The 57,671-nt window shown below is 47.4% G+C and carries 48 protein-coding genes, 1 tRNA gene and 3 rRNA genes (2 of these 52 only partly in view); 31 read left to right on the top strand and 21 right to left on the bottom strand.

From position 1 onward, the window contains the following. Window positions 1-186, top strand: partial view of a menaquinone-dependent protoporphyrinogen IX dehydrogenase gene (hemG, locus tag AYJ58_RS02710; RefSeq protein WP_106648747.1) — the end only. It extends 339 nt beyond the left edge of the window; only the last 186 of its 525 coding nucleotides appear in the window; its start codon lies off the left edge, out of view; its stop codon occupies window positions 184-186. Window positions 187-251: 65 nt separating this feature from the next. Here the strand turns inward: hemG (AYJ58_RS02710) and AYJ58_RS02705 are convergent, their stop codons facing one another. Beyond that, a complete protein-coding gene (locus tag AYJ58_RS02705; RefSeq protein WP_006083802.1) occupies window positions 252-560 on the bottom strand; it encodes an ArsR/SmtB family transcription factor in 309 nt (102 codons plus the stop codon). Window positions 561-760: 200 nt separating this feature from the next. On the opposite strand from AYJ58_RS02705, the gene hemG (AYJ58_RS02700) reads away from it, so the two are divergent. Then, on the top strand, window positions 761-1,312 hold the full coding sequence (gene hemG / locus AYJ58_RS02700; protein ID WP_106648745.1) for a menaquinone-dependent protoporphyrinogen IX dehydrogenase: 552 nt from the start codon (window positions 761-763) through the stop codon (window positions 1,310-1,312). Between the two features lie 70 nt (window positions 1,313-1,382). Here hemG (AYJ58_RS02700) and AYJ58_RS02695 read toward each other — a convergent pair whose 3' ends face one another. Genes AYJ58_RS02695 through def form a run of 5 tightly spaced genes read right to left on the bottom strand, consistent with a single transcriptional unit; the run spans window position 1,383 to window position 7,036 of the window. Then, window positions 1,383-2,825 carry a TrkH family potassium uptake protein gene (locus AYJ58_RS02695; protein ID WP_106648743.1) on the bottom strand — a complete coding sequence of 481 codons (1,443 nt, stop codon included), beginning with the start codon at window positions 2,823-2,825 and terminating at the stop codon, window positions 1,383-1,385. A gap of 19 nt (window positions 2,826-2,844) precedes the next feature. Further along, window positions 2,845-4,254, bottom strand: coding sequence for a Trk system potassium transporter TrkA (gene trkA / locus AYJ58_RS02690; RefSeq protein WP_106648741.1), 1,410 nt, complete (start codon window positions 4,252-4,254; stop codon window positions 2,845-2,847). Window positions 4,255-4,269: 15 nt separating this feature from the next. After that, a complete protein-coding gene (gene rsmB / locus AYJ58_RS02685) occupies window positions 4,270-5,556 on the bottom strand; it encodes a 16S rRNA (cytosine(967)-C(5))-methyltransferase RsmB (RefSeq protein WP_106648739.1) in 1,287 nt (428 codons plus the stop codon). A gap of 2 nt (window positions 5,557-5,558) precedes the next feature. Continuing rightward, window positions 5,559-6,515: a methionyl-tRNA formyltransferase gene (gene fmt, locus AYJ58_RS02680; RefSeq protein ID WP_106648737.1), complete on the bottom strand. Its 957-nt coding sequence runs from the start codon at window positions 6,513-6,515 to the stop codon at window positions 5,559-5,561. A gap of 8 nt (window positions 6,516-6,523) precedes the next feature. Beyond that, window positions 6,524-7,036, bottom strand: a complete 513-nt coding sequence (gene def / locus AYJ58_RS02675; RefSeq protein WP_232790851.1) for a peptide deformylase — start codon at window positions 7,034-7,036, stop codon at window positions 6,524-6,526. Window positions 7,037-7,161: 125 nt separating this feature from the next. Here def and AYJ58_RS02670 point away from each other — a divergent pair, with 125 nt between their 5' ends. The 6 genes from AYJ58_RS02670 to hemF all read left to right on the top strand — a co-directional run bounded on the left by AYJ58_RS02670 (window position 7,162) and on the right by hemF (window position 12,199). Continuing rightward, window positions 7,162-8,292 (top strand): LysM peptidoglycan-binding domain-containing protein, encoded by a 1,131-nt coding sequence (locus AYJ58_RS02670; protein ID WP_106648733.1) that lies wholly within the window; start codon window positions 7,162-7,164, stop codon window positions 8,290-8,292. Window positions 8,293-8,375: 83 nt separating this feature from the next. Then, window positions 8,376-9,392: a DNA-processing protein DprA gene (dprA, locus tag AYJ58_RS02665; RefSeq protein WP_198555575.1), complete on the top strand. Its 1,017-nt coding sequence runs from the start codon at window positions 8,376-8,378 to the stop codon at window positions 9,390-9,392. Window positions 9,393-9,394: 2 nt separating this feature from the next. Beyond that, complete coding sequence (locus AYJ58_RS02660; protein ID WP_006083793.1) at window positions 9,395-9,868, top strand: DUF494 family protein; 474 nt, start codon at window positions 9,395-9,397, stop codon at window positions 9,866-9,868. A 119-nt stretch (window positions 9,869-9,987) separates the two neighbouring features. Then, window positions 9,988-10,551: a DNA topoisomerase family protein gene (locus tag AYJ58_RS02655; protein ID WP_106651730.1), complete on the top strand. Its 564-nt coding sequence runs from the start codon at window positions 9,988-9,990 to the stop codon at window positions 10,549-10,551. 147 nt (window positions 10,552-10,698) lie between these two features. Next, window positions 10,699-11,265, top strand: a complete 567-nt coding sequence (locus AYJ58_RS02650) for an L-threonylcarbamoyladenylate synthase (protein ID WP_106648729.1) — start codon at window positions 10,699-10,701, stop codon at window positions 11,263-11,265. A 25-nt stretch (window positions 11,266-11,290) separates the two neighbouring features. After that, complete coding sequence (gene hemF / locus AYJ58_RS02645) at window positions 11,291-12,199, top strand: oxygen-dependent coproporphyrinogen oxidase (protein WP_106648727.1); 909 nt, start codon at window positions 11,291-11,293, stop codon at window positions 12,197-12,199. A 34-nt stretch (window positions 12,200-12,233) separates the two neighbouring features. Here the strand turns inward: hemF and AYJ58_RS02640 are convergent, their stop codons facing one another. Beyond that, window positions 12,234-12,671 carry a group II truncated hemoglobin gene (locus tag AYJ58_RS02640; RefSeq protein ID WP_106648725.1) on the bottom strand — a complete coding sequence of 146 codons (438 nt, stop codon included), beginning with the start codon at window positions 12,669-12,671 and terminating at the stop codon, window positions 12,234-12,236. 152 nt (window positions 12,672-12,823) lie between these two features. Between AYJ58_RS02640 and aroE the strand changes: the two genes are divergently transcribed. Together aroE and AYJ58_RS02630 are read left to right on the top strand one after the other, a co-directional pair. Then, window positions 12,824-13,672, top strand: a complete 849-nt coding sequence (gene aroE, locus AYJ58_RS02635; RefSeq protein WP_106648723.1) for a shikimate dehydrogenase — start codon at window positions 12,824-12,826, stop codon at window positions 13,670-13,672. A gap of 5 nt (window positions 13,673-13,677) precedes the next feature. Then, entirely contained in the window at window positions 13,678-13,953 is a 276-nt protein-coding gene (locus AYJ58_RS02630; RefSeq protein WP_106648721.1) for a DUF1488 domain-containing protein, read from the top strand. A gap of 134 nt (window positions 13,954-14,087) precedes the next feature. Here the strand turns inward: AYJ58_RS02630 and AYJ58_RS02625 are convergent, their stop codons facing one another. After that, window positions 14,088-14,636 (bottom strand): gamma carbonic anhydrase family protein, encoded by a 549-nt coding sequence (locus tag AYJ58_RS02625; protein WP_006083786.1) that lies wholly within the window; start codon window positions 14,634-14,636, stop codon window positions 14,088-14,090. Between the two features lie 559 nt (window positions 14,637-15,195). Between AYJ58_RS02625 and AYJ58_RS02620 the strand changes: the two genes are divergently transcribed. The 6 genes from AYJ58_RS02620 to AYJ58_RS02595 all read left to right on the top strand — a co-directional run bounded on the left by AYJ58_RS02620 (window position 15,196) and on the right by AYJ58_RS02595 (window position 21,542). Then, a 16S ribosomal RNA gene (locus AYJ58_RS02620) occupies window positions 15,196-16,738 on the top strand. Window positions 16,739-17,104: 366 nt separating this feature from the next. Then, window positions 17,105-20,007, top strand: a 23S ribosomal RNA gene (locus AYJ58_RS02615). A gap of 229 nt (window positions 20,008-20,236) precedes the next feature. Then, a 5S ribosomal RNA gene (rrf, locus tag AYJ58_RS02610) occupies window positions 20,237-20,352 on the top strand. The 16S, 23S and 5S rRNA genes sit together here with 1 tRNA gene alongside, the layout of an rRNA operon. 36 nt (window positions 20,353-20,388) lie before the next feature. After that, window positions 20,389-20,465 (top strand) — tRNA-Asp (locus tag AYJ58_RS02605). A gap of 344 nt (window positions 20,466-20,809) precedes the next feature. Further along, window positions 20,810-21,064 (top strand): YkgJ family cysteine cluster protein, encoded by a 255-nt coding sequence (locus tag AYJ58_RS02600; RefSeq protein ID WP_006083785.1) that lies wholly within the window; start codon window positions 20,810-20,812, stop codon window positions 21,062-21,064. 22 nt (window positions 21,065-21,086) lie between these two features. Further along, the gene (locus tag AYJ58_RS02595; protein ID WP_106648719.1) at window positions 21,087-21,542 is read left to right on the top strand and encodes an Rrf2 family transcriptional regulator; all 456 of its coding nucleotides are present in this window, start codon (window positions 21,087-21,089) and stop codon (window positions 21,540-21,542) included. On the opposite strand, the gene AYJ58_RS02590 is transcribed toward AYJ58_RS02595, so the two are convergent. Genes AYJ58_RS02590 through gpmM form a run of 4 tightly spaced genes read right to left on the bottom strand, consistent with a single transcriptional unit; the run spans window position 21,517 to window position 26,211 of the window. Continuing rightward, entirely contained in the window at window positions 21,517-22,272 is a 756-nt protein-coding gene (locus AYJ58_RS02590; protein ID WP_106648717.1) for a divergent polysaccharide deacetylase family protein, read from the bottom strand. The genes AYJ58_RS02595 and AYJ58_RS02590 overlap by 26 nt on opposite strands. 9 nt (window positions 22,273-22,281) lie before the next feature. Next, window positions 22,282-23,490 (bottom strand): S41 family peptidase, encoded by a 1,209-nt coding sequence (locus AYJ58_RS02585; protein WP_106648715.1) that lies wholly within the window; start codon window positions 23,488-23,490, stop codon window positions 22,282-22,284. A gap of 32 nt (window positions 23,491-23,522) precedes the next feature. Further along, complete coding sequence (locus AYJ58_RS02580) at window positions 23,523-24,656, bottom strand: murein hydrolase activator EnvC family protein (protein WP_106648713.1); 1,134 nt, start codon at window positions 24,654-24,656, stop codon at window positions 23,523-23,525. A 10-nt stretch (window positions 24,657-24,666) separates the two neighbouring features. Then, entirely contained in the window at window positions 24,667-26,211 is a 1,545-nt protein-coding gene (gene gpmM / locus AYJ58_RS02575) for a 2,3-bisphosphoglycerate-independent phosphoglycerate mutase (RefSeq protein ID WP_106648711.1), read from the bottom strand. A 267-nt stretch (window positions 26,212-26,478) separates the two neighbouring features. Here gpmM and AYJ58_RS02570 point away from each other — a divergent pair, with 267 nt between their 5' ends. From AYJ58_RS02570 to AYJ58_RS02555, 4 genes are all read left to right on the top strand, one after another. Beyond that, window positions 26,479-26,913 carry a rhodanese-like domain-containing protein gene (locus AYJ58_RS02570; RefSeq protein ID WP_106651729.1) on the top strand — a complete coding sequence of 145 codons (435 nt, stop codon included), beginning with the start codon at window positions 26,479-26,481 and terminating at the stop codon, window positions 26,911-26,913. A 295-nt stretch (window positions 26,914-27,208) separates the two neighbouring features. Then, a complete protein-coding gene (gene secB, locus AYJ58_RS02565) occupies window positions 27,209-27,694 on the top strand; it encodes a protein-export chaperone SecB (protein ID WP_006083777.1) in 486 nt (161 codons plus the stop codon). Window positions 27,695-27,698: 4 nt separating this feature from the next. Then, window positions 27,699-28,715, top strand: a complete 1,017-nt coding sequence (gene gpsA, locus AYJ58_RS02560; protein ID WP_106648709.1) for an NAD(P)H-dependent glycerol-3-phosphate dehydrogenase — start codon at window positions 27,699-27,701, stop codon at window positions 28,713-28,715. Between the two features lie 186 nt (window positions 28,716-28,901). Next, window positions 28,902-30,086 carry an NAD(P)/FAD-dependent oxidoreductase gene (locus AYJ58_RS02555; protein WP_106648707.1) on the top strand — a complete coding sequence of 395 codons (1,185 nt, stop codon included), beginning with the start codon at window positions 28,902-28,904 and terminating at the stop codon, window positions 30,084-30,086. 544 nt (window positions 30,087-30,630) lie between these two features. Here the strand turns inward: AYJ58_RS02555 and AYJ58_RS02550 are convergent. Together AYJ58_RS02550 and AYJ58_RS02545 are read right to left on the bottom strand one after the other, a co-directional pair. Then, window positions 30,631-31,698: a nucleotidyl transferase AbiEii/AbiGii toxin family protein gene (locus AYJ58_RS02550; RefSeq protein WP_106648705.1), complete on the bottom strand. Its 1,068-nt coding sequence runs from the start codon at window positions 31,696-31,698 to the stop codon at window positions 30,631-30,633. After that, window positions 31,695-32,276, bottom strand: coding sequence for a DUF6088 family protein (locus AYJ58_RS02545; protein WP_232790850.1), 582 nt, complete (start codon window positions 32,274-32,276; stop codon window positions 31,695-31,697). The genes AYJ58_RS02550 and AYJ58_RS02545 overlap by 4 nt, the downstream gene beginning before the upstream one ends. 155 nt (window positions 32,277-32,431) lie before the next feature. On the opposite strand from AYJ58_RS02545, the gene AYJ58_RS02540 reads away from it, so the two are divergent. Beyond that, a complete protein-coding gene (locus tag AYJ58_RS02540; protein ID WP_198555573.1) occupies window positions 32,432-34,771 on the top strand; it encodes a TOTE conflict system archaeo-eukaryotic primase domain-containing protein in 2,340 nt (779 codons plus the stop codon). Between the two features lie 458 nt (window positions 34,772-35,229). On the opposite strand, the gene AYJ58_RS02535 is transcribed toward AYJ58_RS02540, so the two are convergent. The 6 genes from AYJ58_RS02535 to AYJ58_RS02510 all read right to left on the bottom strand — a co-directional run bounded on the left by AYJ58_RS02535 (window position 35,230) and on the right by AYJ58_RS02510 (window position 42,854). Continuing rightward, complete coding sequence (locus AYJ58_RS02535) at window positions 35,230-37,200, bottom strand: RNA-binding domain-containing protein (RefSeq protein ID WP_106648699.1); 1,971 nt, start codon at window positions 37,198-37,200, stop codon at window positions 35,230-35,232. Between the two features lie 618 nt (window positions 37,201-37,818). Beyond that, window positions 37,819-39,180, bottom strand: a complete 1,362-nt coding sequence (locus AYJ58_RS02530; protein WP_106648697.1) for a TrkH family potassium uptake protein — start codon at window positions 39,178-39,180, stop codon at window positions 37,819-37,821. 1 nt (window position 39,181) lies between these two features. Continuing rightward, on the bottom strand, window positions 39,182-39,880 hold the full coding sequence (locus tag AYJ58_RS02525; protein ID WP_006084814.1) for a potassium channel family protein: 699 nt from the start codon (window positions 39,878-39,880) through the stop codon (window positions 39,182-39,184). Between the two features lie 44 nt (window positions 39,881-39,924). Further along, window positions 39,925-40,614, bottom strand: a complete 690-nt coding sequence (locus AYJ58_RS02520; protein ID WP_011982013.1) for a response regulator transcription factor — start codon at window positions 40,612-40,614, stop codon at window positions 39,925-39,927. After that, complete coding sequence (locus tag AYJ58_RS02515) at window positions 40,615-41,661, bottom strand: sensor histidine kinase (RefSeq protein WP_106648695.1); 1,047 nt, start codon at window positions 41,659-41,661, stop codon at window positions 40,615-40,617. It abuts the gene before it with no gap. Window positions 41,662-41,930: 269 nt separating this feature from the next. After that, window positions 41,931-42,854, bottom strand: coding sequence for a pirin family protein (locus AYJ58_RS02510; protein ID WP_106648693.1), 924 nt, complete (start codon window positions 42,852-42,854; stop codon window positions 41,931-41,933). A gap of 347 nt (window positions 42,855-43,201) precedes the next feature. On the opposite strand from AYJ58_RS02510, the gene AYJ58_RS02505 reads away from it, so the two are divergent. From AYJ58_RS02505 to AYJ58_RS02475, 7 genes are all read left to right on the top strand, one after another. Beyond that, window positions 43,202-44,875 (top strand): sensor histidine kinase, encoded by a 1,674-nt coding sequence (locus AYJ58_RS02505; protein WP_269801902.1) that lies wholly within the window; start codon window positions 43,202-43,204, stop codon window positions 44,873-44,875. Further along, a complete protein-coding gene (locus tag AYJ58_RS02500) occupies window positions 44,869-45,600 on the top strand; it encodes a LytR/AlgR family response regulator transcription factor (RefSeq protein WP_106648691.1) in 732 nt (243 codons plus the stop codon). Before AYJ58_RS02505 ends, AYJ58_RS02500 begins: the two co-directional genes overlap by 7 nt. Before the next feature lie 107 nt (window positions 45,601-45,707). Beyond that, the gene (locus AYJ58_RS02495; protein WP_106648689.1) at window positions 45,708-46,952 is read left to right on the top strand and encodes an L-lactate MFS transporter; all 1,245 of its coding nucleotides are present in this window, start codon (window positions 45,708-45,710) and stop codon (window positions 46,950-46,952) included. Window positions 46,953-47,089: 137 nt separating this feature from the next. Further along, window positions 47,090-47,827: a sulfite exporter TauE/SafE family protein gene (locus AYJ58_RS02490; protein ID WP_106648687.1), complete on the top strand. Its 738-nt coding sequence runs from the start codon at window positions 47,090-47,092 to the stop codon at window positions 47,825-47,827. A 136-nt stretch (window positions 47,828-47,963) separates the two neighbouring features. Continuing rightward, window positions 47,964-48,434 (top strand): NlpC/P60 family protein, encoded by a 471-nt coding sequence (locus tag AYJ58_RS02485; protein WP_106648685.1) that lies wholly within the window; start codon window positions 47,964-47,966, stop codon window positions 48,432-48,434. A 73-nt stretch (window positions 48,435-48,507) separates the two neighbouring features. Further along, window positions 48,508-49,971 carry an MFS transporter gene (locus AYJ58_RS02480; protein WP_106648683.1) on the top strand — a complete coding sequence of 488 codons (1,464 nt, stop codon included), beginning with the start codon at window positions 48,508-48,510 and terminating at the stop codon, window positions 49,969-49,971. A gap of 92 nt (window positions 49,972-50,063) precedes the next feature. After that, complete coding sequence (locus AYJ58_RS02475; RefSeq protein WP_106648681.1) at window positions 50,064-51,095, top strand: LacI family DNA-binding transcriptional regulator; 1,032 nt, start codon at window positions 50,064-50,066, stop codon at window positions 51,093-51,095. A 92-nt stretch (window positions 51,096-51,187) separates the two neighbouring features. On the opposite strand, the gene gtfA is transcribed toward AYJ58_RS02475, so the two are convergent. Continuing rightward, window positions 51,188-52,666, bottom strand: a complete 1,479-nt coding sequence (gtfA, locus tag AYJ58_RS02470) for a sucrose phosphorylase (RefSeq protein ID WP_106648679.1) — start codon at window positions 52,664-52,666, stop codon at window positions 51,188-51,190. A 260-nt stretch (window positions 52,667-52,926) separates the two neighbouring features. Between gtfA and AYJ58_RS02465 the strand changes: the two genes are divergently transcribed. From AYJ58_RS02465 to AYJ58_RS02455, 3 genes are all read left to right on the top strand, one after another. After that, a complete protein-coding gene (locus tag AYJ58_RS02465; RefSeq protein WP_106648677.1) occupies window positions 52,927-54,147 on the top strand; it encodes an MFS transporter in 1,221 nt (406 codons plus the stop codon). Between the two features lie 278 nt (window positions 54,148-54,425). Further along, window positions 54,426-56,822, top strand: a complete 2,397-nt coding sequence (locus AYJ58_RS02460; RefSeq protein WP_106648675.1) for a TonB-dependent receptor domain-containing protein — start codon at window positions 54,426-54,428, stop codon at window positions 56,820-56,822. A 119-nt stretch (window positions 56,823-56,941) separates the two neighbouring features. Continuing rightward, on the top strand, window positions 56,942-57,671 hold the 5' portion of the coding sequence (locus AYJ58_RS02455; RefSeq protein ID WP_106648673.1) for a carbohydrate kinase family protein. It continues 230 nt past the right edge of the window; 730 of the gene's 960 nt are visible here — the first part of the coding sequence; its start codon is at window positions 56,942-56,944; its stop codon lies off the right edge, out of view.

The raw sequence follows: 57,671 nt of genomic DNA, 5'->3' as shown, positions 1-57,671 counted from the left end.
TGGCAGCCACAGTTGCTTGAAGTGTTTGCGGGCAAGATTGATTATCCTAAATACGGTTTGTTCGATCGCACTATGATACGTTTCATTATGTGGATGACTAAAGGACCAACCGATATCAGTGGCACCTTTGAGTTTACCGATTGGGAAAAAGTCGAGGCCTTCGCTAACCGCTTTAGCCAATCTTAAAAAATCATTAAGCCCTAATCACTTGCAAGTGATTAGGGCTTAAATTTAAGCTAGCTTTACCGCCGTTACACTGCGCAGTAGCGGCTATGCAGAATAGAAATCACTTGGGTGACTTGCTCGTTCTTGAGCTTGTAGTAAACAATCTGCGAGCTCTTACGGGTATCCACCAGATCTTCTGCGCGTAATACGGCTAAATGCTGGGATAGTGCCGATTGGCTTAATGGCACAGTGGCATTGAGTTCAGTTACGCTCAACTCTTTGTCTAGTAATAGGCATAAAATCATTAGGCGATAAGGGTTCGCTATGGCCTTAAGCCATTTAGCCGCACTTTCCGCATTAGTTACCATTGCAGCTACATCTATGTCATTTTGCATAAGGTCACTCACTTCATCGCTTTTGATTAGATAATTCTAATTGAACACCTGTGTTTACGCAATCATACTGCTCAGCCATGCAGATCTCAATTTTTGCATCTCAGAATATGAGATACGGCTGATTTGTGATCCTATCAGAGGTTTATTTAACCTAATCTTGCCACAATAGTGACATTAACTCAGTTGATCGGTAATTCCCTATGACACGCGTTCTCGTACTTTATTTTACCCGTGGTGGCCACACGGCCAAGATTGCCAATGCAATTGCCGACCAATTAACTTTTCGTGGCGCTAAGGTCGATCTCGTTGATATCAATAGCGCTGCCGCAACTTGTATTAATTGGCCCGATTATGATGTCGTCGCCTTAGGTGCCTGTGTTCTTTATGGCACTTATGATAAGAGTGTGTTCCAGTTTATCGAGCAGCATGCAGAGGCTCTGGGGGCATTGCCAAACAGTTTCTTCTGCGTCAACGTGGTGGCGAGAAATCCAGAAAAACGTATTCCTGAGAATAATAAATATCTGCAAAAGTTCATCGCCTTATCGCCGTGGACGCCAGCCGATCTTAAAATTATTGCGGGGAAAGTGGATTATCCTTCATGGCCTTGGTACGACAGGTGGATGATCCAGTTGATTATGAAGATGACCAAAGGCCCAACCGATCCTAAGTCGGTTATCGATTACACCGACTGGGCAGATGTGAAGGTCTATGCCGATCATCTGTCGGAATTGGCTGACGTTACCGCTATTTAGGACGAGCCAGGCTTAATAAAAAAGGCGCTTTACAAGTTAAGCGCCTTTCTAGTATCCAAGCTCTACTGCATTAATACTTCCAAAAACTCGGGTGGAATAACACTGCTACGGTCAGAATCTCTAAACGGCCGAGGAGCATACCGAGTGACAAGGCCCATTTCGCTACGTCGGGCAGAGTTGAAAAGTTACCCGCAGGGCCAATAATTGGGCCTAAACCTGGGCCTACGTTGGTGACCGCCGTGATAGCGCCAGTAAAACTGGTCATAGGGTCGAGCCCCGTGAGCACTAAAATTACCGACAAGCCAACAATCACCATCACAAACAACAGCACGAAAGTGATCAGCGAGCGCACGATATCTTCACTGATGATGCGATTGTTGTAGCGTTCCCTAAAGATTCCGTTTGGATGACATTGCTGTTTCAATTGCTCGCGCATAATGGCGCCAGCGATTTGAAAGCGGAAGATTTTAATCCCGCCCGAGGTTGAGCCAGAGCAGCTACCGACAAACATTAAAAACAGGAAAGCGATGTTGGCAAAGGCGCCCCAAGCACCGTAATCCGTTAAGCCATAACCTGTGGTGGTCACCACAGAAACCACGTTAAAGCTGGATAAACGCAGCGCATCGAGGAGTTCAATGTCGCGGGTTTGCCACAGCCAAAAGCCAATAAAACAGGACACAAAGGTCAGGAAAAATAAGAAGCCTTTGACCTGAGCATCGTTCCAAATCCGCAGATCCTTTTGCTGTATGGTTTGTACAAACATGAGTAGTGGCAAACCACCTGCAGCCATAAAGAACACGCCAACCCAGTGGGCCGAGTTAGAAAACGCGGCCATAGAGCTATCGGAGGTGGAATAACCGCCGGTTGATAGGGTGGTCATAGCATGATTGACTGCTTGAAACCACGTCATCCCTGCCAGATGATAGGCAACGCAACAAGCAGTTGTTAGCAAAATATAAATAAAGAATAAGTACTTAGCCATACTTTGGGTACGTGGTACGGCTTTATCGCTCCAATCCGAAGATTCAGTGCGGAACAGCCGCATACCACCAACGTTTAAGAAGGGCAGAATGGCCACCGCCATCACGATAAAGCCAATTCCGCCTAGCCACTGCAATAAAGAGCGCCAGATTAAGATACTGTGATCCATGGTATCCAACCCCGAGAGCACGGTAGAACCTGTGGTCGTGATGCCGGACATAGTTTCAAAGAAGGCGTCGGTATAACCAATCCCGTGATACAAGGTAAAGGGCATGGCTGCAAACAAGCTAACGATCAACCACGTCAAGCTGGTCAGCAGGAACATATCGCGGATATTAAGGTTAATGGCTTTGCTCTGGCCATTGTGTAAACACAAGCTGGCACTAATACCTGTCACTAACGCCGACAGCATGAAAGAGCCTACTGTTTCCTCGGCATTGAATACGGCGAGGAGCAGTGGGATCAACATGAAGGCTGTCAGCATGGACAAAAACAGCCCTAAAATAAACAATAGTGGTCTAAAGTTCAGCATAAGTTGGCTTACTTAGGTTTTAGAAGAAGAAAGCACTTGGTTGGAAAAGCTTCTCGACTTCGCCGACAAACTTTTTATTCACTAGGAATAAGATTACGTGATCCCCTTGCTCTATCACGGTTTTGTCGTGTGCCATCAATACTTCATCGTTGCGGACAATAGCACCAATGGTGGTTCCCGGTGGCAACTTAATATCACCAATGGCTTTGCCAACGACTTTAGACGTGCTGGCATCTCCATGGGCAATGGCTTCAATTGCCTCGGCGGCGCCGCGACGTAGGGAGTAAACGTTACAGATATCACCTTGGCGGATATGGGTTAACAGTGCCGAAATGGTGGCTTGTTGGGGTGAGATAGCAATATCGATGTTAGCTTCTTGGACGATATCGACATAGGCTTCGCGCTGGATCAGCACCATGACCTTTTTCGCGCCCATACGTTTTGCCAGTAATGCCGACATAATGTTGGCTTCGTCGTCATTGGTCACCGCAATAAATACGTCGGTTTGATCTATGTGTTCTTCGAGCAGTAATTCTTGATCTGAAGCGTCACCGCAGAACACGGTAGTATTTTCCAGTTGCTCCGATAGGGCTTCAGCGCGCTCATACTTATGCTCAATCAGTTTAACTGAGTGGGTACGCTCGAGGCGTTTGGCTAAACCTAAGCCTATGTTACCGCCACCGGCGATCATAATGTTGCGGTAGGAGTTATCGAGCTTCTGCATTTCGCTCATCACAGCGCGAATGTGGCGACTGTCGGCGACGAAGAAGACTTCATCATCGGCTTCGATAATCGTGGTACCGCGAGGCATGATAGGGCGGCCTTGGCGGAAAATTGCCGCAACCCGGGTATCAATATTTGGCATGTGTTCGCGCAGTGCCGCTAACGCATTACCTACCAGTGGACCACCATAATAGGCGCGAACGGCCACTAGGCTTAGCCGTCCTTCGGCAAATTCGAGTACTTGCAGTGCACCGGGATATTCAACGAGTCGTTGGATGTAAGCGGTCACTAACTGTTCAGGGGCGATTAATTCATCGATCACGAAGCCGCCACGGGGGCGGCCATCGCTATTTTTGGTTTCACTGTCGATAAAGAGTTTATCGCGCATCGCCAGATAAGGTTCTGAGCGAATACGGGCAATTTTTGTTGGTGTGCCGAAGAGGGTGTAAGCAATCTGGCAGGCGGCCATGTTGCATTCATCGCTATTGGTTACCGCGATCAGCATGTCGGCATCTTCTGCGCCTGCTTCTCTGAGTACGTCTGGATGGGCTGCATGGCCCGCCACAACGCGAAGGTCATATTTATCTTGCAGGGCGCGTAGTCGGGATTTGTCACTATCTACAATAGTGATGTCATTATTCTCACCGACCAAGTTCTCGGCCAAGGTTCCCCCGACTTGACCCGCACCTAATATGATAATTTTCATGGCCTTGCTTACTTCCTAATCGGTCGCTTTTAATAAACGGGCGTAATAGAACCCATCCATATTGTCTTGTCCTGGCGTGATTTGCCAACCTATATCCTGTGGCGAAATTTGCTGGGCAAGTGTGTCTAGCTTAGCATCTACCGTTCTATCTAAAAACGCACTGATCTGGTCGCGGTTTTCCTGCGGTAAAATCGAGCAAGTAGCATAAAGAAGTGTGCCACCGGGTTTTAGCCACTTCCAGCAATGATCGAGAATTTGCTGTTGTAGTTCAGCCAACTCTTCAATGTCATGGTTTTTTCGCAACCATTTAATATCGGGATGGCGGCGGATCACTCCTGTGGCTGAGCATGGCGCGTCCAGTAAGATACGATCAAATTGTTCGCCTTGCCACCATGAGTCTATGTTGGCCGCATCACCATGGATAAGCTCCGCTTTTAATGATAAGCGGTCAAGGTTCTGTTGCACACGCTCAAGGCGTTTGGCATCAAAATCAACAGCGACTAATTTGATACTCGGCTCAAGTTCGAGTAAGTGACAACTTTTGCCACCGGGTGCCGCGCAGGCATCGAGTATTAATTCATTCGCTTGCGGGGCTAGTAAGGTAGCCGCCCATTGTGCCGCGCCATCTTGCACTGATGCTGCACCTTCATGAAAGCGTGGCAGTGTGGCGACATCCTTTGGATGCGCTAAAAGAATGGCATCTGCACTGCTGCCTTCGCTCGCTTCAATGTCGATTTCGGCTAGGGCTGCGAGGTATTCGGCACGGCTCTGGGATAAGCGATTGTTACGCAGCCACATGGGCGGGCGTTCATGGTTTTGTTGAATGATGTCTTGCCACTGCTCGGGATAGGCTTCTTTTAAGCGCTTAATTAACCAAGCGGGTGTGTTATAGCTTAAGGTATCTGATCCAGTACTTAGCGGCGATAGCTGGCGCTGAATATTGCGCAGTACACCATTAACCACTTTGACCATGCCTTCAAATTTTAATTGGCGACAGGCTTCGGCGGTTTCTGAAATTGCGGCGTGGCTTGGAATACGAGTGAAGTACAGTTGATAGCAACCTACGATCAGGAGCTGGTGGATAATCCTTTGCTTACCTTTGAGTGGTTTCGCTAGGCATTCACTGATGCGTTTTTCTATTTGCGGCAGAGTGCGCATCACGCCATAGCAGATCTCGGCAAGTAGGGCTTTATCTTTGCCGCTGGCAAGATGTTTTTGTTGATCAGGCAATGCCACTGACAGTGACACGCCTTTTTCTAATACTTCGAAGATGGCTTTCGCAGCTAGCGCGCGCAAGTTCATGATTATTGTGCCTCGTTTGCGAGGCGAGTATTCGGGCTAAACCATTCACCTCGAGCATTGAGAATATCGGCAACATTGAGTGGCTTTTTCCCCGGAAGCTGCATACTCAGCAGGGTTAACACACCATCAGCGGTGGCGACGTCTATGCCTTTTTTGCTGGCGCTGATAATAGTACCTGGAGCGGCTGTGCTGGTGATTTCGCTGACTTGAGTTTGCCACACTTTTATAGTGTTACCTTGGTGCTCAAAGTAACTCACAGGCCAAGGATTGAAGGCGCGGACTTCTTGCCAGAGTTGTTTGGCAGATTTATTCCAATCGAGTCTGGCTTCTTCTTTACTGAGTTTTTCTGCGTAGTTCGCTAAGGCTTCATCTTGTTTTTCAGCGGCTAAGGTGCCGTTTGCTAAACCCTCGAGGGCTTGCAATAGGGCAACGGGACCTTGTTCTGCCAGTTTCTCGTAAAGGCTGGCTGACGTGTCGTTATCTTCGATCGGCAGATAGGTTTTAAGCAGCATGTCACCAGTATCTAAACCCACATCCATCTGCATAACGGTTACGCCAGTTTCTTTGTCGCCGGCCCAAAGTGCGCGTTGGATCGGTGCGGCACCGCGCCAGCGTGGCAAAATAGAACCATGAACGTTAATACAACCTAAACGCGGTGTATCTAACACAACTTTTGGCAAGATCAGACCGTAAGCGACGACCACCATGATATCGGCGTTGAGTGCGGCAAGTTCTTGTTGCGCGGGTTCTTTACGTAATGAGCCGGGTTGAAACACTGGAATACTATTGGCGATAGCGAGTTCTTTTACTGGGCTGGCGGTCAGTTTCTTGCCGCGGCCAGCGGGTCTATCGGGCTGAGTGTAAACGCCAATCACATTGTGGTGTGAGTTTAAAAGTGCTTGTAAGTGGCGAGCGGCAAAATCCGGTGTTCCGGCAAAGATGATGTTGAGTGGTTTCAAATCTGATCCTATGCTTCTTTGGCGTCCAATCGGGCCGCTTTTTCAAGTTTTTGTTTGATCCGCTGACGTTTTAGCGGCGACAAATAATCGACAAACAATTTGCCTTTGAGGTGATCCATTTCGTGTTGAATACAAATGGCAAATAGCTCATCGGCCTCAACTATAAATTCGTTACCGTGCCTGTCTAAGGCTTTTACCGTGACAAATTCGGCGCGATCGACTTTGGTGTAAATCCCCGGAACCGACAGGCAACCTTCTTCATTACAGAAGTCACCGCTGCTGGTGATAATTTCGGGATTGATAAACACTTTAGGTCGTTCGACTTCATCCTGTAAGTCCATGACAATAAGTTGTTTATGGTAATCCACTTGGGTCGCGGCCAGACCGATACCTTTTTCTTGGTACATGGTTTCGAACATATCATCAATTTGAGTCTGCAGCTCGGCATTAAACTCTGTGATGGGTGTGGCTTGTGTTCGTAATCTTTCGTCAGGGAATTGTAATACTTTTAATAGTGTCATACATAAACTCTTAACAAGTCTGTCAAATCTCTGCCAGTTAGTTATACTGACTGATGCTAATGAGTTAATTTTAATCTTTAGTGCCTACCAATAACAGTAAAAGCTCAAACTAAGAGTTAAACAACATGGAAATACCCATGAAACGGTTAATTTTACTCGCGTTAATGACATTCAATTGCACGTTTGTTGCCGCAGATACCCTGACGCTTAAGGCGGGGCATCCTGAGTCATATGTAGTGAAAAAGGGCGATACTCTTTGGGATATCTCCGCCGCGTTTCTGAATGACCCATGGAAATGGCCGAGTCTTTGGGATGTAAACCCACAAATTGCTAATCCCCACCTTATTTACCCTGGCGATCAACTCACTCTGGTATTTATTGATGGTCAGCCCCGCCTTGTGCGTAATGGTGCTACTGTTGATAGTGCTAAACCCCATGTAAGAAAGAGTCCCGAGGGACGTGTCATTGCTAAGAGTAATGCTATTCCAGCCGTTGATTTAGCCTTGATTGAACAATATTTAGTGCAGAATCGGGTCGTCGAGACTCACTGGCTTACTGAGCAACCTATGGTGCTGGCAGGTGAAAGTCCATCGCGTCACCATATTGTGGGTGATGTGATTTATATTGATGCTGAACTGCCAATAAACCAAAAATATGGTATTTACGAACGCGGTCGCGAGTTTTTCAATAAAGAGTCAGGCGAAGCGTTAGGACAAGAAGCCATTTTGTCGTCTACTGGGCAAGTGATTGAGTCTGGTAAGGTTTCAAAAATTAAGTTGCTAACGAGCTTTCGTGAAACCAAAGCAGGCTTCAGAGTATTGCCGATGGAAAGTGATTCCTTGATGTCAGCTTATTTCACCCCAAAGCCTGCAGAGTTAAAGACACCAGCTGTTGTGCTTGCTATCGAATCGAAGATGCGTGAAGCGGGTAAGTTGGATGTGGTGTACTTAGATAAAGGCACCCAAGATGGGGTTGAGCCCGGAGTTGTGTTCTCTATTTACCGTGATGGTGAAGTCATCGTCATCAACAATGATGGTATGCCAGTGCCTGCCACTGAGCGCACCGCCTACGATAACCTGATGGCATCTGTCTCATCGGATCGTGCTATTCAAATGCCGGATATCTATCATGGCAAATTGTTAGTTTTCAAAGTATTCGATAAAGCGAGCTTAGGTTTGATTGTTTCCACCGAGCGTCCTGTGCGTGTCGACGATAAGTTAATTGCCCCAGAGTCTTTAGCCTTAAGAGGTCAGTAATATCTGAACATTTGGTCGATTGGTTAGTTGTTTGTGCTGTATCTGGGCTAGGACCCGCTCGGATCCAACAATTATTAACGCACATGGAAGTGGACGACCTCAGGCAAAGGTTAGAGCACGAGCGAGAAGCGCTACCTTTATCTGACCATCTGCTCCATAGCCTCGCTATTGATTATCAAAAAGTCGATATCGCCCTCGAATGGCAGCAGCAAGCCGCTGACCATCATCTCGTTAGTTTCTCCGATCCGCTTTATCCTCCGTTATTAAAACAACTCTCAGATCCGCCCGTCATCCTGTTCGTTAAAGGTTGTTTGGAGGCGTTAGTCCTGCCTTATCTTGCAATTGTCGGCAGCCGTAATGCTTCACCAGGCGGATTGCAGGTCGCTTATCAGCTGGCTGCTGAGATGTCCTCAATGGGATTTGGTATCTGCAGCGGTATGGCGATGGGGATTGATGGCGCTGCCCATAAAGCCTGTGTTGAACATCAAGGGCGAACCGTTGCTGTGCTTGGGACTGGCATTGAGACTGTTTATCCACGAAAACATCGGCAGCTTTATCATGATATTCAGCAGCAAGGCTGTATACTTAGCGAGTTTTGGCCAGATGTCGGTCCCTTTGCGGGGAATTTCCCGAAACGAAATCGGATTATTAGCGGTCTTTCTTTAGGGACACTTGTGGTTGAAGCCTGCCGTAAAAGCGGTTCTTTAATCACAGCGAGATTGGCGATGGAGCAAGGGCGTGAGGTGTTTGCCGTTCCGGGCTCAATCTTGGGCGGTTACCATCAAGGCTGCCATGATTTATTACGTGATGGGGCAAAACTTGTGGAAACAGCCGCCGATATAGTGGAGGAGTTGGCAAGTTTAACCGCTTACCACCTTGAAGAATTGAAGTTATGCCACCATATACAGCAAGGCGAGATTTGTAATTTGCCATTTTCGTCTCTGTTAGCTAGTGTAGGTTATGAAACTACATCTATTGATGCAGTCGTTGAACATAGTGGGAAAACGATAGATCTGGTGTTAGAACAAATGCTTGAACTTGAGTTGCAAGGTTGGGTAATAGCAGTACCCGGTGGTTACGTCAGAGTAAAGAGGAGCTAGCCATGTTTGATATCCTCATGTATCTATTTGAAAACTATGTTCACAGTGAAGTTGAACTACTAGTTGATGAAGACGAGTTAACCAAGGAACTCACTCGTGCCGGATTTCATCAATCCGAGATTTTAAAAGCGTTAACTTGGTTAGAGCGCTTAGCTGAATTACAAGAAGGGGATAAACCTTATCTTTGTAATCACGATCAGCATTCGTTTCGTATCTATACAAAGGACGAAATGGACAAGCTGGATGTGGAATCCCGCGGTTTCTTGCTGTTTTTAGAGCAAGTTAAAGTGCTGAATGTCGAAACCCGTGAAATGGTGATCGATAGAGTCATGGAGTTGGATGAGCCAACCCTGATTTTAGAAGATCTGAAATGGGTTATCTTAATGGTGTTGTTTAACGCTCCTGGTCATGAGTCCGCTTATGAGCAAATGGAAGATTTAATCTTCGAACAGCCAGAAGGCCGACTACATTCTTAATCGTTGTGAAAGATGAATTATGAAAGAAAGGAGGCTAAGACCTCCTTTTTTGATGCCATAAATTCCTTGATGGCACTGCGCTTGATATCCTAATGCGCTACGACAGGTGGTGAATGATTATGTCTAAGATTGATGAACAATTATTTAGTGCCCACGAACACGCACTGGAAAAAGAATACGAACTTTGCCCTGAATGTGGCAGCGAGTTATCGGTCAAACACAGTAAGCACGGCGGTTTTATTGGCTGTAATAATTACCCTAGCTGTAATTACACTCGCCCATTAGTGCAGCACGAATCCATTGAAACTCAAGTGATTGAAGGTTCTGTCTGCCCTGAATGCGGCCACGAGTTGGCGGTCAAGTCTGGGCGATTTGGGATCTTTATCGGTTGTACTCAATATCCTAGCTGCACGCATATTGAAAAACAGGACCAAGCGAGCGACAAGCCTGATATCCCTTGCCCAGAATGCAAAACGGGTAAACTTGAGCACAGAACGAGCCGCTTCGGAAAAAGTTTTTATGCCTGCAGCGCTTACCCTAAGTGCAAATTTATTGTGAATTATCCACCGGTTGCTGAAGCTTGCCCGAGTTGTGGTTTTGGGATCTTAGTCGAGCGTAAAGGTGCGGCTGGGATGCGTTTAGAATGCCCGCAAAAAAGCTGTAAATACAAAAGACCACTTTAGTTTATTGTGTGACCTGCATCTTAATATTTGGCCGATGAAAGTGGCTTGCGTATAATCCTCGGCTGACCGCTGATGGGGCGGTCAGTATTCGAATTTATCCAATAATTTGATTGTTGAAATCGACAATACTTAAAAGGTGATCCTAAGATGTTGCAGCTGCACCCATCTGACATAAAACATATTGTGCTTAACGGTGGTGTTATCGCTTATCCAACCGAGGCGGTTTATGGCCTAGGTTGCGACCCAGATAACGACACTGCTATCCAAAAGTTATTGGCGGTAAAACAGCGCCCATGGCAGAAAGGACTGATCTTAGTCGCCAGTGATTTTCAGCAGCTTTTAGCTTATGTTGATGAATCGCAATTAACGGCTGAGCAGCTCGAATTTGCATTTTCCAAGTGGCCAGGGCCTTTTACCTTTGTCATGCCAATCAAAGCGCATGTTTCAAAATACCTCTGTGGCGAATTTGACTCTATCGCAGTGCGAGTGTCGGCCCACGCTGGGGTACAAGCCCTGTGCCGCGCGCTTAATAAACCTTTAGTGTCGACCAGCGCTAACCTTGCAGGTGAAGATCCCGCATTAACTGCCGCTGAAATCCTCGCTGATTTTTCCGGTAAAATCGATGCACTCGTATTAGGCGAACTCGGCGAACAACGTCAACCCTCGACCATCATCGATGCGCGTAGCGGCAAAATTTTACGAAATGGACAATGAGCAAACCAATAATAAGGATAATAAGATGAGTGTGCCTGATGCTGCAGTGGTAAAAGCGTTTTTACTCGATTTACAAAACCGAATTTGTGCCGGTTTAGCAAAGTTAGATGGTCAAGCGACCTTTGCTGCCGACTCATGGACCCGCGCCGAAGGCGGTGGTGGCACGAGCCGAGTATTAACCCAAGGTGCAGTATTCGAGCAAGCTGGAGTTAACTTTTCCCATGTGACTGGCGCCGCTATGCCGGCGTCGGCAACGGCGCATCGCCCAGAACTGGCGGGTCGCAGTTTTGAAGCTATGGGTGTGTCTTTAGTGATCCATCCTAACAATCCGTATATACCGACGACTCACGCCAATGTGCGCTTCTTTATCGCGCAAAAAGAGGGTGCTGATCCTGTGTGGTGGTTTGGCGGTGGTTTTGACTTAACACCTTATTATCCATTTGAAGAAGATGTGCGCGAGTGGCATCAAACGTCTAAGGATATTTGTGCGCCTTTCGGGGATGAGGTTTATCCCAAGTATAAGAAATGGTGCGATGAGTATTTCTTCCTGCCGCATCGTAATGAAACCCGCGGTGTGGGCGGACTGTTTTTCGATGACTTGAATCAAGCAGGATTCGAGCAAAGCTTTAGCTTTATGCAAGCCGTGGGCAATGGCTTCTTAACGGCCTATGTGCCGATTGTTGAGCGTCGTAAGGATACTGAGTTCGGTGAGCGTGAGCGTCAGTTCCAACTCTATCGCCGTGGTCGTTATGTTGAGTTCAACTTAGTCTATGACAGAGGCACGCTGTTTGGTCTGCAGACAGGTGGTCGTACCGAGTCTATCTTAATGTCGATGCCGCCATTAGTGCGTTGGCAATATGCTTATACGCCAGAGGCGGGAAGCCCAGAGGCAGATTTGTACGATAACTACCTCAAACCACGCGACTGGGTTTAGCCGTTAATCTTAAAAAGTGGATGCGATGTCCACTTTATTGATTACGCATATGATCGGCCAGAGTTGAAATCGCCTCAAAGATGGCGGCTCGATGCTCTGGCTTTTTAATATTCTCTTCAATCGCAAATTTCATACAAAACAGCCATTGATCGCGCATCGCCTCATCGACGGCGAAATGCATGTGTCGTGCTCGCAATGCAGGATGACCATATTTCTGCTGATAGAGCTGCGGCCCGCCGAGCCAACCACTTAAAAATTCAAACAACTTTTGTTCAGACTCCGCAATGGGTGCCCTGTGAATGGCAAGCAGAGTTGTCGTTTCTGCCGAGCTTGCCATCTTTTGATAAAAGCATTTTGCGATAGCACGGATTACCTGTTCGCCGCCGATTAAGTCATAGGCGTTAGATTGACTCGGATCGCGATCATCCTGCGGTGGAGTGTGTTTACTAAAAATCTTTTTAAGCCAGTTCATTGGAATAGTCGTTCACTAAATAGAGTGTATTGAGCCGATGGCGCATTATAGCGTGAAACCCAGCGTGAAATTTAGTTGAGCATAATTCGTCTTGCGTGGGCTCAAAAGCGCGGTAGACTGCAAAGCCATTGAACCTAAAATTTCATATCGCTATGACAGACAGATACGCAGTGTTTGGCAATCCAATTAGCCACAGTAAATCGCCGTTCATCCATGGACAATTTGCCGCGCCTACCCAAGAGTTATTAACCTATGAAGCCATTCTCGCTCCGGTCGATGGTTTTGAAGCCTCACTGACGGCGTTTTTCAATGCGGGTGGCAAGGGCGCTAATGTGACAGTGCCTTTTAAGGAGCAAGCTTTTGCGCTGTGTGACAGCCTCAGCCCAGAGGCCAAGCTTGCTGGCGCGGTAAACACCTTAAGTTTATTGGCCGATGGCACTATTCGCGGTGATAACACCGATGGCTTAGGGCTGGTGGCCGATCTCATCGCTAACTTAGGCAGCTTGCAAGATAAGCGCGTGTTACTTATTGGTGCTGGTGGCGCGGCGCGCGGTTGTGTTCTGCCGTTATTAAATGCAGGGATTGCGCAGCTGACCATCAGCAATCGCACCCACAGGAAGGCGCAGCTTTTGGTCGATATCTTTACTTCTGTAGATAACGGCGCTTTCGCAAATAGAGTCACCGCCGTAGAAATGAATGAGCTTGCGGGCGAGTTCGATATCATTATCAATTCAACCTCGGCGAGTCTTGCGGGCGAGTTGCCACCTTTGCCAGCACATATCATCACCACCCAAACAGTGTGTTATGACATGATGTATGGCGCCTCTGTCACCGCGTTTAACCAATGGGCACTCTCCCAAGGTGCGACGAAAGTCATTGATGGGCTAGGTATGTTAGTCGGACAAGCGGCTAAGAGTTTTACCTTATGGCGAGGTATCGAGCCCGACACTCAAGTGGTATTAAATCTTTTGAGGGATAAACTAATGGCAGAGCCTAAGTAGGAAGCATGAATCAAAGTATTCTTTTCCCCGATCTGCAATATTGGGACGATGCTCAAGGACAGATCTGTTTCATCGCTCAGTCGCAGGGGATGAACATCAAGTGTTATATCAGTGCGAATAAGTTGGCCGAGCTGAATGATTTCTCCAAGCAGCCGAGCACCGATGAAGCCGCCGCTATGCTGGCATTGTTTGATGCGGTGAGATTTGATGCCGAAGAAATGGCAGAAAACTTAATTGAAGCCGAAGAGTTTGATGAGTTTGGCGCAGTACACTTAGGCTAAACTTATCGGACTCAGATAGTTTTTTGAATCAGCGAATAGCAAAAGGCGGTAGAGACTGATTAAGTCTCTACCGCCTTTCTTATATAGCGATAGTGATACTAAGCTACTAACTATAAGAGATTAGCGCGAAGTGACTAGATGTTTTGTAACTCAACTAAGTATTCATTTTTCAGTCTGACATAGTTGTCGGCAGATTCTGGCAAAAAGGCCATTTCGGCAGGTGTTAATGGACGAGCCTGCTTAGCTGGGCTGCCTACATATAAATAGCCGCTTTGTAATACCTTGCCCGGTGGCACTAAAGAGCCCGCACCTAAGATCACATCATCTTCTAAAATCGCACCGTCGAGAATAATCGCGCCCATGCCCACTAATACTCGGTTACCGACTTTGCAACCGTGAAGCATCGCTTTGTGACCAATAGTCACATCATCACCAATAATCAGTGGATGACCATCGGGACGAGCAGCTGACTTACGCGTCACATGCAATATGCTACCGTCTTGCACGTTCGAGCGCTTACCAATACGAATATGGTTAACATCACCACGCGCCGCCACCATAGGCCAAATACTGGCATCAGTATCTAACGCAATATCGCCAACAAGCACCGAAGCTTCATCTACATACACATTATTGCCTAATTGAGGATGAATACCTTGGTAAGTTCTGAGTGGCCCTGACATAGAAAAGTCCCTAATTGAGTGGTTTTTTGCATTATAAAGGTTAAAAACTAGCTGGTCAGGTCAAATATCCAACGAACAGTGAGAAAATGACAATTATCTTAAAAATAGGGGTTGCGCACTTTCTCAATCTCCCTATAATGCGCATCCACTGACACGGCAGACAGCGAAAGCCAGCTGACGAGTTAGGTTGAATTGAGTAGCTTTTAAGCATTTAATTCAAGCGCGGCAAGTATTTGAAAAATACTCCTTGACGCGAAACGGGAAATGCGTAGAATACGCAGCCCTAGCCAACTGGAAGCGTTCGGCGCTCAGTGTGGTGCTCAAGTTCTCTTACGAATATTGAGTTGCTCTTTAACAAGATAAAACAAGAAATCTGTGTGGACACTCACAGGTGTTGAGTTAATCGAAACTGCTTAGCCTTCGGGTTGGCAGTCAAAAATTTAAATCAATGTAACAATGAGTGTTCATAGCAATATGTACAGTTTGTTTCTTTTAGCGAGAAACAAAAAATCAGAATTCATTGAGCCGCTGAAGTCGCAAGACGGAAGCAACAAAACTTTAATTGAAGAGTTTGATCATGGCTCAGATTGAACGCTGGCGGCAGGCCTAACACATGCAAGTCGAGCGGCAGCACAAGGGAGTTTACTTCTGAGGTGGCGAGCGGCGGACGGGTGAGTAATGCCTAGGGATCTGCCCAGTCGAGGGGGATAACAGTTGGAAACGACTGCTAATACCGCATACGCCCTACGGGGGAAAGGAGGGGACCTTCGGGCCTTCCGCGATTGGATGAACCTAGGTGGGATTAGCTAGTTGGTGAGGTAATGGCTCACCAAGGCGACGATCCCTAGCTGTTCTGAGAGGATGATCAGCCACACTGGGACTGAGACACGGCCCAGACTCCTACGGGAGGCAGCAGTGGGGAATATTGCACAATGGGGGAAACCCTGATGCAGCCATGCCGCGTGTGTGAAGAAGGCCTTCGGGTTGTAAAGCACTTTCAGTAGGGAGGAAAGGTAATGGTTTAATACACCATTGCTGTGACGTTACCTACAGAAGAAGGACCGGCTAACTCCGTGCCAGCAGCCGCGGTAATACGGAGGGTCCGAGCGTTAATCGGAATTACTGGGCGTAAAGCGTGCGCAGGCGGTTTGTTAAGCGAGATGTGAAAGCCCCGGGCTCAACCTGGGAATTGCATTTCGAACTGGCGAACTAGAGTCTTGTAGAGGGGGGTAGAATTCCAGGTGTAGCGGTGAAATGCGTAGAGATCTGGAGGAATACCGGTGGCGAAGGCGGCCCCCTGGACAAAGACTGACGCTCAGGCACGAAAGCGTGGGGAGCAAACAGGATTAGATACCCTGGTAGTCCACGCCGTAAACGATGTCTACTCGGAGTTTGGTGTCTTGAACACTGGGCTCTCAAGCTAACGCATTAAGTAGACCGCCTGGGGAGTACGGCCGCAAGGTTAAAACTCAAATGAATTGACGGGGGCCCGCACAAGCGGTGGAGCATGTGGTTTAATTCGATGCAACGCGAAGAACCTTACCTACTCTTGACATCCACGGAATTCGCTAGAGATAGCTTAGTGCCTTCGGGAACCGTGAGACAGGTGCTGCATGGCTGTCGTCAGCTCGTGTTGTGAAATGTTGGGTTAAGTCCCGCAACGAGCGCAACCCCTATCCTTATTTGCCAGCACGTAATGGTGGGAACTCTAGGGAGACTGCCGGTGATAAACCGGAGGAAGGTGGGGACGACGTCAAGTCATCATGGCCCTTACGAGTAGGGCTACACACGTGCTACAATGGCGAGTACAGAGGGTTGCAAAGCCGCGAGGTGGAGCTAATCTCACAAAGCTCGTCGTAGTCCGGATTGGAGTCTGCAACTCGACTCCATGAAGTCGGAATCGCTAGTAATCGTGGATCAGAATGCCACGGTGAATACGTTCCCGGGCCTTGTACACACCGCCCGTCACACCATGGGAGTGGGCTGCAAAAGAAGTGGGTAGCTTAACCTTCGGGGGGGCGCTCACCACTTTGTGGTTCATGACTGGGGTGAAGTCGTAACAAGGTAGCCCTAGGGGAACCTGGGGCTGGATCACCTCCTTACCTATACGACTAACTTAATGTTTGTTGAGTGTTCACACAGATTGCTTGTTTAGCTTCTCTTAGGAGAAGTCAGAGCTGAATGCGCCGCGAGCCGGTTAGCATTGTTCTTTAACAATTTGGAAAGCTGATAGTATTTAATTGCATGAGTCTGTCATGTGATTAATTACAAACCGATGTAAACGTGGAAACGTTTGCATCATGAGTTCTCAAACACTTTATTAAGTGTCTTGAATATTCAAAAGTAAATTATTCTTTATTGGATAGTTTACGTCTAAGGCGCGTCCACTTCTTTGGTCAGAAGTGAGACAAGTAAAACCAAGCTGGTCGCAGTGCGACTCAGGTGAGTGAAACTCATTTGGGTTGTATGGTTAAGCGACTAAGCGTATACGGTGGATGCCTTGGCAGTCAGAGGCGATGAAGGACGTAGTAACTTGCGAAAAGCGTTGGCGAGCTAGTAACAAGCATTTGAGCTAACGATGTCCGAATGGGGGAACCCAGCAGCATAAGCTGTTATCGCAACATGAATACATAGTGTTGCGAGGCGAACGAGGGGAACTGAAACATCTAAGTACCCTTAGGAAAAGAAATCAACCGAGATTCCCCTAGTAGCGGCGAGCGAACGGGGATTAGCCCTTAAGTCAGTGGGGTGTTAGTGGAATGTGTTGGAAAGCACAGCGGCACAGGGTGATAGCCCCGTACATGAAAACTAACCATTGATGAAAACGAGTAAGGCGGGACACGTGACATCCTGTTTGAATATGGGGGGACCATCCTCCAAGGCTAAATACTCCTGACTGACCGATAGTGAACCAGTACCGTGAGGGAAAGGCGAAAAGAACCCCTGTGAGGGGAGTGAAATAGAACCTGAAACCGTATACGTACAAGCAGTGGGAGCGGTTCTTGAGACCGTGACTGCGTACCTTTTGTATAATGGGTCAGCGACTTACATTTTGTAGCGAGGTTAAGCGAATAGCGGAGCCGTAGGGAAACCGAGTGTTAACTGCGCGTTTAGTTGCAAGGTGTAGACCCGAAACCCGGTGATCTAGCCATGGGCAGGTTGAAGGTTGAGTAACATCAACTGGAGGACCGAACCGACTAATGTTGAAAAATTAGCGGATGACTTGTGGCTGGGGGTGAAAGGCCAATCAAACCGGGAGATATCTGGTTCTCCTCGAAAGCTATTTAGGTAGCGCCTCGAGCGAATACCATTGGGGGTAGAGCACTGTTAAGGCTAGGGGGTCATCCCGACTTACCAACCCTTTGCAAACTCCGAATACCAATGAGTACTACTCGGGAGACAGACGGCGGGTGCTAACGTCCGTCGTCAAAAGGGAAACAACCCAGACCGTCAGCTAAGGTCCCAAAGTACTAGCTAAGTGGGAAACGATGTGGGAAGGCTTAGACAGCTAGGATGTTGGCTTAGAAGCAGCCATCATTTAAAGAAAGCGTAATAGCTCACTAGTCGAGTCGGCCTGCGCGGAAGATGTAACGGGGCTAAGCTAGTCACCGAAGCTACGGGTGCACAGTTTACTGTGCGCGGTAGAGGAGCGTTCTGTAAGCCGTTGAAGGTGAAGGGGTAACCCACGCTGGAGGTATCAGAAGTGCGAATGCTGACATGAGTAACGATAAAGGGGGTGAAAAACCCCCTCGCCGAAAGACCAAGGGTTCCTGTCCAACGTTAATCGGGGCAGGGTGAGTCGACCCCTAAGGTGAGGCCGAAAGGCGTAATCGATGGGAAACAGATTAATATTTCTGTACTTCCGCTAACTGCGATGGAGAGACGGAGAAGGCTAGGCTAGCGCGGCGTTGGTAGTCCGCGTTTAAGGTGGTAGGTGGTGTTCTTAGGCAAATCCGGGGACACGTACTTTGATGTACACACTGAGAGCTGATGACGAGGTCCTAAGGGACTGAAGTAGTTGATGCCATGCTTCCAGGAAAATCTTCTAAGCTTCAGGTTAGCGGGAATCGTACCCCAAACCGACACAGGTGGTCGGGTAGAGAATACCAAGGCGCTTGAGAGAACTCGGCTGAAGGAACTAGGCAAAATGGTACCGTAACTTCGGGAGAAGGTACGCTCCTGTTGGTGATGAGACTTGCTCTCTAAGCTGACGGGAGTCGCAGATACCAGGTGGCTGCAACTGTTTATCAAAAACACAGCACTGTGCAAACTCGCAAGAGGAAGTATACGGTGTGACGCCTGCCCGGTGCCGGAAGGTTAATTGATTGGGTTATCGCAAGAGAAGCTCATGATCGAAGCCCCGGTAAACGGCGGCCGTAACTATAACGGTCCTAAGGTAGCGAAATTCCTTGTCGGGTAAGTTCCGACCTGCACGAATGGCGTAATGATGGCCACGCTGTCTCCAGCCGAGACTCAGTGAAGTTGAAATTGCGGTGAAGATGCCGTATACCCGCGGCTAGACGGAAAGACCCCGTGAACCTTTACTATAGCTTGGCACTGAACATTGAACCTACATGTGTAGGATAGGTGGGAGACTTTGAAGTTGTGACGCTAGTCATGATGGAGTCGTCCTTGAAATACCACCCTTGTAGTTTTGATGTTCTAACCTAGGTCCCTTATCGGGATTAGGGACAGTGCCTGGTGGGTAGTTTGACTGGGGCGGTCTCCTCCCAAAGAGTAACGGAGGAGCACGAAGGTTGGCTAAGTACGGTCGGACATCGTACGGTTAGTGCAATGGCATAAGCCAGCTTAACTGCGAGACATACACGTCGAGCAGGTACGAAAGTAGGTCATAGTGATCCGGTGGTTCTGAATGGAAGGGCCATCGCTCAACGGATAAAAGGTACTCCGGGGATAACAGGCTGATACCGCCCAAGAGTTCATATCGACGGCGGTGTTTGGCACCTCGATGTCGGCTCATCACATCCTGGGGCTGAAGTCGGTCCCAAGGGTATGGCTGTTCGCCATTTAAAGTGGTACGCGAGCTGGGTTCAGAACGTCGTGAGACAGTTCGGTCCCTATCTGCCGTGGGCGTTGGATGATTGAAGGGAGCTGCTCCTAGTACGAGAGGACCGGAGTGGACGAACCGCTGGTGTTCGGGTTGTCATGCCAATGGCATTGCCCGGTAGCTACGTTCGGAATCGATAACCGCTGAAAGCATCTAAGCGGGAAGCGAGCCCTAAGATGAGTCATCCCTAGGAATTTAATTCCTCTAAAGAGCCGTTCGAGACTAGGACGTTGATAGGCATGGTGTGTAAGCGTTGTGAGGCGTTGAGCTAACATGTACTAATGACTCGAGAGGCTTAACCATACAACCCAGATGGGTTTTGCTAAGCGAACTTAGACAGAATATCGACACTTGATAAAGTGAAAGACTCAAAGCAAATCAGCTTTTCAAATTTTAATTAAAAGGTTAATTACGCAGGAAATTGTTAGGCTGACAAAGCCGTGACGAGCGAGGCGCGGAGTGTACGTTAGTACATGAGCACAGTAGCAAGGAGACAATGCCGTCAGACGGACAATTAACCAGTAAGAATTTGCTTGGTGACAATAGCCTTGTGGAACCACCTGATCCCATCCCGAACTCAGAAGTGAAACGCAAACGCGCCGATGGTAGTGTGGGGTCTCCCCATGTGAGAGTAGGTCATCGCCAAGCGCCTAATTTAGCTTAATGTGCAAACGTTAAGTTAAAGGAGCGGTAGTTCAGTTGGTTAGAATACCGGCCTGTCACGCCGGGGGTCGCGGGTTCGAGTCCCGTCCGCTCCGCCAACATTTCGATAAGCCCTAACAGCAATGTTAGGGCTTTTTCGTATCTGGAATTTATCTATTTCTATTGTCGCGGCTTTTTTGCAAGGATCTAGCCCACCCCCGCGTCGCGTTCATGAGTTCATCGTCTCTACCTGTATAGAATGAAAGTCTTTTTAAAGGTTGCAACTCATTCGTAGTAAACTTAAATCTCAACCTATTTTTGTCTAAGTTCGTCCCACTTTATCCATATTATGTCTTTCACGCACTGAATGACGCTTGTGCGCGACTTGGCAGTATTGACCTGTGACACTGATCTCGGACAAATTAAACGGTATAATGCCTTATGTCTTTCATGAGTAACGAAAATGAATTGTCGTCTTGGGTGTGGTGCTTGCTGTATTGCGCCTTCAATTAGCAGCGGTATTCCTGGTATGCCAAATGGTAAGGCTGCAGGTGAGCGTTGTGTGCAGCTGAGTGATGCCAATTTATGTTTGATCTTCGGCTCGCCCGATCGTCCCGCGGTTTGTAGTGATTTCGATGCATCTGAAGATGTGTGTGGTCATTCAAACGAAGAGGCGCTGTGGTTGATTACCCAACTCGAAGCTCAAACCTCTCATTAAGTTTATCGCTGACAGGTGAAATATGCAGTTAACTCGTTATACCGATTTTGGCGTTCGAACCTTGATGTATTTGGCGGTTCAGCCAGACAGAACCACTTTATTTAGAATTGCCGAAATTACTCAGGTATTTGATCTGTCTCCAAATCATGTCTCTAAGATAGTGCATCATTTAGGCAAGATGGGTTACCTCGAAACCATTCGCGGCAAGATGGGCGGTTTCCGTTTGGGTAAGCCTGCGAGTGAGATTAACTTAGGTCAGTTAGTTCGGGTGTTAGAAAACTCGTTAGCGCCGATTGATTGCAGTAAACCTTACTGCCGATTCACGCCAGCTTGTAAGTTGAAAGGCGTGTTAGCACAAGCAGTTGAAGCCTATTTGAATGTGCTCGATCAATTTACTCTGCTGGATATTGTGAGTAATAGTGATGAGTTACTTGCCTTGCTGCCTGACATGTCTATCTCAGTGTTACAGCTGGATTAGTTCCATTTTTGTGTGCAATGTCGATGGGGAGTAAGCTTGATGCTGGTACTAGATCAATCCCCTCGGTTTTTAGTCTTTGTAGATTGGCCTTTAAGAAGCGCATGGTTTCTGGATAAGGATGGGCAATTGCCACTAGGTTACCTTGAGTATGTGCCTGACTTATCATTAAGCTAAATTGTCTTTCGAGTGCTTTTGCACTGATGTCATTGTCTAAAAACAGTTGGCGTTTTAATAACGGCACGCCTAACTGATCCGCTGTCTCTCCTGCCTTAGTGAACCTTGTTGTCATGCTATCGACAAAATACAAATGCTTTTGCTTGAGGGTTTCCATCACCCACAGCATAGGATCATCGAGTTGAGTCAATAGGCTCCCCATGTGGTTATTGGCACCTTTAGCAAAAGGGACGCTGTTAATCGCATCGACAACACTGGCGCGGATTTGTGCCTCAGTCATAGTATTGGTCAATCCCCCCAGCCCTAACGCTTTACCATTAAGCGCCTGCATAGGCAGATGCAGCATGATTTCGTGGCCCTTTTTATGACCAGCATTTGCGAGTTCTTTACCAAGAGGAGTATGAGGCAACACTGAGAGTGTCACTGTGCTGGGCAGTGCCAGCACGGCTTGATCGGTATGACGATAACCTATGTCATCAATAATGAGGGCAATCTGGGCAGCATGACTTTGAGAAATGCTTAGGGCCAATAGGGCCAAGGAATAAAGTAAGCGCACAGTTTCTTCTTATTCGTCATGATGCTGTATCCATGCAATGGCTGAGGTCACTTGATGATCTTGGGCCAGAGAGGCATGGACGGATAGGGCGTCGATTATAGCCAAATTCCCCGCGCCGGAACCAGTTTCTGCGGCAATTTTTATGTCTGGGACGATTCCTATGTTGTGAATGTTTTCGCCTTTGGGGGTGTTGTACTGAGCAATGGTGAGTTTTATCGCGTTACCGTCATCTAAGATAGGGATCAGGCTTTGTACTGTACCTTTACCAAAACTGGTCTCGCCTAACAGCTTAGCGCGCCCATTTTCCTGCAGTGCGGCGGCGAGCACTTCGGATGCAGAGGCCGAACCTTTGTTGATCAACACTAGCATGGGCACGTTAGTCAGCATGGTTTGTGGCGAGGCATAGTAGTCGGAGTTGGCATCGAAGAAGCGGCCAGAGGTTGAGACTATGCGGCCCTTAGCAAGAAATAGGTCGGCAATTTTAACTGCTTGGTCGAGCAGGCCGCCGGGATTATTACGTAAATCTAAGATGAGTCCGGCGAGCGGTTTGTTTTGCCATTGGCTAAGTGAACGCACCATATCTTCGGTCGAGTTTTCTTGGAAACTACTTAATCTGACATAACCAATATTGCCATCAAGCAGTTGAGTGGTGACAGATTCGATAGTGATAGTACTCGGCTTGAGTGACACCTCAAAGGTTGCATCGTCATTGCTGTGCTTGAGCACTAGCTTAATACTTTGATTGCTTAGGCTATGTTTTTTTATCTCGGCGAGAATATTGGCGAGGTTCGTCTCGGTCGCCAGTGTGTCGTTGAGCTTAACGATAATGTCGCCCGCGCGCATTCCCGCTTGTTCTGCAGGGGAATGGGCGAAGGGAGCGATAATGTTGATGTGGTCATTTTGGGTTGCGACTTCGAAGCCGAAACCAAAATATTCGCCGCGATTGGAGTCTTTGAGATCGAGTAATTCTTGGTGATTCAAAAAGCTGGAATAGGGATCTAAGTGCTCAAAAATACCTTTGATTGCCGCTTGCACTAACTCTTCTTTTGAAACGGTTTTTACGTAATAAGTTTCAACAGTTTCAAGCACATCTTGCAGTAACGGATAGTCAAAATCGCTGCGATAGGACTTAGCATTTTCTTGACCAGAGAGGCTGATGGATAGGCCCAAAGTCAGGCCTAATCCAACGCAACTGATATAGCGGATCATGTGTTTCATAGCCGTCCCCTGTGATGAGGGGACCGTTATGATTAGCGACAGTATTTCGCTGGATCGACGGCTTGCCCCTTGTGCCTTATTTCAAAGTATAGGCCAGCCTCGCTCTGTCCACCCGAACGTCCGACTAAAGCTATCGCTTCGCCGCTTTTTACCATGTCGCCAGGGCTTTTTAATAGGGTTTGAGCATGGCCGTAAAGGCTCATATAACCTTTGCCATGATCGATGACCATCACCAGACCAAAACCACGTAACCAGTCGGCATAAATAACCTTACCACCTGAAACGGCTCGAATATTTTGCCCTTCTGGCGCGGATAACATAGTGCCTTTCCACACCACTTGGCCGGAACGTTGGCTGCCAAAGCTGGCACTGACGCGACCTTTAGTTGGCCATTTGAGTTTGCCACTTTGTTTACCAAAACCTTCCATTGAAGGATTGTCTTTCATGGCCCGCAGCGCTTGTTCGACCACGCGCTTTAAGCTCGCCTCTTCAATTTGCAACTGTTCAAGCTCTGCGCCCTTAGAGTTTAAGGTGCGTTGCAGCTCTTTGATGGTCAGTTGTCGCTGAGCTTGCTCTTGGCTCAAACGTTTGGCTTGGACCTGTTGTTCGGCCACGAGTTTGGTTAATTGCTTTTGCTTAGTCGTTTGCAACACCTTGATCTGATCTAGCTCGGTCAAGGTTTGCTTTAATTCGTTGATCGACTTCATCCGCGCTTTATTGAGGTATTGGTAATAAGCCAACATACGCTCGATAGTGGCAGGACTTTGCTGATTGAGCATCATCTTAGTGTAATCGTGATTACCGGCAAGATAGGCGCTCGACAGCTGTTTCGACAGTGTCTGTTGCTGACTCACTTTTAGCGTTTCTAACTCATCTTGACGTTGTTTCAGCTCGGTCAGTTTAGTGTCGATTTGCGCTAAACTATTTTTAGTGCTGTTGACTTTTTTGGCCGCTGACGCAATCGCTTCTTCATCGCTACGCAGCAATGACAGCAATTTTTCTCTTTGCTTACTTGTGGTTTTTAATGCGCTTTGTTGTTGATTTATTTGCGATTGGATTGATTTCAACTCGGACTGACGCTTCTCCAAATCAGAAGCGTTGGCCGAGAAAGATAACATCATAAAGCCAGCAATAATGCTGGCTTTAACAAGGAGTCGAGTTCTCACTAGGTAACGGTTACTCTTTTATGTGGATTAAGGGCTTGCCCGTCATCTCTGCAGGTATGGCTTCGCCAATCAAAGTCAAGATGGTCGGTGCGACATCGCTGAGTTTACCACCTTCATCTATGGTCGCATCGCGGCCCACAAAGACGAAAGGTACCAGTTCACTGGTGTGGGCTGTGTGCGCCTGACCTGTGGTTTCGTCAGTCATTTGCTCGGCGTTACCATGGTCGGCGGTAATGATGCATTCACCTCCAACCTTCGCCAGCGCATTCACTACACGGCCGATACAAGCGTCAACTGCTTCACAGGCTTTCACCGCAGCATCGAAATTACCCGTGTGGCCGACCATGTCGCCATTGGGATAATTACAGATGATCACGTCGTATTTGGTCGATTCAATCGCCGCCACTAACTTGTCGGTGAGTTCAGTTGAACTCATCTCAGGCTGTAGATCGTAAGTCGCCACTTTAGGTGAGTTGATTAGGATGCGATCTTCACCTTCGAATGGCTCTTCTTTGCCGCCGTTGAAGAAGAAAGTCACATGGGCGTATTTCTCCGTTTCAGAGATACGTAGTTGAGTACGCCCTTGTTTTTGCAGCACTTCACCTAAGGTGTTCACCAAGTTTTCAGATGGATATGCGATAGGCGCTGTGATGTCGCCGGCATACTCAGTCAGAGTAACAAAGTGCATTTTCGGCACGACAGCACGCTCGAAACCATCGAAATCTGGATTGATAAAGCTACGGGTGATTTGACGGGCACGGTCAGCACGGAAGTTCATAAATATCAGTGCATCGCCATCTTGCAAGGTGGCAACTTGGCCGTCGGCATCGGTAATTGCCGATGAAGAGACGAACTCGTCGTTCTCGTTACGCTCGTAAGCCGCTTCTAATGCTGTAACGGCATTGTCGTATTGGAATTTGGACTTGCCTTGGGTGATCAAATCGTAGGCTTGCGAGACGCGATCCCAACGATTATCCCTGTCCATTGCAAAGTAACGACCAATAATCGAGGCGATACGGCCATGGCCTAATGTAGTAAACAGATCATCAAAATGGCTCAAGCTGCCTTTAGCGCTGCGCGGTGGTGTATCACGGCCGTCGAGGAAAGCATGCAGATAAACCTTTGTCGCGCCACGGGCAACGGCCATGCGGCACATAGCTTCGATATGTTCTTCATGGCTGTGAACGCCACCGGGAGAAAGCAGACCCATAATGTGCACTGCGCCGCCGGCTTTAATGGCTGAATCAACCGCATCGCACAGGGCTGGATTTTGTTCAAACTCATGATCTGCAATGGCTTTACTGATGCGAGTGAGTTCTTGATAAACCACACGGCCAGAGCCTAAGTTAATGTGGCCAACTTCAGAATTTCCCATCTGGCCATCAGGTAAGCCTACATCTAAGCCAGAACCTGAAATCAAACTATGGGGATATTGAGCGTTGAGACGGTCGAGTACCGGAGTGTTGGCGTGGAAAATCGCATTGTTATGCGTGTTTTCACGGTAGCCCCAGCCATCGAGGATCAACAACGCGAGCGGACGTTTAGCTGTCGTCATAGTGATACCTTTAAGTTTTATAGAAGCGATAGAAATCTGAAATTGGTCAAATATTACTACGTTAGCTGGGTATGAAAAAGCGCTTTACCCCGATTAAGGTCATCGAATCACTAATTCGCCCGATTCTGTGAGTGGCTTGTGACAAGTGCTGGACCAATTGCGCTAAAAGTGCGATCTCGAACTGTGACTAAACTGCTGCAATCTGCCAAGGCAATCGGTATACTCTGTGCCCTTATCGAATTTTCGCCATTTATGCGGGCAATCATCATGCAAGAATATATCGAATTTTTTAAAGCTCACTCAATGCTCAGTCTGGCTTGGGTGGGATTATTTGTTGTGCTTGTTGCGAGTCTCATCAAATCGAGCATGTCAAAGATCAAAAGTATTTCTCACCAAGAACTGACGATTATGGTGAACAGACAGGACGCTAAAGTGGTTGATGTGCGCTCAAGTGATGAGTTCCGCAAGGGGCATATTGTTGATGCAATTAACGTTACGCTAGCAGATATTAAAAATAATCAGATATCTGCCCTTGAAAAGTATAAAGCGAGTCCCATTATATTGGTATGCAATGCTGGCATGACCTCGTCTCAAGCCGCTCAGCTTTTGAGTAAGCAAGGTTTTGAAAACCTGTACAACTTAAAAGGTGGTATGGGTGAATGGCAGGCAGCAAATATGCCTGTTTCAAAAAGCAAAAGATAAGTTGTCGGCGGCAGTTATGATTTAAGCTGCACTCAATCCACCGGATAGTGCAGTAATAAAGTCATCATTGTTTGGCATACTGATCCTGCGGTCGCTAAGGGCTTAATGTAAGTTTTTAGACTGGTTCGATCGATACCCGAATATGGGTGAAAGTTGGGATGATACCGAGATCTGATACAGGCCTTGAGTAACATAAGCCCCGGGCCAATTTACATTCAAAGATGAATTGGCTTTCAAATAATAATTGGCTTTCAACGAAAAGCCGATACAACATTGATAGGATAGGTAGGAAATTATGGCTGAAGTAGCAAACAACGAACAACAAGCCCCACAATTCAACATCCAACGTGTTTACACTAAAGATGTGTCTTTCGAAACGCCTAACAGCCCAGCTGTATTCCAAAAAGAATGGAACCCAGAAGTTAAGTTAGATTTAGACACGCGCAGCGCTAAATTAGCTGACGATGTATATGAAGTTGTCCTGTCTTTAACGGTAACGGCACAAAACGGTGGCGATACCGCTTTCCTATGTGAAGTACAACAAGCTGGTATCTTCTCTATCACTGGTCTGACTGAGCCACAACTGGCACATTCATTAGGTGCATACTGCCCTAACATCCTATTCCCATATGCTCGCGAAACCGTGGGCAGCTTAGTCGGTCGTGGTACTTTCCCACAACTGAACTTAGCACCAGTTAACTTCGACGCGCTGTTTGCCCAATACGTGCAACAACGTCAAGCTGCTGCGACTGCACCAGCTGCCGAAGAAGCTAACGCTTAATTACATGAAAAACTCTGCCGATATCACGGTATTAGGGGCGGGCTCTTATGGCTCCGCCCTTGCCATTTCTTTAGCCAGCAATGGTCATAAGACCTTGTTATGGGGACACGATGCTGCCCACATGCAAACGCTCGCTCAAGACAAGTGCAACCAAGCGTTTTTGCCTGGTATTGCGTTTCCTGATTGTTTACAGATCGAAGCCGATTTAGCTAAAGCCTTAGCTGCCAGTAACAATGTGTTAGTGGTAGTACCAAGCCATGTGTTTGGTACTGTGCTTGAGCAAGCTAAACCGTTACTCCGTAGCGATGCGCGCATCGTATGGGCAACGAAAGGGCTCGAACCTGAAACCGGACGTTTGCTGCAAGATGTGGCCCGTGATGTGTTAGGTGAGCAATATCCGCTGGCGGTGTTATCTGGGCCGACCTTTGCGAAAGAACTCGCCATGGGTTTACCTACGGCCATTTCGGTTGCGGGCACTTGTCCTAAATTCACTAACGATCTTGTTGAGCTGTTACACAGCCCTAAACGTTTGCGGGTTTACGCCAACGACGACTTTACCGGACTGCAACTTGGCGGCGCGGTAAAGAACGTGATCGCGATTGGCGCGGGCATGTCCGACGGTATCGGCTTTGGTGCCAATGCCAGAACGGCCTTGATCACCCGTGGTTTAGTCGAATTGACGCGTTTAGGCGAAGCCTTAGGGGCCAATGCGGCCACCTTTATGGGCATGGCGGGGTTAGGCGACCTAGTGTTGACCTGTACCGACAACCAATCCCGTAACCGTCGTTTCGGATTAGCCTTAGGTAAAGGTTGCGATGTGATGACAGCACAGGCTGAAATCGGCCAAGTGGTTGAAGGTTATCGCAATACCAAGGAAGTGTTTACGCTTGCGAAACGCCTTGGGGTTGAAATGCCAATCACTGAGCAGATTTACCAAGTCTTGTACCAAGGTAAATCGCCCGTCGACGCCGCGAAAGAATTGCTCAGCAGAGAAAAGAAATCAGAAACGCCTACGCAATAAACCGCGAGCCGTGATGATGCTGAATAAAAGAAAGGGTGCTAAAATAGCGCCCTTTTTTGTGTCTAGCGTTTGAGCTTATCTTTGCTCCGTTTAGCTGTTGCATGACTTGCTTGCTAAAGGTTCGCAAGTCATCAAATTGCCCGTTGGCAGCCAATACCAATCAATTTATCTGTGTGGAGTAAGAGCGTGAAACATCATGATGTCATTATTATCGGAGCCGGCGCCGCGGGATTAATGTGTGCAGCGACCGCAGGTTACCGAGGCCGTGATGTACTGGTACTCGATAATGCCAAGCAGGCGGGGCGTAAAATCCTCATCAGCGGCGGCGGGCGTTGTAACTTCACCAACCTTAAAGTCGAGCCCGCTAACTTCCTCTGTGGTAATCCCCACTTTGTTAAGTCGGCACTCGCGCGTTATCCGTCGCAGCAGTTTATTGAAATGGTCGAGCGTCACGGCATTGAATACCATGAACGCGATCACGGCCAACTGTTTTGCAATGACTCGGCTAAAGAGATAGTCACTATGCTATTGACCGAGTGTGAATGGGCGGGCGTGACCATTAAGCTGCGCACCGATATTCTGGCCGTTAAAAAGACCGAAGCAGGGCGCTTTGAGCTCAACACCTCTAACGGCGAACTGAGCTGCGACTCACTGGTTATCGCCACGGGCGGCTTATCCATGCCTAAACTCGGCGCCACGCCTTACGGTTATCAACTGGCCGAGCAGTTTGGCCTCAAAGTATTGCCAACTCACGCGGGTCTGGTGCCTTTTACATGGCACAGTGAAGATAAAATTCGTTTCGAGCCTTTGTCTGGCATCGCAGTGCCGAGCCGCATTACCGCCAAAGATGGCACTGCATTTAGCGAAGCGCTGCTATTCACTCACCGTGGCTTATCTGGCCCCGCAATTTTGCAGATTTCCAACTATTGGAAAGCGGGCGAAACCATAGAAATCGATCTTTTGCCGAATATGGATTTGGCGCAATTGCTAGAGCAACAGCTCGCCGCACATCCAAAACAAAGCCTGCGCAACACCCTCAGCCAATGGTTGCCTAAACGGCTGGTGGAAGTGTTATTCGATGAAGCCCTGTTGAATAAAGCGTTAAATCAGCTAGTGCACGCCGAGCGCGCAACACTGGTGGATGATATACACCACTGGACAGTATTGATGAACGGCACCGAAGGCTACCGCACCGCCGAAGTGACCTTAGGTGGTATTGATAGTAATGAGCTGTCATCCAAAACCATGGAAGCCAGCAAAGTCGCAGGACTCTACTTTATCGGTGAAGTGATGGACGTAAGTGGTTGGTTAGGAGGGTTTAATTTTCAATGGGCCTGGGCATCCGGCGTCGCCGCAGGACAAGCGGTGTAGCGCATATCTTGCATAAGAGTGATGAAATTAAAACGAAGACTATTTGAACTCAACGAAGACAATTTTTTTGTATAAATTGATAGAATCTACCTTATAACATTGATTTAAAAGGTAAAAGGAACATCTTCGTTTTTATGGGTTTAAATAAAGCTGATTATCAATGTTTCGTCTTTTTCCACTTTGCCGCTAATAGCTTATTCGTTCGGAAATCGACCACATTTGGAGCGTTTTCAATTTGAGCTGTTGCTAGCGAATAGTCCGGTTTCAAGACCAGAAAATTTGCACTTAATTGTGCATACAGCTCTCTACTTCCGGTTGTGACAGTGTCAAATTACAATTTTGGATGGGATGCGTCCAGCGCTCTGATGTCTTCAATATACCCGCGTAAAGCAGCTTGAATAAACCGTTCTCGTTAGCAAAACCACCTTTGGTCCGTTCAACCCGTCGCTACAATCCATAAAAAGATAATGAATAGACTCTGCTCGACAGCTATATCTGAGTGAGTGTGATGGATCCCCAGCGGTACGGATCACATAGGCTCATGCTACTTGAGCAATGCAGCAAAATGCTGATTGAGTTCGTTTTGTATGACGTTAAGGCGCGTCACTATGCTGTCAAACGATGCCGGGGTGGTAAAAAACATCCCTCCCGCGATAGCCTGGGCGTGATCCTTGGCGATCTCGTCTAATCTTTTAGGTGTTGGGATAAGTGTTAGCTGTCCTTGAAGGATTTTTTCGTAATCGACGCCTGGGTTTGCGAAGCGGTATTTTTTCATCTCGATGACGGCCAGCATCGCCTCTGGCGTATTATAAGGATCTGCAAATCCCATCCTTAACAGGCAATCGACATCATACCAATGTCGAGCGAGTCTGTTTGGATTGGGCTCCTTTTCTTGGGTGGCAAATTGATGGAGTGCCGTTAATTTTTCCCAAAGAATAAAGTCTCTCTGGTATGCCATCACTTTTGCTTTGGGCAATGCCAAGGATTGGAAAGCCGTAATGCTATCCATGTAGCATGCGACATCGATGACTTCCGTTGGTTTGCCGCGATTTCTACCACCAAATTCTAATAGTATATGATCAAGTTGATAGTCATTAGCGCTATGGGTGACTCGCGGGAAATGGATATCAATTTTTTCACCATGAGAGTCAGGCTCAACGTTGGCGCAGAGCCCTGCTATGTTGTACTGGGCGAATCGAGCATTCAGTGTTTCAACTAAGTTATTGCTCCACTGCACTAAGCGTTTTTGTTGAGCATCTCTAAACTTTCTATTTTGGCTAGTGCTTTGAGTGCTTGTTTTCCACGCGGTCAACTCATCCTCTTCAGATAACCCAGATAAATCAGCCCAGTGGATAGATAAATCAATGTCTTCTGAGAATCGCTCAATAGCCCCCCAGCATTTACTGAGTGCGGTTCCACCTTTAAAGGCTACAGAGCAGTCTCCGAGCAGCCTTTCGTCATAAAGTAGGCGGAGTATTTCAGCCACCCAAACATCCTTTTCTAAAAAGTTAGCCACTAAGCCATGCTCATGTTGCTGAGCGGCATATTCAAACATGGTGGCGAGTTCCGGATGTTTGGATTTATCTGCGTACCAGTCAAAAATGCTCATCATCTGAGGTTGCTCTCTAGTTGATGTAACTTGGAATGCCACATTTTCAATATTGGGCTGTTACTGAGTTTTCGAATAACCTCAATTGCTTCATTTTCGCGAAGATTTAAACGCTTTATTGCCATAAGCAGGGTCGCGACAGAAGTGTGTTCCGGCGATAAAGAGAGCAAGCCTCTCAATAAGGTTCCCTCTGGCTTATTTATCCACTGTAATTTGGTTTCTGTCGTATGTTTGACTTGTACCGTTTGATGACCAACATGGAACTCACGACTGGGTCCTGTCGTCCAATATACGGCTTTAACGGGCGCTTGCGTTTGCATGCCAAGTCGATAAGCCGATTCGAGTCCTTGAGGCGCTATTTTATAGTGATGAGTCCGTGCCCATGTCTGCGCGACGTCTTCTGCCTTTGCCGTAATCTTGATAGACGGAATGCTAGGTAAGGGTTTGGGGCGGGAATAGAACCCCTTTGCCACACGAACCACTTCCCCTGTTTGTGCTAGTCGGCTCATTGCCTTTTGAACAGATGTCGTCGTGCCTAGAGAATAAAAGTTCTCTATAGAAAATGGGACGCCTCGTTTCATTCGAGATAGTCTATTGGCAACTAACGCTGACACTGACAAAGCTTTAATCCTGACAGATATTATTGATGTGACTTTATTGTAGCTCATTAATTATGTGGTTTACAGCTAACTTTGCGTCAGGATAAATTGGTTTAGATATGATTGGTGGAGAGAGTATGTTTGCTGAAGAGTTAAGGGCAATTGATGCAAGGCTGGACGAGTTAGCAAGAGAGCGTGAAATATTGTTGGCAAGACGCTCTATATTACTCGACGCTGATCTTGGCACATTGCACTTAAGCGCTTCTCAGAAAATCGATATCTATATGGCGCTTTTTCGGGGACGACAAGATATCTATGCTAACCGCTGGCAGAACCAGCAAGGACGTAGCGGGTACTCAGTGAGTTGCCATAATGAGTGGCAACAAGATAAGTGTCATAAACCAAAAATTAAGTGTACTGAATGCGTCAACCAAGCATTTAAGTTGTTAGACCGACAAGCTATATATGATCATCTTTCAGGTCGTCAAACGTTAGGTTTATACCCCCTACTGGAAGATAATCGTTGTTGGTTACTCGCGGCAGACTTTGATAAGTCAGATTGGCAAGAGGCAGTTTCTGCTTTTCGACAAGCTTGTCGGGAGCTAGGTGTTCCTTTTAGTGTGGAACGCTCTCGATCTGGAAATGGTGCTCATATTTGGGTATTTTTTGAAACCCCAGTATCCGCTTCAGCTGCGAGGCAATTGGGTTTTATCTTGCTTGATAAAGCAATGGAATATCATGCTGGGTTGTCATTTGAATCTTATGATCGGCTGTTCCCTAATCAGGATGTTTTACCCATTGGTGGCTTTGGTAATTTGATCGCTCTTCCTTTGCAAAATGTCCCTCGACAACAAGGAAATAGCGTATTTATTGATGATTTTTTTGCGCCTTATGTCGATCAATGGGCCTATTTAGCATCCACTAAGAAACTAACCGATATTCAATTAAATATCATTCTTGATGGTAAGCAAGGTGTAAAGCCTGACGCAAACAGAGTACCTTGGTTACGCAATTTTGTTAAAAGCACAGAAGTGGTAGCGGGGTGTCCGCAGAGGCTGACTCTCGTTGTGGCTAATCGTTTATATATTCGTATTGATGCCTTACCGCTGGCATTGTTGGCAAAACTCAAGCGTATTGCGAGTTTTTCAAATCCGGTGTTTTTTAGAACTCAGGCATTACGATTTTCAACCAATGGGATCCCGCGCTTTATTTGTTTGGCTGAAGTTGAAAACGATTATTTAGCATTGCCTCGTGGCTGCTTTGATGAAGTGTCTAGCTTGCTTAAAGATCATTCGATTGAGATTGAGTTGGAAGATAAGCGCCAGCAAGGGACCATCTTAAAGGGGTTAGTGTTCAACGGTGAGCTGAGAAAAAATCAAAAGACAGCCGTTGAAGTATTGGCAAAGCATGATATCGGTATATTGCATGCCCCAACAGCTTTTGGCAAAACCGTTGCTGCAATAGGCTTGATCCACAGACGTAAAGTGAACACCTTAGTGTTAGTACACAGTCGGCAGTTATTGGATCAATGGAAAGAACGATTAGCTGTTTTTCTGACGGGTTGTGAAGTCGGTTTAATGGGAGGTGGGAAACGCAAATTTACCGGCCAAATCGATATCGCGACTTATCAAAGTTTGATTAGTCGAAAGGATAATAGTGTTGATCCTATTATTTATGACTATGGTCACGTCATTATTGATGAGTGCCATCATATTTCTGCTCCCAACTATGAAAGACTGCTGCATGAAGTTCATGCTAAATATGTTTTGGGGATCACTGCCACGCCTCACCGTCAGGACGGTCATCAGCCGATAATTTTTATGCAAGCGGGCCCAATCAGGCATGTTGTTGCGAATCAGGGGAATAATTTTGTACAACAGGTCAGGCTGTCAAAATTGCAATTTGAAGTACCATCAGAGCTCACCTGTGCCGGAAGTCGGCCGCATATTGCAGATGTATATCGTTGGCTCGCAAATAACGAGCAACGAAATGACATTATAGTTGATGATATTTTTGCCGCTATTACGCAGCAACGACACCCCATTGTCCTGACTGAGCGAAGAGAGCACGCTGAGTTATTGGGTCATTTATTATCAAAAAGAGGGATCCATGTCTTGCTTTTGCGTGGGGCTATGGGCACTAAAGAACGAAAGCTTGCTATGGGAATGTTGAATAGTGCTCAAGTTATTGTTGCAACAGGGAAATATATTGGGGAAGGTTTTGATTTACCTAAGCTCGATACCTTATTTCTTGTTATGCCCATATCTTGGAAAGGCTCATTAGTTCAATATGTAGGGAGAATACAAAGGCAGTTTGAGGGAAAAGATCGCGTGATTGTATTTGATTATCTCGATACTTCGCTGCCAATGCTCTGCCGAATGTACCAAAAGAGGGCGAAAGGTTATGCCGCGATGGGGTATCAGATTTTAGATAAGCATGCTGAGCTACCGCAGAACAATTTGTGTTTAGACTTGTAAAGGCGGAGGGGGTTAGGCATTTATTTTCAATAAGTGTCTGTAATAGCTGTTAATTTCTATCGGTATCTTTGTTCAACGCCACAGGTGAGGATTTTGCGTCTACCTGCCAACCCGGAAGAACTGAAGTAAGCTAAGCGCTGAGTAAGAGTTGAAACATGTATAGTGGCTTAAGCTAGTCGTTTAGGTGGGTTATTTTTTAATTAAAATCAATACCTTGAAATTGTCTTCTTTTCTATTTCATGAAAATGCTAAAAAGAGCAGCGTGGCATTAAGGGTTGTCGGTCAGCTTTGTCTTCGTTCTAATTCCGTATTTACATAATCTTTGTGTAAAGTGTCACTACACAAGTTTAAGTCGGGAATTAGAACGAAGACAAAGTAGATTTACTTAGTAGTAATTCAGCCTATTGATGTTAGGGATATAAACCTACTTATACTAGAAGTCGATTCCTAACGTAAAATTAGTCCGCCGTGGTATACCCCTGCTTTGGTGAATTAGGCTTATGAGGAAACGCCATTTTTAGCAACCCTTCTGAAATCATAGGCTTCAAGTAATTTTGTCGTAAGCTCTGAGGTTTACGATCTAATATCATTTCCAAAACAGAAACAGAGATGTAATGTTCTTGGCAGAGGCCAGCAATCAGCGACTTCATAATAACTGTATCTAATCGACGCTGTTCTCTGGCAGGAGCGGCTAAAGCGTTAAGCTCTTGTCGAAATGATTCGCTTAACACATCAAGGCTATCGACAAATGGTTTGTCAATTAAACAACTGATAAACCTGCCTTTATCATCTCTTGTTTCGTTCGGAACAATAGCATTATTGTTGTTATGCGTTAAGTTACCAGTGCTATGCGTTAAGCTTTTGGCGTTATGCGTTAAGTTATTTATTGGGGTTAACGCATTAGAAAAAACTTCCTCCGGGGATGGCAGCTCCATTCCTGGTAAGCTGTATGACTTATCTCTTTTCTTTCCACTTGCGACAAGAAAGCCCTTATCTACTAGTCGAGGTAAAGCCAGCGTAACATCACGAGAATGCTTGCTGGTTAGCTGACAAGCTCGTTCGTGGTTTACCCAGCCTTCAATTGCTGCGGTTACAACAATCATCTGCTCAAGTTCATTAAGTGAATAAAAGGTGGTGTTACCAAACTTAACAGCTAACAACTGAGTTACTTCTTCTGGGATAAGGCTAGCTGTTGATAGTTCTAATAGTGTTTGCTCTGACGGTTCATATTTTTCGTACAACTTAGGGGTTCGCCACTTAGCCCATTCCCATCCACTATATATTTTGGGAATTCCTGAACCAGCACGCTCTCCCGCACCAATCATCAAAAACATTTGATGCATCCTGCGGTTTCGACAATCGCTTTCACCACCTTTTACAGCAATTTCAGGGGGAACACGCATCAACCCTGGATTGCGAAAACCAAACAAATCAGGCCGCTTTACTATGAGGATGGAACTTCGTCCTGTGTAATCTGCATGAACAAGCGTATTCACTAATGCTTCACGAATAGCTTCGTGGGCTTTTGAATCATCCAAGCGAATACCATTTTGAAGTTCAAATGGTACTTTTAAGTCCGTGACCAATTTCCGGTATGTTCGACGATAGAAATCAAACACATTTCCAGACCAAGAGCCATCGGGGTAAAGGCGGTCAACCCAACGCTCAACACTGGCTTCATCTCGTTCGCGATAGTCAACAAAGTAATTCGGGATAGCGTCCTGAATCGCATCCCATGTACCGAACATCAATACTCCAGCTAACGTTATACCTTCAACACTAGTCTGACGATCTTTGCGCCATCCACCCAGCTTTTTAAACAGTTCAAAAAGGTCTAATTCCAGCCAAGGATGTTGCGGTTTAGCAACTGAAAATAAGTTCTTGTATGCCTTGAGGCTGTCCATGTCGATATCAGAGAAGTCAAAACCAGTGAGAATTTTATCATCTCGGCTATCCTCTACTTGCTCTGCCATCATCCGCTTAACTTGTTCTTCACTACAGCGGTGATCACCTTCGTGTAGACGAGTGTAAGTCTCCTTCATAGGCTGATTTTTCAGATAGATGGGCTTTTGGTCACGACGAGCGGTTGGAATTTCTATAACCAGTAGTGATTTACCTTCAATATTTACCGTTTGAACACTATCGTTTGTCAGTAAGTTGATGTTTACTTTTGCATTGTTTCCTGCAATATCAAATAATTGCTTGTGAACAATTTCTATATCTTCAATCCCAGCTAATGTCAGTTGTCCTTTTTTCTCACGCACACCGAGAACAACATAGCCACCACGAGAATTGGCCATTGCGCTGTAAGTTGGCCAAAAATCATCAGGTAATTTACCTTTACCATCTTGCCCTTGAGCCAATTTAAATTCCAACTCCGCTGACTCTGATAAGGCTTGAAGGTCGACTAAATCCTGTATTTGAAACATATCTATCGCTTACCACCCGACTTTTTAGTTAATGAACATACTTATTAGCTTCAGTTATTGATCAACTCAAAGTTCTTTCTTAATTAGCAGCAGTCTTCATTCAAACCTTAGCTTTTTTGTTCTACTAATGGGTTTAACTGCTACAAATAAAAACAAAGCCACTGATAGTATGGAATATAACCTACAGTATCTTTCGTGCTATCACCAAGCGTATTTCTGCTAAGGTCTAAAAGTCGAACTTTGATAGATCGAAGGTGAGTTTTTTTATTCATTGGCAATGAGTTAGCTGGAGTTTGGTCAATGGAGTATTATGCGACATCCACTATAGCGGATAAAGGTTGAAGTGGATAATCAATGGATAGCTTATGCCATCAGATGTTTAGATATATGGCGGGAGTGCTTTCGTCGTTTTTCAAGGTGATCACAATGGGTGGCTTAGAAAGAATGACGCAGTTGGGGGAATTCTGAGATATAGAGTGCCACTGATATAGTTTTCGATGGCATGAAGCCATCGAATAGCCTATCGGAATAGTTCTTTTAAAAGAAACGGACAGGTGTTATAGCGGTGAACAGACTCGAAGGGCGGCATTGTCTTGCAGTGCCTTCCAACCAATCTCTTTACCCAATTGCCAGTTTGGTTTCTGCGTAGCGCAGTTTTTTCACCCTTGGATTGGCAAGAAAGTAGGCGAGCATGAGTGGGCCGAGGCGTCCCATGAACATCATAAAGATGATGATGGCTTGGCCTAGATTCGTGAGGTTGCCTGTTAAACCTCGGGACAAACCGACAGTGCCCAGTGCGGATATGGCCTCGAAGATGATATCGACTAACGGCGCTTTCTCGCTTAATACCAGTATGAAAATGGCCAGCCAAGATACGACCAAAGAGATGATGGTCAGCGCTAAGGCTTTGCTGACGGTATCTTTTGGGATTTCCCGTTTAAACACATAGATGGCTTCGTCGCGACGTAAATAACCATAAGTGGCCAAAATCAGCACCATAAAGGTGACGACTTTAATGCCGCTGGCGGTACTGAGGGACCCACCGCCGATAAACATCAGCACGAGTATGAGTAAGGTACTGGCGTCTTCGAGTTGGTCAATCGCTAGGGTATTAAAGCCTGCGGTGCGCGGGGTTACGGCTTGAAACCAAGAGGCCAACCATTTGCCGAGTTCGCTTAAGGGCGCCAAGGTGTTGGGGTTGTTGTACTCAATAAAGTAAATCGCAATCACGGCGACCGTGTTGATGACAATAGTTCCAGTAATCATCATGCGGCTGTAAACGGTGAGTTTTGACCAACGTTTGTTCCTGCGCAGATCTATCCACACCGAAAATCCTAAACCACCAATAATAAACAAAGCTGTGATGGTCAGGTTGATCACGGGATCGGCCACATAGGGCATTAAGCTATCTGGGCTTAGGGCAAAACCTGCGTTATTAAAGGCGCTAATGGTATAGAAAAAGCCGTGGAATAAGCTGGTTTGCCAGCCCAGCTCGCCGCTCCAGTAGACAGATAAAATCAGCATGCCGACGGCTTCAACCAATAGCGAAAACACTAGCACGGCTTTTGCGGTCGAGACTAATGTCGAGGTATCTGTTTGATTAAACGCCTCTTTTGCAACGGTTTGCTGCAAGAAACCTATCTTACCGCCTAGTGCTATTAGCGTGACAATGGCAAAGGTCATTAGACCTAGGCCACCGCATTGAATTAACAGCGCGATTATCACTTGGCCAAAGGGCGTGAACACACTGCCGGTATCGACGACCACAAGCCCTGTTACTGTCACCGCCGAGGTGACGGTAAACAGACTTTGTAGCCAAGTAATGGGCGACTCGGTGGCGATGGGCAGTTTAAGTAAACATGTGCCGACGAGGATCAACAGAGCAAAGCTTGCACTTAAAATAAAGGGCGGCGCGCCAAAGAGTTTTTTGCCGCTTTTAGGCGTGTGCTCTAGGGTGAGCGAAGGATGCCATTGAACCACCTTACACCAACCTTGGCGCGAGCTGTTTTAACTCGGCACGGCTACCGCAGAGGAATAGGGCATCTTCTGTGTGCAAGGTAAAATCGCTATCAATCTTGCTAAATACACTTTGCTCTCGTTTGACCATTAATGGCGCGACTTTGCCCTTAGGGCTGCGTTGCACGTTAGTTTGCTCATCAGTGTTTTTCTCTTGCAAGTTCCCCAGCAGTTGGCCAACAGTGGCTTGATGCAAGTGGGCTTTAATGTGGATTTCAACAATATAGAGCCCGTCGCCGATGGCGAGAAAGTTATTCACCATGGGATAGTTTAGCGACTGGGCGACGCGGACCCCCATATCTTCTTCAGGGTGGATAATCCGAGTAACATCGAGTTTAGACAATATGGTGTGGTGCGCCTTATTACTGGCTTTAACCCAAATGTTTTGCACGCCGAGATTTTTCAGTGCCAGTGTGCACAGCAGGCTCGATTGCATATCAAAACCGATAGCGACAATCACAACTTCGCTACTGGCAAGATCGAGTTCCCTTAGTGACGCCTCATCTGCGCAATCGCAAATTACGGCTTCGGTAAGAACTTCTACATATTTTTCAACAGCTTTATGGTCATTATCGACACCAGTGACCGTATGACCTAAGTGGATCAGTTCTCGGCTCACTGCGACGCCGAAGCGGCCTAATCCGATGACAGTAAAATGTGCCATTTCATATCCTTGTGTGGTTGAACTAAAGAGTGAGGCGAGCTGGCCTAGGGCGGGCCGAGGTCAGTGAGCCGATACCCTAAGCCAGGCTCGGTTTTGATCAGTTGTTGTTCGTCACTATCGTTAAGTTTTTTGCGCAGTTGGCTGACTAAAATCCGTAGATAATGGCCATCTTCCTGGTGAGTTTCGCCCCAGATATTGCGCAGCAGGTCGCTCTGTTTCAGCAATTGCCCAGGGTGGGACATTAACTGAACGAGTAGGGCAAACTCCTTTTTGGTGAGGGCGATTTCCTGCTGGTTAAGCCAGCATTGATGGCTGCTCTTTTGTAGAGTGAGCGGGCCAAATTGCAGCATATCGGCGCCGCTTGAGGTATCCACAAGGTCGCGAACCAACACCTTGATGCGAACGATTAATTCCCTGATCCCAAAGGGCTTACTCAGGTAGTCGTTAGCACCTGCCTCGAGTAGGCGGATTTTTTCTTCCTCCTGATCGCGGGCGGTGAGTACTAGCACAGGGGTCTTATCCTGTTGGCGCAGCGCATGGAGCAACTCGATGCCATCACCATCGGGCAGGCCGAGGTCGAGCACGATAAGGTGCGGTTGATGGCTGCGGTACTGTTTGAGCGCCGTGGCTATGCTGGTGGCGCTTATGTATTCAAAGCCTTCCGCCTCGAGTGAGATCCGCATAAAGGTATGAATTTGCGGCTCATCATCCACGACTAACACCTTGTAAGCCATTTATACATTTTCCTTCGTTATCGGTAACGCGATGCGGATCAGACTGCCTTGAGCAACATTTTCGGCACTGAGACTCCCGTTATGGGCAATAATAATGCCTTTGGCGACAGGAAGGCCCAATCCTGCGCCGCCATCGGTAGAAGGATGTTGGCGGTAAAACAACTCGAAAATCGCCTCCTTTTGAGATGGGGCTATGCCTTGTCCTAAGTCTTGAATATCGATGCGCAGCATATCTTGGTGGCGATAGAGGTTGACTGTTACAGGTTGGCTGGTGGGTGAATAGTGCAGGGCATTGTCGAGCACATTAAAAATCGCTTGTTCAATCAAAGAGCTGCAAATCATTAATGGTGGTAGCTCTGGCTCACTGTGAATTTTGATCCTAGGTTGCGCGGTTTGAAAGCGGGCGATAGTGCGCTGTAACACTTCGCGCAGATTGGCTTCGTCTAGGTTAAATTTGAGTGCACCGTGTTGTAACTTAGTGGCCTGTAACAGGTTTTCGATATATTGATGCAGGCGATGACTCTCGGCGGCTGCGCTATCAATCAGCTCAGTTTTTTGCGATGCACTGAGCTTAGGCATGTATTCCTTCAGGGTCGTTAAGGTGCCGATAATGGTCGAGAGCGGGGTGCGTAAGTCATGGGAAACCGACAATAAGATGCTGTTGCGTAACTGAGCCTGTTCGAGTGCCGCTTGCTGGCGGCGATAAAGTTCGGCCAATTTGCTGGTGGTGAGGGCGACAAGTAGAAACACAGTTAGATTGAGAATGTCCTCAAGATTGAACATCTGTAGCGAATAACGCGGTGTGGTAAACAGAAAATTAAAACTGGTCGCCTCAAATACAGCCGCAAAATAGGCAAAGTTGGCGTTGCATTGTAGGGCGATAGCGACCACAGCTAATTGTAAGATCAGCAGTACGGCTATGGTGGAGCCAGCAAAATAATCGATAAAAGCGCTGCTGAAAATCGCGATAACTAGTACTACGCCAGTAAAAAATGTTGGGTGCGAACGCCAGTAATTAGTCATGGTAGCCGCTATGGATGAAGTCATGGATAGAAAGACGCATATAAAGAAAGTGTCTGTACTCTAGCAAAGCCATTTTAAGATAGCGCGTAAAAAATCCGTAAAATTTATAGCCCAGTGAGTCGCTTAGCGTGCAGTTTACTCGGGCTGTTCTCGCGCACTCATATCAAATTTTGGCTAATAATTAGGCTTACCCCATAGACTCATGGGGTAAGCCATTCTAGGCGTGGGCCGTTATCGGATTGACGCTAATGGGCTAGCTATCAAGTATTTGCCTGCCATTCTTTAGCTGAAGATCACCAAGGTATCGGCGGTGGTACTAAGCGCTTGCCGTCATAGCCTGGCACAGTATCAAAGCGTGGAGATCTGGCTTCCCAATCCGCTTGAGCCTTAGCGATTTCGTCTTTGCTGTGGCCAACAAAATTCCACCAAATACTGACAGGGTCGGCCAGTGGTGCGCCGCCAATCAAGAGTATGCGACAACCCGCGTCGAGTTCGACTGTGACGCTTTCACGTAACATGCCCAGATAGGCGAGATCATTATTATTGAAACTTTGGTCATCGATACGGAAAAAGCCTTCGAGTGGCATGAGGGCGTATTCAAAACTCGGGTCGAGAGTCAGGGTAAGCTCAGTGTTTTCGGCGGCAAATAAATCCATCGCCACTATCGGCGAGAAGTGCAATGTGGGCGCCTGTTGCTGCTGCCAACGGCCAATCAGCAGAGTGAAATCAACGCCCGCATTGTGCCACGTCGGGAGTTCAGGATAGTGATCGAACCTCGGGCTTGTGTCTTTATGCTCAAGCGGTAGGGCAATCCACAGCTGCGCCGCGTGCATAGTGCTATGGCCTGCGACGGATTCTTCGGTGTGGGCGATACCGTGTCCGGCGGTCATCAAGTTAACTTGTTTAGGGTGGATCACTTGGGCGCTGCCGAGACTGTCCTTGTGCATGATTTCGCCTTCGAGCATCCAAGTAAAAGTTTGCAGCCCAATATGTGGATGCTGGCCAACGTTTAACTCAGGGCCGTCGGTGACTGGGCCAATATGGTCGAGGAAACACCAAGGGCCGATAAGACGACGCTCTTTTTGTGGAATAGCCCTTGCGACGGGAATGCCGCCGACATCACTGATTTTAGGGGAAATTCGTTGAACTTGAATGCGGCCATTTTCAATTGGGCATTCCTTAGGGCCACCATAAAACTGTGCTTGAACTTCACTTATGTTCGCTCCTTATTCCTTGGTGAGGACACACTTAGTTAGTGTTTATCTGGCATGCTGAACTGGTTTTAGATCTCATCTTGTATTTGAGCCGAAGGTTTTAGCTTCGGGTATTCCCGTGGATTTTGCAAATCGTCCTTCAATAGACTTTGTTAACCCGATTCAAACGTGAATATGTGACTGAGCCCGCGTGTATGGGAGTTTTTGCTGTCCTTTACTTTAGCAAGCCTGTATTTATGTGGGCATTAGCGTTTGATGTTTTACTCGAGCCGTCATAGTGGACGAGTTTTGGGTTAGTCTCAGTGATTTTTATCCTGCACACGTTAAGTCAGATCTGCAAAGGGGAAAGCGTGCTCGAAAATCAAATGATGTTACTGGCGGTATTTGAACGGGCGGCATTAATGCTGATGACCTTGTTCTTTTTAACCCGCACTCGACCGTTCCAGCGTTTATTCCAAAAGCGTAATCACACCCCCGCAGAGTTAGTTTCTGTGGCGGCGATATTTTGCTTATTTGCGGTGTTCAGTACTTATACCGGCATTGAGGTTGAAGGCGCGTTGGTCAACGTGCGGATTATCGCGATTATTTCCGGCGGGATATTATTTGGCCCTTGGGTTGGTATTCCAGCGGGCGTGCTGTCGGGGCTGCATAGATATCTGATTGATATGGATGGTGATACCTCGATTCCGTGTTTAATCGCCAGCATTATTGCCGGTCTAATGGCGACCTGGATTTATTATAAATGCCCCAAATCTAAGTTGTGGATTTATGGCATTGTGGCGGGCATGTTGTGCGAAACGCTGACCATGTTGTTGATTTGGTTGCTGACAGAGCCACACGAGGTGGGCGTTGAGATAGTAAGTCACATTGCCTATCCCATGATTGCGGGCACTGTGTGTATCGGACTGATTATTAAGCTAGTGCAGGACCTCGACGATGAGAAAGAGTTGATTGCCGCTAAGCAGGCCAAGCTCGCGCTGGATATTGCCAACAAAACCTTACCTTTCTTCCGCAAAATTGACCGCCATGCCTTAGAGCAAGTGTGCGCTGTTATCCGTAATGAGATCCATGCCGATGCCGTGGCCATTACTGATACTCGCGATGTATTAGCCTATATGGGCGTTGGCAAAGATTACTACGAGGTCGATGGTCATCAAGCGATTAGTGAGATGACGCAAAGGGCGATAGAGCTAGATCAAAACATTATTAACAACGACTTACGCCAATATCATTTATCGGACTTTCATTCGGTCATCATAATCCCGCTGCGTGAAAACGGCACGGTAAGCGGTACGCTGAAGATTTATTATCGCAATAACTATCGGATTACCAGCTCGCTACGAGAGATGGCGGTGGGCTTGTCGCAGTTGATTTCGACTCAGATGGAAGTGTCGCGTATCGAGCAACTGCAAGAGATGACCCGTAAGGCGGAGTTCACTGCGCTGCAGAGCAAGATTAACCCGCACTTTTTGTTTAATGCCCTCAATGCGATTTCTTCTTTGATCCGTATTCGGCCGCAGCAGGCGCGGGAGTTGATTGCCAATCTGGCCGATTATCTGCGCTATAACTTAGCTAAAGGCGATGAGCTAATTGATATTCAAGAAGAAGTGAAACAAGTACGTGATTATGTGGCCATTGAGCAGGCGCGTTTTGGCGACAAGCTTGAAGTGATCTTCGATGTTGACGATGTGCATTTTTGTGTACCTTGCCTCCTGTTGCAGCCGCTGGTGGAAAACGCCATTTTGCACGGCATTCAGCCGCGCAGTGCGCCGGGCAGAGTGACCATAGAAGTGAAAAAACTCGATGCTGGCATTTGCGTGGCCGTGCGTGACACTGGTTATGGCATCAGCCAAGAGGTGATAGATGGCGTCGCTGCGGGTCGTATAGAAAGCAGTAGTATTGGACTGACGAATGTGCACCAGAGGGTGAAGTTATTGTACGGCGAAGGTTTGCAGCTTAAACGGCTGGAGCCGGGGACTGAAGTCAGCTTTTATTTACCGGAAAATGAGGCGCAAGTATGTTAAAAGCCATCATAGTTGAAGATGAATATCTGGCCCGTGAGGAGCTAGAATATTTAGTGAAGAGCCACAGTGAGATAGACATAGTGGCAAGCTTTGAGGATGGCTTGGAGGCCTTTAAATATCTGCAGGATCATGAGGTTGATGTGGTGTTTTTGGATATCCAAATTCCGTCCATCGATGGCTTATTGCTGGCGAAGAATCTGCATAAATCGACCCATCCTCCCCATGTGGTGTTTGTCACTGCCCATAAAGAATTTGCGGTAGAAGCGTTTGAGCTCGAAGCCTTCGATTATATTCTCAAACCCTATAATGAGCCGCGGATCATCAGCTTATTGCAGAAAATTGAGCAAGTTGGGCGACAAGCGCCAAAGCCGCAACATGAAGCGGCGAGTAATGCCAGTCGTACCGTGAACTTAGTCAAGGGTGAGCGGATTATCGTTACGCCCTGCGAGCAAATTTATTATGCCGAGGCCGATGAAAAACTCACTTATGTGTACACCCGCACCGACCGTTATGTGATGCAGATGACCATTAGCGAGTTTGTCAGCCGCTTGCCCGCCGAGGGCTTTTTCCGCTGTCACAGTTCCTATTGCGTCAATATCAACAAGATCCGCGAAATCGTGCCTTGGTTCAATAGTACTTACCTGATTAGGTTGCATGATTTGTCGTTCGAGGTGCCCGTTAGCCGTAGTAATATTAAGGCTTTTCGACAGCTGATGAGGCTGTAATTGTCATTCATTCCTGCAGATCTGTATTTCATGCCTTAATTGATCGGCGCGAATCGCATCTCTCTTATAGTGGACTCAATTCCTGATCCCCTAAAGCGAGATGCATCATGACTAAAGAGATGAACCGTACTCGGTACCTGACCTTAGTTGGTACTATTATCACCCAGTTTGCACTCGGCTCAGTTTACACTTGGAGCCTGTTCAATGCGCAGTTGGCCGTTAAGCTCGACGAGCCTGTCAGCCAAGTGGCGTTTGTATTTGGTTTGCTGAGTTTGTCTTTGGCCGTGGCTTCTTCCATGGCGGGCAAATTACAGGAACGCTTCGGCGTGCGTAATGTCACCTTAGGTGCAGGCCTATTACTCGGGCTGGGATTCTTACTCACTGCCCAAGCCAGTAACTTGATGATGCTCTACCTGTGTGCCGGGATTTTAGTGGGCTTTGCCGATGGCACTGGCTACTTGATGACCTTGTCTAACTGCGTGAAGTGGTTCCCCGAACGCAAAGGGCTGATTTCGGCGTTAGCGATTGGCGCTTATGGTCTAGGTAGCCTTGGATTTAAGTACATCAACGTGCTGTTACTCGAAAATACCGGCCTTGAAACCACCTTCCAACTGTGGGGGTTAATCGCCATGGCGCTAGTTTTGTGTGGCGGCATGTTGATGAAAGATGCGCCAGCACAATCAGCCGCAAGTCAGCAAGCCGAAAGCCGCGACTTCACCCTCGCTGAAGCCATGCGTAAGCCACAATACTGGATGTTGGCGCTGATGTTCCTGTCCGCCTGTATGAGTGGTTTGTATGTGATTGGTGTAGCGAAAGATATCGGCGAGAAGATGGTCGACTTGCCTGTACTGGTCGCCGCTAATGCGGTTGCGGTAATTGCCATGGCGAACCTCAGTGGTCGTTTAGTGCTGGGTATACTGTCAGACAAAATCCCCCGCATTCGGGTTATTTCGCTGGCGCAGATCATCACTCTAGTTGGTATGGTGTTACTGTTGTTTATCCCTTTGAATGCAAACTTGTTCTTCGTCGCGGTTGCCTGCGTTGCCTTTAGTTTTGGTGGCACTATTACTGTTTATCCCTCACTGGTGAGCGACTTCTTCGGCCTGAATAATCTGACTAAAAACTATGGGGTTATCTACTTAGGTTTTGGTGTCGGCAGTATTATCGGTTCGATTGTCGCCTCGTTATTCGGTGGCTTTATTGCGACCTTCAACGTGATTCTAGTCCTGCTGGTGGTGGCGTTAGTGATGTCATTAACCATACGTTTGCCAGAGCCTAAAACTCCTGCGTCAGCCAAGAAAGCGACTAAGAGTACACCGCGCTTAGTGAGCATGACGGCCGAATCTGCATAGGCGTAAGCTAAGCTTTTCCTCTTTAGCCAAAAGCTAACATAAAAAATCCGCAGCCAAATGGCTGCGGATTTTTTACTTTTTTATCACCTCAACAACAGGTAACTTGATAGCCATAAAGCGTTATTCAGGATGTGTTGATGTTAACGGACCCTCTTTTTTGGTTGGTGGCGATACCCGCAGTCTTGATTACGGGGATTTCTAAATCCGGTTTTGCGGGTGGTGTGGGCGGGTTAACTGTCCCGCTATTGGCGCTGGCAATTAGCCCTGCTACAGCGGCGGCGCTAATGTTGCCGCTGCTGATTTATATGGATTTTTTAAGCGTGCGTTCTTGGTGGGGGCAACATAATCCGCGTCATTTATGGATATTACTGCCCGCGGCGGTTATGGGGATTTTTATCGCTTATCTGTTGTTTGATAGGTTGAATGAAGAATATTTACGGGCGATTTTAGGCTGTGTGTCCCTCGGTTTTGGTTTGTATGGTTTGATTCTGGGGGATAAAACCCAAGCATCACCTTCACCTCTGGTTGGACGTTTATGTGGCTTAACTGCGGGATTTACTAGCTTTGTTGCCCATGCGGGCGGGCCGCCACTCAACGCTTATTTGTTGCCGCTGCGCTTGGCTAAGGCAGAGTTTTTAGCCACGGCTGTGGTGTTTTTTGCTGTGGTGAATTTGGTCAAGCTTGTCCCCTACAGTTTGCTTGGGCAGATTAACCAAGAGAATATTTTAGTTTCTCTGCTACTGGTGCCGCTGGCATGGTTAGGGGTAAAGCTAGGTTTGTTTATTCAAGATAAAATTAACGACAGGCTATTTAAACGCATCATCTTGATTTTAATGGTGCTGGTGGGCGTGCGTTTATTGTGGACGGCGTTATAGTTTTAAGCTTTGGGTTAGATTAGTCTGCTAGTGTGCGCGGGTATTGGGGTGTTTTTATCCCCAGCTGCCCTGAATTTACCTGATAAAAACTCAAAATTACGTTACTGTGAAATCTGCCTGCAATGAGTTTGAAGCTATGAAACGATTACTGATAGTTATCTTAGCCTTAGCCTTAGGCCTTGGCGCTTGTGCTAGCGCGCCAGAACCTAAGCCTGTGGTAAAGCAAGTTGAACCCGCCACGGTTTGGAACGATAGCAATATCTCCGAACTGCATTCTGAGTGGCGCGGTGTGCCCTATCGTTTAGGTGGTGGCACTAAGCGGGGCATAGATTGCTCGGCCTTTGTGTCGGTTGCCTATCAGAAAATGTTGGGTATGACGCTGCCGCGCACGGTTGAAGAACAGCAAGCCCTAGGGAAACCTGTGCCGCGAAATCAACTGCGCAAGGGCGACTTGGTATTTTTCAAGACAGGTTGGAGCACGCACCATGTCGGCATTTATGTGGGCGACGATAATTTTCTCCATGTTTCCACTAGCCAAGGGGTGAAGATTTCGAGCCTGCATAACAGTTATTGGGCGTCTAAATATTGGAATGCAAGGCGAATTTAGCACATCTTCTTTATGCACTTTCTTTTATGCGCTTTCTTTTATGTACTTGGGCTGATGAGTTAGCGGAGACAATATGTCCTTAGAGCCTGCGTTATCCCAGAGTGACCCCTTACCGACTTCTGTTTTTCTCGCCATTTTCTCGGCAGTATTCTTGCCCATGTTTTTGGCGGCGGTCGATCAAACCTTACTCGCCACGGCGACGCCTGCCATAGTTGAAGATCTTGGCGGCCTGCGCCAAGCCTCGTGGATCACTATCGGTTATATGCTGGCAATGGCCGCTTCTGTGCCGATTTATGGCTGGTTAGGGGATAACTTCGGTCGCGCGAAAATTCTGATGATCGCCATAGTGATTTTTGCGCTGGGCTCCATCGTTTCGGCGAGTGCGGGCACTATGGATCATATGATCGCCGGACGTATCTTGCAGGGCATGGGCGGTGGCGGCTTGATGAGTTTGTCTCAATCCTTGATTGGCGAGTTAGTTCCCATTCGGCAGCGGGCGCGTTTCCAAGGCTATTTTGCCGCTATGTTTACCCTCGCGAGTGTTGGCGGCCCTGTCATTGGCGGTATTGTGGTGCACGCCTATTCGTGGCATTGGCTATTTTGGGCAAATATTCCACTAGCCATGCTGGCGGTATGGCGACTTAACGGTTTGCATAAGCGCAGCGTTAAACCCGTACGCCAAGGCAAGTTTGATTTAGTGGGAGTGGTCTTGTTTCCGACCATTATCACCGCGTTGTTGTATTGGTTATCTGTCGCGGGGCAAGAGTTTGCTTGGCTTTCTGCGACTAGCTTAGGCTTTGCCGTTTTTGTGGTGTTAGGCATTTTAGGCTTGTTATTGTGGGAACGGCGATTGGCGAGCCCGTTTCTACCGCTAGATTTACTGGCGAAGAAGGCCGTGTATATGCCATTGCTGACGGCGGCGCTGTTTGCGGCCTGTTTGTTTGCGATGATTTTCTTCCTGCCGATTTATCTGCAAGTGGGCTTACACACCAATCCCGCCAAAACCGGTTTGCTGCTCTTGCCTATGACCTTCGGTATTGTCACTGGCTCGACAATAGCTGGGCGACTGTTAAGCAAAGATGTCGCGCCTAAGTGGTTGCCAACCTTTGGTATGGGCTTAGCTTTCATCGGCTTGTTATTGATTAGTTTTGTGCCGCCTAATGCCAATGTGATCGGCGGCTTAGGTGTGTTGGTCGGAATAGGATTAGGCACTGTGATGCCAAGCGTGCAGCTTGTGGTGCAGAGCGTGTCGGGCAAGGCGCGACTCAGCCAGATCACGGCCATGGTGTCGCTGTGCCGTTCTATGGGCGCCGCTATTGGTACTGCGCTGTTTAGCGTGCTGCTTTATAGTCTGTTACCACTCACGGGTTCTGAACTTGGCATCGCTGCGATTAAAACATTGCCGACAGAGGTGGTGCATCACGCCTTCCAATATGGATTTATGGCCGCCGCGGGTGTGGCATTGTGTGCCGCGATAGTCGGTTTTCTATCCCCTGCGACGGCATTAAAAGATCACGATAGCGAAACTGCGCATTAAGCCTAGATTTGCAGGTGCACGACCCATTTAAGCCGTGTACTATTTGCGCTGAGCCGTATTTTTGTGGCCTTATTCGATTCCAGGACATAAGCATGACAACAACAAAACACTGGACCCTAAAGAGCATAGCCAACGAGTTGGGTGTCTCTAATGCCACAGTATCGAACGCGTTTAATCGCCCCGACCAACTATCGGAAAAACGTCGTAACGACATTTTGGCCGCCTGCACTAAGCTTGGGTATTTCGGGCCAAATAAAGCGGCTCAATCCCTACGTAAGGGCAAGTTCGATACTGTCGCCTTGGTGCTGTCGGACAGCGTGGAATACATGGTGTCCGATCCCGTCGCCAGTAAATTTATGAAGGGTGTGGCCTCTGTTTTAGAGCAAGAAAAACTCAATTTGCTGCTGTTTTCGGGCAGCTCAGACAGCGTGAATGCGGTGGCCGACTTTGTGGATGGCTTTATTTGTTATGGTCGCCCGCGTAATGCCCTGTTGGCCGAGCAGTTAAAGCAGGTCAAGAAAAAGGTCGTCACGGTCGATTTTGATATCCACCGCAATGCATCAGTGAGCATAGACAATAAGTTAGCTGCCTATGAAGTGGCGAAACTGGCATTGCAATCGCCCACAGACAATGTGGCCATTTTGGGGTTACGTTTGCTTGATACCCACTTAACGTGCCGAGTGTATGATTTAAATCTGCTCGAAATCGATATGTCTATTGCGCACCAGAGGCTACAGGGCTACTTGCAAGCGATTGAAGAAACGGGTGTAACGCTTGGCAATGATCGCATTTGGAATATCCCCGAGAGCAATGCGGAATATGCGCAAATTGCGGCAAAAGAAGCGCTGAACTCGACTCCAAGACCCAATGTGTTTTTATGTATGAGTGATTTAATCGCCTTGAGTGTGCTCGGTGAGGCGCAGGCTATGGGGCTGAGTGTTCCCGAAGATGTGCGCGTCGTAGGGTTTGATGGCATAGACGAAGGCACACGTTCAAACCCGCCGTTAACGACCGTCTATCAATACTCTGAGCAAAAGGGCCGCAAAGCGGCACAAATGTTTGTTAGTGATGCTGTGCATGCGGAAGTTTTGGGCTATGAATTACGTATCGGTAAGAGCTGCTAATCTCTACATCTTTTAACTAAAAAAGGCGCAATGAATGCGCCTTTTTGCTATTTAAATTTGGCTTGAGCCTAAACTCAAGCCCGAACTGAAACTTATGCTTGAGCCAGTAGGCTAGACAAGGTCATTTGTGTCTCTTTACCTTGTTTATCTAAAAGGATGATTTGGCCATCTTTATTGGCAAAGTCGAGGGTGAGACTTGCCTGCGAATCGGTCGCTGTCCAAGATAAAGTTAACGTGCGTTCTGCTGATGCCATCGTAAAGCGGCCATCGAAGGCTGGGCTGCTATTACGCAGTTTAATCAGCTGAGTCAGCGCCTTAACGACAGGTTTCTGCATGGCTTGCTGCACTTTTTCACGGTTCAAGTAAGGGCGATTGATATCGCGACCGACGTGAGTCCTATTGAGCAGCTCCATATCGTTCGGGATCGCCAGCAGACCCGCGTAATATACCTGCGGAATACCGGGGGCGAAAAATTGAATCGCCCGCGCCATCAAATAATCTAAGTCATTCTGGCCGAGGGCATCGTAATAGGTGCAGTTGATTTGATACAAATCGACGTTGCTGGCGGCCGCGCCTGTGGCTTGAAGGCTTTCGCCCTTACTGTTGCCATGTATGGTTTCAACCAGATTATCGATTTGATTTTCGGTCAATAATCCGCGCAAGCCATCCATAGGGCCGACGTCGATAATGCCGATGCCGTCGTGGGTGTCGAGTACGGTAATGCAGTTGCGCGGCGCCATTTCCAGCCAATGGGTCAAAGCTTGGCAATCTTGGCTAAATAGCGTGTGCAGGATGAGCGGTGGCAGGGCGAAGTCGTACACCATGTCGACCCGTTTGGCGATCTCGACCTGAGTCATGTGGTGCGAATGGATTTCGGCCAGGGTTGTCATGCCTAACTCATTGGCTTGCTTAGCTAACTTATCCACGAACTCGAAGGACTCTTCAATCATAAAGCAGCTAGTGCCGGGCTTTTTAATCGCATAGCCCGCCGCATCTAAGCGGATCAGATTCACTTTACTGTGGTCGAAACGCGCCAGCACTCGGTTTAAATAATCTTTACCCGCAGCGGAATGAACATCGATATCGATTTGATTGCGGGTAAAGGTGGTCCAAAACTCTTCGGTCGAGCCATCGGCTAAGGTGTAAGTGCTAAAACAACTTCCTGGACGTGGACGATAGATAGCTGCTTGATCTTGCTCGCTTAACCCCTCAGGAAATACCTTGTCTTTGGTTAAAAACAAATCCCAGTAAGCCGATTGTTTGCCGTGCTTGAGCACGTCTTTAAATTCTGGCGATTCGGCGGACATGTGGTTAACGATAAGGTCGGCCATGATGTCGTAATCATCACCAATACGTTTAACGTCATCCCAATTGCCTAAGCGTGAATCGACTTGCACATGGTCTATCGGATCGAAGCCTGCATCGCTGCCGTCAATGGGGAAATAGAAAGGCAAAAGATGTACGCCGCCGAATAGACCTTGCAACTCGTCATCGAGTAGCGCTTTGAGCTCCTTGAGCCCTGCATTGGTAATCCTGTCGACATAGGTGATCAGTTGCACTTGGTTTTTCATACTTTGCCCACGCTTGAGTTGTCTTTTTAGAGTAAAGGTTTATGGCAATCGTTAATTGATTGCACAACTAAACTTAATCGATTAAGTTGTATATTTAACCAATATGAAACATTATTCAAGTGGTTTGTTGGATTTTTGAGTTAGTCTCAAGTTTTGGGGGAGGCTAGCTCACTGCTGTACACAAAAGCCGAAACCCTTTCAGCATGCGGTTACTGAGCAGCTGAGAGTGAGTAGGTATAATAACGATAAGGTGAAATGGTATGGTAAGTGATTCAAAAGGTTGCGATAACCGCAATCATACCCGTATTCGGGTGCTCACATATTTAATGTTTTTCATGTTCGCTATGACCTCAGATGCCGTGGGCGTCATTATTCCAGAGCTGATATCTCAGTTTGGTTTGTCCATGTCGCAGGCCAGTGCTTTCCACTATATGCCGATGATTTTTATCGCGATGAGTGGACTGTTTTTAGGCTTCTTGGCGGATAAGATAGGGCGTAAGTTAACCATTTTATTGGGGTTATTGTTATTTGCGCTCGCCTGCTTCATGTTCGCGCTGGGGGAATCCTTTTACTATTTCCTGTTCCTACTCGCCTTTGTCGGCACGGCGATTGGCGTCTTTAAAACCGGCGCACTCGGGCTTATTGGTGATATCTCGACTTCCTCAAAACAGCATTCGAGCACTATGAATACGGTGGAGGGCTACTTTGGTGTGGGTGCCATGATAGGGCCAGCCATTGTTAGTTATTTACTGATCAGCGGCGTCTCTTGGAAGTATCTGTATTTTGGCGCGGGTTGCTTCTGTTTAGTGCTGTGTTGGTTAGCTTATCGGGCGGATTATCCGCAAATCAAACGTTCTTCGACGGATGCCATTAACCTTGCCAGCACTTTTAAGATGATGAAAAACCCTTATGCATTAGGGTTTTCACTCGCGATAGGTTTATATGTTGCCACCGAAGTGGCGATTTATGTGTGGATGCCGACCTTGCTGCAAAGCTATCAAGGCGATTACACCACCTTGGCCGCTTATGCCCTAACGATCTTTTTTACCCTGCGTGCGGGTGGCCGCTTTTTAGGTGGCTGGGTGCTCGAACGCTTCCCTTGGCAGCAAGTGATGTTCTGGTTTAGCTTCGCGATAAGTGCTTGTTATCTTGGGTCTATGATCTACGGCATTGAAGCGGCTGTTGTCTTGTTGCCCTTGTCTGGGCTGTTTATGTCGATGATGTATCCCACGCTCAATTCTAAGGGGATTAGTTGTTTCCCTGTGGATCAGCATGGCTCTGTGGCTGGGGTGATTCTGTTTTTTACTGCCGTGTCCGCCGCCGTTGGGCCCTTGTTGATGGGGCTCGTGGGCGATATTTTCGGCCATGTTAAATATGGCTTCTACCTTGCCACTGGTTTTGCCCTTTTGTTATGCCTCCTCAGCGGATTTAATCTCGTTAAAGATCCTGCCCGCCATTTGTTAACGGTTGAAGCGCACTAATTTGGACTGTGACAGGAAATATTTTTCTGTCACATTTCTTTAATTAATCAATACTTTGATCTGATACATCCCGTGTGTGAACCAAAATTGTGCAAAAAATGCACTTGCTTTTTGTTGTTAAGTTGCTAACTTGTTAACTTAATCGATTAAGTTGATTCGAGGTTAAATTCAATATGACCTTGAGTAATCACTAAGATGGTTCTTCGATTAATCACAATTCGGTAGATGTAGCCATGGGGAGAGCGGGCTGCATCTCAAATATGGGTGGGGACATAAAAATGATAAAAAGCACATCACAGAAATTCTTGTTAAGTACATTGGCCGTGTTGGTGAGTTCTCACCTTTGGGCTGCCGACGCACCACAACAGCAAGAAGCCAAGAAAGACGCGTTAGGTTTAGAAAGAATTACCGTGACTGGGGTTGCCCGTGGCACTCGTGTTATGGACTCGAGTGTGTCAGTCAGCAGCGTGTCACTGGCTGAGCTTGAAGTGAGTACGCCACGTTCATCGGCCGAAGCATTCCGTATTATTCCGGGGATGAAGGTGGAGTCTACTGGTGGCGAAGGTAACGCTAACATAGCTGTGCGTGGTTTACCTGTGGCGTCTGGTGGTGCTAAGTTCCTGCAAATTCAAGAAGATGGTTTGCCAATCCTGCAGTTTGGCGATATCGCCTTCGGTAACGCAGACATCTTTTTACGCTTAGATTCAACAGTGCAAACCATTGAATCTATCCGTGGCGGCTCGGCATCGACTGCGGCCAGTAATGCGCCTGGCGGCATTATCAACGTGATCAGTAAAACCGGCACGTCGGATTCGGGCAGTGTGGCTACCACCTTAGGGCTGGATTACGATACCTTCCGTACCGATTTTGAATACGGCACTAGCATCAACGACAGCCTGCGTTTCCATGTGGGCGGTTTTGTGCGCACCGGTGAAGGTCCACGCGACGCTGGCTATAACGCCAACAAAGGCGGCCAGATCAAAGCCAACTTAACCAAAGAATTTGATAAAGGCTATGTTCGCCTGTATTTCAAACATTTAGACGATAAAAGCATAGGTTACTTACCTATGCCTATGTACTCGGATGGCAGTTCAATCCCAGGTTTTGATGCTAAATCCGATGCGATTCAATCCGCGTATTTCCAATCAACCTTGAGCTTAGGTGCCGACGGCGAACGTCGCCGTGGCGATATGCGCGATGGCATGAATCCTGTGGTGAATTCTGTCGGCTTAGAAGCCTCCTTCGATTTAGGTAACGATTGGCAGGTCGAAAACCGTTTCCGTTTCTCCGATGTGAGCGGCAACTTCATCGCGCCATTCCCAGCCGAAGTGGCTAACGGTAGCGACATTGCCACCAGTATTGCTGGCACTGGCGCTAAGTTGATTTACGCCAATGGCCCTAATGCGGGTAGTCAGATGGACGGTTTAGCCATGCGTATCAATACCTTTGATGTGCAGATGAATGACTTTGGCTCAATCGTAAACGATTTTAAATTGACTAAAACCTTCGACGATACCAGCGTGACCTTAGGCTATTACAATGCCACCCAAAACATCGGCATGAGTTGGATGTGGAACTCTTATCTGATGGAAGTTAAAGGTGATAATGCCGCGCTATTAGATGTGGTTGCCGCCGATGGCACGGCCTATTCTGACAATGGCCTCTATGGTTATGGCGTGCCTTACTGGGGAAATTGTTGCCAACGTAATTACGATACCGACTACAGCATTAAAGCGCCTTATCTCGCGTTAGCCTCGAGTTTTGGTGACTTGTCGCTCGATGCCAGTGTGCGTTATGACAGTGGTGATGCCAGCGGTAACTACGCGGGTAGCGTGCAATCGCAAGTGGATATGAATCTTGATGGGGTGATTTCAATCCCTGAGCAGAGCGTGTCTTCTATCGATAATGCGAACCCTCAGCCAGTGAATTACGATTGGAGCTACACCTCTTACTCATTAGGTGCTAACTATCAATTTTCCAGTGACTTAGCCGCCTTTGGTCGCTTGAGCCACGGTGGCCGCGCCAATGCCGACCGTCTATTGTTTGGTAAAGTGCGTGCCGATGGTTCAGTGGCGAAGGAAGATGCGGTTGATATCGTCGATCAGTACGAGTTAGGTGTTAAGTACCGTTACGACGATTTGTCTGTGTTTGCGACGGCGTTCTACTCTGAAACCGAAGAGCAAAACTTTGAAGCTACCAGCCAACGTTTCTTCGACCGTAAGTACAAAGCCAAAGGTATCGAAATCGAGTCGGCCTATTTTATCGGTGACTTCGACTTTAGAGGCAACCTGACCTGGACCGATGCTGAGATTGCTAAAGATGCATTGACGCCAGAAGTGGTGGGTAACACCCCAAGAAGACAGGCTGACTTTATCTACTCCTTGATGGGCCGTTACAACTTTGACCAAGGTTCAGTGGGCGTTAACTTAATTGGCACTACGGATTCTTATGCTCAAGATAATAATGACTTAAGTTTCGATGGCTACAACCAAGTGAATGCCTTTGCGACTTACAATCTGACCGAAGCCATGAGTGTGTCCTTAAACGTCAACAACTTGTTTAATGCCACGGGTATTACTGAAGCGGAAGAAGGCTCAATCCCTGATAACAATATCATCCGTGCCCGTACCATTAATGGCCGCACCACGAGTGCGACGCTTAAATACGAGTTCTAAGCGGATATTGGTACAGAAACTGTTTATACAGAAAAAATGCTAAGCCCAAAACAGCCCATGAAAGTGGGCTTTTTGTCAGATACAAAATGTAGAATATAGAATACAAAGTTGGAGTGAAAATGACGGTATTACTCAGTTTCGGTGAGGTGTTAGTAGACTTGCTGCCGACCGATGCCACGGGCAAACATCACCAGCCGATTGCCGGTGGCGCGCCCGCCAATGTGGCCGTAGGTTACGCGAAACTCGGCGGTCAGAGTTACTTTGCTGGCGGCATCAGCGCCGACCATTACGGCGTCATGTTAAAGCAAGCCTTAGCGGAGCAGGGTGTGGCGACCGATTATTTGGCCGAAGTACCGGGCGCCGCTACCGCGACTGTACTGGTCAATTTAGATGAGCAGGGTGAGCGCACTTTTGAGTTTAACCGCACTGGCACTGCCGATATGCGCTACAGCAATCAGCATTTTGACAATATCCCATGGCAGGGGATTGATATCTTTCACCTTTGCTCGAATACCTTTACCGAAACCGCCATCTTTAACACTAGCCTTTATGGCGCGCGTTGTGCCAATGCGTTCGCGACCTTAGTGAGCTTTGATGTGAACCTGCGTTTATCCCTGTGGCAAGACTTATCCTTGCTGGCCGAGCGGGTTGAACAGTGTTTCCGTTACACCCAAGTGCTGAAAATGAGCCGTGAAGAAGCGGACTATTTAGCGCTGGCGCGAGATAAGAGTTTTGAAGACTATTTGCAGTTTTGCCTCGCCCAAGGGGTTGAGGTGATTTTGGTTACCGATGGCGCCAATCCAGTGCAATGCATCACAGCGCAGCAAAGGTTTAGCGTACCCGTTCCCA

The sequence above is a fragment of the Shewanella sp. Pdp11 genome (assembly GCF_002838165.1).
Taxonomy (GTDB): domain Bacteria; phylum Pseudomonadota; class Gammaproteobacteria; order Enterobacterales; family Shewanellaceae; genus Shewanella; species Shewanella hafniensis.
This window is presented reverse-complemented; position numbering and strand designations above follow the sequence as displayed.

Excerpts from the sequence above, each read along its gene's own strand:
- AYJ58_RS02705 (WP_006083802.1), bottom strand. The coding sequence starts at position 560 with ATGCAAAATGACATAGATGTAGCTGCAATGGTAACTAATGCGGAAAGT.
- hemG (WP_106648745.1), top strand. The coding sequence starts at position 761 with ATGACACGCGTTCTCGTACTTTATTTTACCCGTGGTGGCCACACGGCC.
- AYJ58_RS02695 (WP_106648743.1), bottom strand. The coding sequence starts at position 2,825 with ATGCTGAACTTTAGACCACTATTGTTTATTTTAGGGCTGTTTTTGTCC.
- trkA (WP_106648741.1), bottom strand. The coding sequence starts at position 4,254 with ATGAAAATTATCATATTAGGTGCGGGTCAAGTCGGGGGAACCTTGGCC.
- rsmB (WP_106648739.1), bottom strand. The coding sequence starts at position 5,556 with ATGAACTTGCGCGCGCTAGCTGCGAAAGCCATCTTCGAAGTATTAGAA.
- def (WP_232790851.1), bottom strand. The coding sequence starts at position 7,036 with ATGACACTATTAAAAGTATTACAATTCCCTGACGAAAGATTACGAACA.
- AYJ58_RS02670 (WP_106648733.1), top strand. The coding sequence starts at position 7,162 with ATGGAAATACCCATGAAACGGTTAATTTTACTCGCGTTAATGACATTC.
- dprA (WP_198555575.1), top strand. The coding sequence starts at position 8,376 with ATGGAAGTGGACGACCTCAGGCAAAGGTTAGAGCACGAGCGAGAAGCG.
- AYJ58_RS02660 (WP_006083793.1), top strand. The coding sequence starts at position 9,395 with ATGTTTGATATCCTCATGTATCTATTTGAAAACTATGTTCACAGTGAA.
- AYJ58_RS02655 (WP_106651730.1), top strand. The coding sequence starts at position 9,988 with ATGTCTAAGATTGATGAACAATTATTTAGTGCCCACGAACACGCACTG.
- AYJ58_RS02650 (WP_106648729.1), top strand. The coding sequence starts at position 10,699 with ATGTTGCAGCTGCACCCATCTGACATAAAACATATTGTGCTTAACGGT.
- hemF (WP_106648727.1), top strand. The coding sequence starts at position 11,291 with ATGAGTGTGCCTGATGCTGCAGTGGTAAAAGCGTTTTTACTCGATTTA.
- AYJ58_RS02640 (WP_106648725.1), bottom strand. The coding sequence starts at position 12,671 with ATGAACTGGCTTAAAAAGATTTTTAGTAAACACACTCCACCGCAGGAT.
- aroE (WP_106648723.1), top strand. The coding sequence starts at position 12,824 with ATGACAGACAGATACGCAGTGTTTGGCAATCCAATTAGCCACAGTAAA.
- AYJ58_RS02630 (WP_106648721.1), top strand. The coding sequence starts at position 13,678 with ATGAATCAAAGTATTCTTTTCCCCGATCTGCAATATTGGGACGATGCT.
- AYJ58_RS02625 (WP_006083786.1), bottom strand. The coding sequence starts at position 14,636 with ATGTCAGGGCCACTCAGAACTTACCAAGGTATTCATCCTCAATTAGGC.
- AYJ58_RS02600 (WP_006083785.1), top strand. The coding sequence starts at position 20,810 with ATGAATTGTCGTCTTGGGTGTGGTGCTTGCTGTATTGCGCCTTCAATT.
- AYJ58_RS02595 (WP_106648719.1), top strand. The coding sequence starts at position 21,087 with ATGCAGTTAACTCGTTATACCGATTTTGGCGTTCGAACCTTGATGTAT.
- AYJ58_RS02585 (WP_106648715.1), bottom strand. The coding sequence starts at position 23,490 with ATGAAACACATGATCCGCTATATCAGTTGCGTTGGATTAGGCCTGACT.
- gpmM (WP_106648711.1), bottom strand. The coding sequence starts at position 26,211 with ATGACGACAGCTAAACGTCCGCTCGCGTTGTTGATCCTCGATGGCTGG.
- AYJ58_RS02570 (WP_106651729.1), top strand. The coding sequence starts at position 26,479 with ATGCAAGAATATATCGAATTTTTTAAAGCTCACTCAATGCTCAGTCTG.
- secB (WP_006083777.1), top strand. The coding sequence starts at position 27,209 with ATGGCTGAAGTAGCAAACAACGAACAACAAGCCCCACAATTCAACATC.
- gpsA (WP_106648709.1), top strand. The coding sequence starts at position 27,699 with ATGAAAAACTCTGCCGATATCACGGTATTAGGGGCGGGCTCTTATGGC.
- AYJ58_RS02550 (WP_106648705.1), bottom strand. The coding sequence starts at position 31,698 with ATGATGAGCATTTTTGACTGGTACGCAGATAAATCCAAACATCCGGAA.
- AYJ58_RS02545 (WP_232790850.1), bottom strand. The coding sequence starts at position 32,276 with ATGAAACGAGGCGTCCCATTTTCTATAGAGAACTTTTATTCTCTAGGC.
- AYJ58_RS02540 (WP_198555573.1), top strand. The coding sequence starts at position 32,432 with ATGTTTGCTGAAGAGTTAAGGGCAATTGATGCAAGGCTGGACGAGTTA.
- AYJ58_RS02535 (WP_106648699.1), bottom strand. The coding sequence starts at position 37,200 with ATGTTTCAAATACAGGATTTAGTCGACCTTCAAGCCTTATCAGAGTCA.
- AYJ58_RS02525 (WP_006084814.1), bottom strand. The coding sequence starts at position 39,880 with ATGGCACATTTTACTGTCATCGGATTAGGCCGCTTCGGCGTCGCAGTG.
- AYJ58_RS02520 (WP_011982013.1), bottom strand. The coding sequence starts at position 40,614 with ATGGCTTACAAGGTGTTAGTCGTGGATGATGAGCCGCAAATTCATACC.
- AYJ58_RS02515 (WP_106648695.1), bottom strand. The coding sequence starts at position 41,661 with ATGACTTCATCCATAGCGGCTACCATGACTAATTACTGGCGTTCGCAC.
- AYJ58_RS02500 (WP_106648691.1), top strand. The coding sequence starts at position 44,869 with ATGTTAAAAGCCATCATAGTTGAAGATGAATATCTGGCCCGTGAGGAG.
- AYJ58_RS02495 (WP_106648689.1), top strand. The coding sequence starts at position 45,708 with ATGACTAAAGAGATGAACCGTACTCGGTACCTGACCTTAGTTGGTACT.
- AYJ58_RS02490 (WP_106648687.1), top strand. The coding sequence starts at position 47,090 with ATGTTAACGGACCCTCTTTTTTGGTTGGTGGCGATACCCGCAGTCTTG.
- AYJ58_RS02485 (WP_106648685.1), top strand. The coding sequence starts at position 47,964 with ATGAAACGATTACTGATAGTTATCTTAGCCTTAGCCTTAGGCCTTGGC.
- AYJ58_RS02480 (WP_106648683.1), top strand. The coding sequence starts at position 48,508 with ATGTCCTTAGAGCCTGCGTTATCCCAGAGTGACCCCTTACCGACTTCT.
- AYJ58_RS02475 (WP_106648681.1), top strand. The coding sequence starts at position 50,064 with ATGACAACAACAAAACACTGGACCCTAAAGAGCATAGCCAACGAGTTG.
- gtfA (WP_106648679.1), bottom strand. The coding sequence starts at position 52,666 with ATGAAAAACCAAGTGCAACTGATCACCTATGTCGACAGGATTACCAAT.
- AYJ58_RS02465 (WP_106648677.1), top strand. The coding sequence starts at position 52,927 with ATGGTAAGTGATTCAAAAGGTTGCGATAACCGCAATCATACCCGTATT.
- AYJ58_RS02460 (WP_106648675.1), top strand. The coding sequence starts at position 54,426 with ATGATAAAAAGCACATCACAGAAATTCTTGTTAAGTACATTGGCCGTG.